Consider the following 57259-nt stretch of genomic DNA (forward strand, 5'->3'; position numbering starts at 1 on the left):
TATTGTTTTCATTTACTAAAATTAAAAAGGATTGCAGAATGTTGGGAACCCTAAAGGGTTTCCCAACACTCTGAAAAAAGAAGCAGCGTTTGCTGCTTCTTTTTTACGACTCAAATAGATGATGGAATAATCGATCGCGATTTTCAAAGAAAAGTTTCGTCGTTTGATAATGCTCCGTTTCTTCTAGAGATGATTCGTGAATCCCCTCTTGTGTTAAAGAATATATAGTAGATTCAGGATAAGCCATTAATATAGGGGAATGCGTGGCAATAACAAATTGTGAACCTTGTTCAGCTAGTTCGTGCATTCGAATGAGCATGGAAAGTTGTCTCATCGGGGATAAAGCTGCCTCAGGCTCATCTAAAATGTATAAACCTTGTCCTGAAAAACGGTTCATAAATAAGGAGAAAAATGATTCGCCATGTGATTGTTTGTGTAGTGAGATACCACCATATGAGTCAATAACTGGATTTCCGCGTGCTTCTGGATCAGCATCCATTTCATCGATATAAGAAGCGACGTTATAAAATGATTCAGCGCGAAGAAAGAAACCATCGCTTGGTGTATTGAAACTTTTGGAAATTCGAAGATATTCATGTAAAGATGAATGTGAATTATTTGTGCTAAAACGGAAATTCTTCGTTCCACCTTCAGCATTAAAACCTAAAGCAATTGCAATTGCTTCAAGTAGTGTTGATTTACCTGTTCCGTTTTCTCCAATAATGAATGTTACATTTGGATGGAAAAGGAGCGATTGTAATGTTCGAATAGCGGGTAAACAGTAAGGATATGCGGAAAAGCTAGGGATATCTTCTTTTTTTAATGTGACACTTTTTAAAAAGGGTACGTCAATCAATATATAAACCTCAATTCATAACGGATTTTGATTTAAAAAAAGCAAAAAATACAAGTGTAAGACGACTTGCTAATAAAGTGCGCCAAAACCGAGATTTTCCCAGCCGAACGTCATTCTCTGCAATATAAAAATGGAAAGAACGCTTATAAAGCCAACGAGAGCAGGCGTATATTTTATAATTTTTAAGTTCTTCCATAGAAAAAAGAAAAGTGTTAATGACATGAGAACTCCCATTTTATTTTCTGAATATTTCATGAGGATTATAACATGGAAACTATCATATTCCAATGTGAAAATAAACATTGCATGAAGGTCAATTCTCTCGTTATGATAGATGATATTCTATTGGAAATATGAAAAGGAGTTAAAATATGCCGTTTACATTTGCGCATCCAGCAGCTGTTCTCCCTTTTTCTAAAAAGCAGGTTAATTATATTTCAGTAACGGCTCTTATATTAGGTAGTATGGCACCTGACTTTGAATATTTTTTACACTTTAGACCGTATGGCGTGATTGGACATACGTGGCTTGGGTTCTTATATTTAAATTTACCTCTTGTCTTTCTATTAGCATACATATATCATTACATTTTAAAAAAGCCGTTTATAACACATTTACCTAAACCATTTGCTGGCTACTATACATATGCAGTAGATGAGAGGTGGGGACTTCATACATGGAAGGATTTCTTTGTATTTTGCTATTCTGCTTTATTTGGTATGCTCACGCATGTTGTTTGGGATGCGTTTACTCATAATACAGGCTACTTCGTTATGGAAATACCATTGTTACAAAGAGAATTACATAGTATTCCGGTGTATAAATATATGCAACATGGGAGTACATGTGTTGGTTTATTATTACTATTACACGTACTATGGAAGTATAAAGATGAAACAGGGAAAGATATTATTATAGCTTCAGAAAAAAGGAAGTATTGGGTTTCGGCAATCATTGTGGCAACTATTATATTTATCGTTCACGCGTTCGTAAATCCCTATTTTCATATTTTCCAAATAGGGGGTATAATAGTATCTGGACTGACAAGTTCGTTTTGTGGACTTCTTATTGTTTCTATAGTTTACAAGACTAGGGACTAATTTATTTTAATGAATGATAGTGTTAGGAGAAATTAAATGATGAAAGCATGGAAAAGTATTTTTGTTTTATGTAGTTTTCTTCTTATGTTAAGTGGTTGCTTCCATCAAGAAGAAAAGAAAGCTGAACCGAAGAAGAAAGAATCTATTCCTGAAACAAAAGAATATGGTGGGCGTGAGCTAAAAAAAATTGGGCAAAAAGTGAAAGAAACAGGATGGGGTACTTTCAAGTTAGAGCAGATACATTCTGTGAATCAAACATTTGAAGTAGCACCAATGAAAATTCATGTACAAGATGTGAAAGTAATCTCTTTATCACAAATGAGTGAAGACGCAAAAAATACATTAAAAGCATATACGGCATTAACTCCTGACGAAGTAAAGCGTAGATTGGGCGATAAGGTAAGTCAAGAAGATGCTGAATTATATGCATCGCTAAGTGGAACAGAGATTAGTGATACGATTCGTTACGTTGAAATTACATATAAGGTGGAAAATAGCGGGAATAAAAATATGCAATTTTTCTCTATGAATGATGTTACGATTAATGATAAGCAACATTTTAAAGTAGCGACTCAAAACTTTTTATATGATGAAGATACGCTCGTTGGTACGAAAAATGTATCAAGAGAAGATTATAAGCCTGGTGAAACAAGAGATGGAATTATCGGTTTAATACTTGATGATGGAAAAGAAAAGGTAAAGGATATTAAATTTACAACGGATGATTTAATGGCAGGAGACACAGAAACACAAGAAACTGTTAAAGAATCACAAAGTTTTAACATTTCACTTTCTGAGTAATATGTTTTTAAAATGATATAAGGAAAAACAGTCAGCATTCTATATATTATGCTGACTGTTTTTTTATTTCTTTTATGTATGAATCTACATTTTGAAAAGGCACTTTAATTTTAAACGCATCTTTTTGTTCATTAAATTGTTTTTCATTATAGGGACCGAAACGTTTATTGTGCTTTACGTCAATAATCCAATAATGTTCACTTTTTTTATTTGCAATTGCTGCGTCAGGGTTATTTGGATCTGACTTTTCCTCTGTTTGTTTTACAATAATGTATTTATCATCCCAAGCGATGTCTGTAATTTTGGCAGGGATGTATTGTGTGGCATATACAGCATCTTGCGTAGGGAACAGTTCAAATGCATTTCCAGAAGTACGTATGAGTTCGTATTCATCGTTAATCGTATAAGATACATGGTTTGTATTTCCTGTACAAGCAGTTAATAGGACGGCGACGAATAGGATTATCCATTTTTTCAATATGGGAACCTCCTTTACAATGCTGTTGTAACACATTGTACAAGAAAAGTAAGAGAAACGCCAGTTTACAATGTTTTTTAGAAGTGGTACGATGTAACGGGTAAAGAAGGATACGAAGGAGTCGACATAAAATGAAGTTGAAGATGCATCGTCCAGCGCTTGTAATGAATCGCATAGGTGCTTCCCTAATTGACATGTTTTTAATCTCGGTTATGTATGGTGCAGTAGTAGCTGTTATGACCGGAAACTATAGTGCTATTTTTAATCGGTTTAATATAAGTTTCGGTGACTATAGATATGATCTCGCAGTAGTTTTCATATTAATGGTTCTATATTTTATTTTGTTACCTTTTATTTGGAACGGTGTTACACTTGGGAAAAAAATAACGAGAACAAAATTGATTTCATTGACGAGTGAAAAATTAACGTTGCAAACATTAACTTTACGATTTTTTGTATTGTTATTACCGAACATATTGTTACTTGGAATTCCGTTAATATGCAACGTATATATGATGTTGTTCCGCAAAGATAATTGCGGTTTTCATGATTTAATTACAAAGACAAAAGTGATGAATCTAGTATAATAAAAAACCTTTTTATGCTTGTACATAAAAAGGTTTTTTATTATGGAAGGATATTTTTCGAAGTAGAAAGTCCTTTTTTAATAGATTGAAAATTAAGAAAATGGTATAATAAATGAAAATAATATCTTTATATAATGAAGGGGGAAGCTGTAATGACGGGAGGTAGCATAATCTTTTGGGGGATTTTAATTTTCATTGGTCTCGTTTTCGATCAGTGTAATAGTAAGAAAAAAGAAGGAGTAAAAAAGTAATCGCTTACAAATAAAAGAGTAACTTTTCTTGCTTGCAGACTAATCTTATAAAGGAGTATACTGAATGACGGTAAGACTCATAGAAGGGGTAATGAAAATGAAGCTTGCAGGAAAAGTTGCTATCGTAACTGGCGGTGGCATCGGTATTGGACGTAATACAGCTCTTTTGTTGGCTAAACAAGGCGCAAAAGTAATTGTGACGGACATTGATCAAGATAGTGGACAAGCAACAGTGGAGGAAATTACGAATCTAGGCGGAGAAGCCCTTTTTGTATCCTATGATATGGAAAAACAAGGAGATTGGCAACGTGTTATCAGTATTACTTTGAATGCATTCAGTCGCATTGATATGCTTTTTCAAAATGCTGGTTTATATAAAATAGATTCTATTTTTTCTCGCCAACAAGAGAACGATTCCAATGTACTTTGTATTAATGACGTTTGGATAGAGATAAAACAATTAACGTCATCTTTTATGAAACAGCAAGAAGAAGTGGTGCTTAGTGACTTACCGATTTTCGGTATTATTAGCACGAAAGGACAATCATTTCATACAGTAGAAGCCCTAGTATAATAATGAAAACCGCCCTCAATGTATGTGGACGGTTTTTTTGTATGTTATATACAAGAAAATTTTTTTAGCGAATACGTTGTTCGGTTTGGCTATCAAAGAAATGCGCTTTATTTAAATCAAATGCTAATTTAATTTGGTCTCCAGGTGAGAATATATGTCTTGCATCAACACGTGCTGCAAAATCTTGATTTCCAAGTTTCATATATAAAATGGATTCAGCACCTAACAACTCAGCAACTTCAATTTTTGATGTGAAAGTAGTAGATTGTGAAGCCTCTAAAAATAGTAGTTCATCATGAATATCTTCAGGACGAATTCCTAAAACGATTTCCTTATTTACATAACCTTGTTCACGTAATAATTTCATTTTTCCTTCAGATACTTTGATTTTCAATGAATTATCTATAACGAAATCAGTTTCAGTTAATGTACCACGGAAGAAATTCATAGCTGGAGAGCCAATAAATCCGCCAACAAAAATGTTTTCAGGTGTCTCATATACTTCTTTTGGAGTTCCAATTTGTTGAATCTTTCCGTCCTTCATAACAACAAGACGGGAAGCCATTGTCATTGCTTCTGTTTGATCATGTGTTACATAAATTGTCGTTGTTCCAAGGCGATGGTGTAACTTAGAAATTTCTGAGCGCATTGCAACACGGAGTTTTGCATCTAAGTTTGATAATGGTTCATCCATTAAGAAAACTTTCGCGTCTCGAACGATTGCTCTACCTAACGCAACACGTTGGCGTTGTCCACCTGATAACGCTTTTGGTTTTCTATCTAAATATTGTTCAAGCCCTAAAATTCGTGCGGCATCTTTCACACGACGATCGATTTCATCTTTTGATATTTTTCGAAGCTTTAATCCAAATGCCATATTATCATATACACTCATATGTGGATAAAGAGCATAGTTTTGGAAAACCATTGCGATATCACGATCTTTTGGAGGAACATCATTCATTAGCTTACCATCAATTGAAAATTCTCCTTTTGAAATATCTTCAAGTCCAGCTACCATTCGTAATGTTGTAGATTTTCCGCATCCAGAAGGACCAACAAATACGATAAACTCTTTATCTTGAATGTGTAAATTAAAATCTGTTACAGCGGTTACGTTATTATCATATATTTTATAAATGTTTTCTAATTTCAGTTCTGCCATGGTATTTCCCCCTAGAAAAAATTATGCAAACGTTTTCTTTGAGTTTATTATAAACGAATAGATTCAAAAAATAAATAAAAAAATAAAACGTTTTCATTTATTCGAGTGATATGTAGTAGTTTTCATATGTTTTCCTAGAAAAAGAAGGATAAAAATTGTAAGCGCTATTTTAAATTAAGATAGAATCTGTTATCATTCATTAGTGAAAACGTTTGCGCCTTGGGAGAAAGAGAAGAATGAATTACTAATGAAATGGGGTAGCATAATGGAAAAAAAATGGTGGAAAGAAAGTGTAGTATATCAAATTTATCCTCGTAGCTTTATGGATAGTAATGGTGATGGTATAGGGGATCTTCGTGGTATTATTTCAAAGCTAGATTACTTAAAAGAATTAGGGATTGATGTAATTTGGTTATCGCCAGTCTATGAATCTCCAAATGATGATAATGGTTATGATATAAGTGATTATTGTAAAATTATGAACGAGTTCGGAACAATGGAAGATTGGGATGAGCTATTACATGAAATGCATGAACGTAATATGAAACTTATGATGGATTTAGTTGTTAATCATACTTCTGATGAACATAATTGGTTTATTGAATCACGTAAATCAACAGATAATAAATATAGAGATTACTATATATGGCGTTCTGGAAAAGAAGGGAAAGAGCCGAATAACTGGGGAGCAGCTTTTAGTGGATCTGCATGGCAATATGATGAAATGACAGATGAGTATTATTTACATCTGTTTTCTAAAAAACAGCCGGATTTAAATTGGGATAATGAACAGGTAAGACAAGATGTTTATGAAATGATGAAGTTTTGGTTAGAAAAAGGAATTGATGGATTCCGCATGGATGTTATCAATTTTATTTCTAAAGAAGAAGGTTTACCGACTGTTGAAACAGAAGAAGAGGGGTATGTTTCAGGTCATAAGCATTTTATGAACGGTCCAAACATTCATAAATATTTGCATGAAATGAATGAAGAAGTATTGTCTCATTATGATATTATGACGGTTGGTGAAATGCCTGGTGTAACGACAGAAGAAGCTAAATTGTATACAGGAGAAGCTAGAAAAGAACTACAAATGGTATTTCAATTTGAACATATGGATTTAGATTCAGGAGAAGGCGGAAAATGGGATGTAAAACCATGTCCACTTCTTACTTTAAAACAGAATTTAACAAAGTGGCAAAAAGCATTAGAGCATACAGGATGGAATAGCCTGTATTGGAATAACCATGATCAGCCGCGCGTTGTATCTCGTTTTGGTAATGATGGGATGTATCGTACTGAATCTGCGAAAATGTTAGCGACGGTGCTTCATATGATGAAAGGAACACCATATATTTATCAAGGAGAAGAAATCGGAATGACTAACGTTCGATTCGAATCAATTGATGAATATCGAGATATTGAAACGCTAAATATGTATAAAGAAAAAGTGATAGACCGTGGTGAAGATAAAGAAAAAGTCATGGAATCTATTTATATAAAAGGTCGTGATAATGCTAGAACTCCGATGCAGTGGGATGATCAGTATCACGCTGGATTTACAACGGGTGAACCTTGGATTACGGTAAACCCTAATTACAAAGAGATTAATGTGAAACAAGCAATCCAAGACGAAGGATCAATTTTTTATTACTATAAGAAATTAATTGAGTTACGCAAAAATAATGAAATAGTTGTGTATGGATCGTATGATTTAATACTAGATAATAGCCCTTCTATTTTTGCTTATGTAAGAACATATGGAGAAGAAAAGCTACTTGTGATTGCAAACTTCACTGCGGATCAATGTGTATTTGAATTGCCTGAGAACATTGTTTATAGTGAATCAGAACTGTTAATACACAATTATGACTCGGAAAATGGATTAATGGAAAACGTTACATTGCGTCCATATGAAGCAATGGTGTATAAATTGAAATAAGAAAAAGCCTTATGTCCGAGCGGCATAAGGCTTTTTCTATTACCATTTTAATATTGAGAATCCGTGCGGTGGAAGTGTAACTTGTAATACACTTGCTTCTGCTGAAAATTCTTCGTTTGTATATATATTGATTATTTTCTTCCTTGTAATATGGATAGGGAGTGAAGCTGTAATTTCATCGTTAGTAGGATTTAAAACGAAAAAGATAGTTTCATCTCCATATGTTTTCGTATAAGAAATGTAATTATGTTCATCATTTGCTTCGATGAATTGGAATGTACCATGTCCTCCAAATGCTTTATATTGTTTTCGTAATGAAAGTAATGTTTGTATATGTGTAAATAATACATGGTCTTGTTCTTTTGTATCCCAAATCATACATTTGCGGCAATCCGGGTCCATGCCGCCATCTATACCGATTTCGTCTCCATAATAAATACAAGGAGAGCCGATGTAAGAAAGATGGAATACATAGAGTAACTTTAACTTATTTTTATCTCCGTTACATGTTGTTAATATTCTTGGTGTATCATGGCTGTCTAATAAATGAAATGCGGCTTCATTTATATTCATAGAGTAGGAATGTAGGGATTCTGTAATTTGTTTCATGAATTCACTTGCTTTAATGGAATTGTTAGCAAAGTAAGAAAGTAGAGCATTTGTAACAGGATAGCTCATGACAGCATCAAATTGATCTCCGTGTAGCCATGGGAGGGCGTCGTGCCAAATTTCTCCTAAAATATATACTTCAGGATTTAACGCCTTTATCTCACTTCGGAATTCTCTCCAAAAGCAGTGGTCAACTTCATTTGCTACATCAAGGCGCCAACCGTCTATATTGAATTCTCTTATCCAATAACGCCCTACTTCAAGTAAATATTCTTTTACATCTGGGTGTGCAGTATTTAATTTAGGCATATACGGTGTAAATGCGAAAGTATCATAATTAGGAAGTGGCTCGGTTATAATTGGGAATTCATGAATGTGGAACCACTCTTTATATGCTGACTTTTCACCATGTTCTAGTACGTCTTGGAATTTATCGAAAAAGTAGCCACTATGATTAAACACAGCATCGAGCATTACTTTTATACCGTGTTTATGACATGCCTCAACAAGTTCTTTGAAAGTTTCTTTCGTCCCGAATTGCGGATCGATTTCCATGTAGTCAATAGTGTCATATTTATGGTTTGAATGAGCTTTAAAAATAGGTGTGAAGTATATTCCGGAAATCCCAAGTTTAACAAGGTAATCAAGGTTTTGAATAATACCAGCAAAATCTCCTCCGAAAAAATTAGTTGGAGTTGGTTCGGTACTTCCCCAAGGGAGGGTGTTTGCTGGATTTAATGTGCTGTCCCCGTTAGCGAATCGTTCTGGGAAGATTTGATACCATACTGTGTCCTTAATCCAAGGTGGTGCCATGAAAACGTCTTTTGTATGAATGAATGGAAAGCAGAAAAAGTTACCGACATCGTCATCTGGAATGTTTGAGAAAAAGCCTCGTTCTGCATAAATAAGAGTTTCTGTCTCAGTTTTTAATTCGAATCCATAACGTAAGCGCTTAAATTTTGGTTCGATTGAAATGGACCAATAATCAAATAATGCAGTAGAACCAGTTTTGTTCATCGGCGTATTTGACGTAATCCATTTTCCATCTGTCCATTCGTAAGGGTCACCATAAATAAGAGTGGCGATTTGAACATCGTTTCTCTTAGTACGTATTCGGATGTGAATTGTTTTTTCATCGTAAGCGTATGCATAATTATCTTTCGGCCTATGGTAAACGGCTTCTTTAAGCATATAGAAAATCCCCCTTTAATATCTCTATACATATTATTCCCTTAAATGTAATAATAAAGCCTGTATTGCAAACGATTGCCTTTCTATTAGCTTTAATATTGCTTATAAGAGTAGTATTCATTTCATATAAAGTCAATGTATAAAGAGCATAATGACATTATTTTTAAAATTAATATTTGCAAAATGAATAAAAGAATGTATAATGATAGACAAATAGCGCAAACGTTTTCATAGATTTGAGATAAGGTTTGCGCTTCTATTAAACTTTCAAATGCAAACGTTTTCAATTAGTAAGGTACATAGACAATTTAGGGAGGTTTTTTGGGATGAAGAAAGCATTATCATTATTAACGGTTTCGGCATTATCAATTGGTATGTTATCTGCATGTGGGCCGAAAGATTCAGGGAAAAAAGAGGAAACTAAAGCGAAGAAAGACTATGACCTTCTCGTTTGGGAAGATGATAAAAAAGGCGTTGGTTTAGAACCAGCAGTGAAAAGCTTTGAGGAAAAATATAAAGTAAAAGTAAAAGTTGTTGAAATGCAAATGACAGATCAAGTGAAGAAGTTACGTCTTGATGGACCAGCGGGGACTGGACCGGATGTTGTAACATTGCCACACGATCAAATCGGAAATGCAGTAACAGAGGGCTTACTTTCTGAAGTGAAAGCAGATGATGCTGTTAAGAGTAAGTTTACTGATTTATCAATAGAAGCACAGACATATAACGGGAAACTATATGGCTTACCAAAAGCGATTGAAACACCAGTCTTTATTTACAATAAAAAGTTTATGCAAAAAGCACCAGAAACAATGGACGAATTGTTTAACTTCTCAAAAGATTTTACAAAGGATGGCAAGTACGGATTTTTAACATTAGGAGATAATTTCTACTTTGCTAATGCATTCATGGCAGGTATGGGTGGTTATGTGTTTGGTGAAAAAGATGGAAAACCAAATGCAAGTGATGTTGGGTTAAATAATAGCGGTGCTGTACAAGGTGCTGAATATCTTCAGAAATGGTACAAAGAAAAACTATTCCCGAAAGGTATTATCGGTGAATCTGGTGGACCTGCTGCTGATGGATTATTTAATGAAGGAAAAGCAGCTTCTATCATGAACGGACCATGGGCGTTCCAAGCGATGGAAAAGAACGGAATTGATTATGGTGTTGCTCCAATGCCAAAATTACCAAATGGTCAACCGATGAAAACGTTCGTTGGGGTAAAAGGATGGCATGTAACAAGCTTCTCTAAACAAAATGATTTAGCTACTAAATTCACTGAATGGGTAACGAATGAAGAAAACGCGAAAATTAGATTTGAGAAAACGAAAGAAATTCCGCCAGTAAAATCAGTAATGGAAGATCCGATTATTAAAGATAACGAAGCTGCAAAAGCGGTTGCAACGCAATCAGAAAATGGAATTCCAATGCCAAACATTCCAGAAATGCAAGAAGTATGGAAACCAGCTGGAGATGCCCTTCAATTAGTTGTTACAGATAAAGAGGCGCCAAAAGCAGCTCTTGATAGTGCAGTGAAGCAAATTAAAGGTAATATTGAGGCAAATCATAACAAGAAAAAATAAGGTGAAGTTCGTGCCTCTAATATGAGGGGCACGAATTCTCTCCCTTCCAAGTAGGAAGAAAAAAGGGGGAAGGAATATGCAAACATCTATGGAACCAATGAAAGATATGAACGGTTCAAAACATAGGAAAATGGCAACCATGTTATCAATCATTCCGGGCGTGGGCCAAATGTATAATAAACAATTTGTAAAAGGTCTTATTTTTCTAGTATTAACAGGTTCATTTATTGTAGCCTTTGCTGATTTATTAAATATGGGATTATGGGGGATTGTAACGCTTGGTACAGAAGTTCCACGTGATCATTCTGTCTTTCTATTAGTGGAAGGGATCTTAGCACTTATCGTTATCGGGTTTGGACTCGGAATATATGCATTTAATTTATATGATGCGTATCAAAATGGAAAGAAACGTGATATCGGAACACCTTTAAACTCTGTAAAAGAGCAATACCGTAATTTATTAGATCAAGGCTTTCCGTATTTAATGGTTTCGCCAGGTTTTCTACTACTTATCTTTGTTGTTGTATTTCCAATCATTTTCGTAATTTTAATTGGATTTACGAACTATGATTTATATCATTCTCCTCCAGCTAAATTAGTAGATTGGGTGGGCTTTAAAAACTTTATTGATATTTTCACACTACCGATGTGGAGAGAGACATTTTTAAGTGTATTCTCTTGGACGGTCATTTGGACATTCGTTGCAACGACATTACAAGTTGCACTCGGTATTTTTTTAGCGATTATCGTAAATCAGCCTGGTATTAAAGGGAAGGCAATTATTCGAACAATCTTCATTTTACCGTGGGCTGTTCCAGCATTCGTATCTATTCTTGTTTTCTCTGGTATGTTTAATGAGACATTTGGAGCAATTAACAATCAAGTATTGGCGTTATTCGGAATTGAAAAGATAGCTTGGATGACAGATCCATTTTGGGCGAAGATAGCTTTAATTATGATTCAAACGTGGCTTGGGTTCCCATTCGTCTTTGCAATGACAACAGGTATTTTGCAATCGATTCCAGGAGAATTATATGAAGCGGCTACAGTAGATGGAGCGACAGCTTGGCAACAGTTTCGTAAAATTACATTGCCACTTGTTTTATATGCAACAGCACCAATATTAATTACGCAATATACGTTTAACTTTAATAACTTTAGTATTATCTATCTATTTAACGGCGGAGGTCCTGCTGTAGCTGGACAAGATGCAGGTGGAACAGATATTTTAATTTCATGGATTTATAAGTTGACGATGACTTCAGCGCAGTACGGGAAAGCAGCAGCTCTTACAATGATTTTATCGTTAATCGTTATTACAGTTGCGTTATGGCAATTTAAGAGAACAAAATCATTCCAAGAAGAGGATATGATGTAAATGAATATTAAAAGACAGAAGATGTTACGTCTCTCATTAAGCTATTTCGTTATTTTTGTAATGTGTGCCATAATTTTCTATCCATTATTATGGATTATTGGCTCATCGTTTAATCCGGGTGATAGTTTATCTGGATCAAGTATTATTCCGCAAAATGCAACGTTAGATCATTATCGTAAGTTATTAGATCTAGAGAATAGTAATTACTTACTATGGTATAAAAACACATTAAAAGTAAGTGTTTTAACGATGATTTTCTCAGTGTTAGCAATTAGTTTTACTGCTTATGCATTTTCGAGATACCGTTTTGTTGGAAGAAAAAATGGCTTACTAACATTTTTAATTCTGCAAATGATTCCGAACTTTGCAGCGTTAATCGCTCTATACGTATTAGCGCAGTTAACAGGATTAATTGATACACACCTTGCATTAATTTTAATTTATGTAGGCGGGGCAATCCCTATGAATACATGGCTTATGAAAGGGTATTTTGATACGATTCCGAAAGAATTGGATGAGTCAGCTCGTATGGATGGAGCAGGGCATTTTCGTATTTTTTGGCAAATCATTATGCCGCTTGCAAAGCCAATCGTAGCGGTTGTAGCGTTATTCACTTTCATCGGTCCATTTACAGATTTCATTTTAGCGAGTATCATTTTGCGCACACCAGAAAATTATACTTTAGCAGTTGGATTATATGAAATGGTAGCGAAGAAATTTGGTAATGAATTTACGACGTTTGCAGCGGGTTCAGTATTAATTGCAATCCCAATTTCAATTTTATTCCTATCACTACAAAAATACTTTATCTCTGGTTTAACAGCTGGAGGTACGAAAGGATGAAAAATGGGACATTACGTCCCATTTTTCTTTTCATCTCCCTATAAAAAGCTTTATAGGGAGATGAAAAGAGATTTGACATCACATGTGAAAATAAGTGAAATAAATAGTATATTATAGTATAGGAAAAAAGAGCTATATCCCTTACAATACATGGAGAGGGAGAATATGATAAGTTTTGCAAGATAAAATAAATAAATGAAAGTTTATGACTTCTCCTATGACTTGCAACGAGTGCAAGATAAAATATATGAAAAATGGCAGAGAAGTGAGAGGAGGGGATTTTTTATGACAGTTACAATTAAAGATGTGGCGAAGAAGGCGAACGTAGCACCATCAACTGTTTCTCGTGTAATTGCTGATAATCCAAGTATAAGTGAAAAGACAAAGCGCCGTGTTCGAAAAGTAATGAGTGAATTAGGATATCATCCAAATTTAAATGCAAGAAACCTTGCGAACCAAACGACGAAGACACTTGGTCTTGTTATGCCAAGCTCTGCAAGTAAAGCTTTTCAAAATCCGTTTTTCCCGGAAGTTATAAGAGGAATTAGTTCATTTGCACATGTGGAAGGGTATGCACTTTATATGTCGACAGGTGAAACGGAAGATGAAATTTTTAATGGTGTTGTAAAAATGGTACAAGGGCGTCAAATTGGTGGTATTATTCTTTTATATTCAAGAGAGAACGATCGGATTATTCAATACTTGCATGACCAAAACTTCCCGTTTGTTTTAATTGGAAAACCATATGATCGAAAAGATGAAATCACATATGTAGATAATGACAATTATACAGCTGCAAGAGAAGTGGCAGAATATTTAATTTCACTAGGACATAAACAGGTCGCGTTCATTGGTGGTGGCTCAGATTTACTTGTAACAAGAGATCGTTTAGCAGGTATGAGTGATGCTTTAAAATTAGCAGACATTGTATTACCGAAAGAGTATATTTTACATTTTGATTTTTCAAGGGAAAGTGGTCAACAAGCTGTTGAAGAGTTAATGGGACTAAAACAACCACCGACAGCAATTATAGCTACGGATGATTTAATTGGACTTGGTGTGTTAAGTGCGCTTTCTAAAAAAGGATTCGTTGTACCGAAAGACGTTTCAATTGTAAGCTTTAATAATGCTTTATTATCAGAAATTGCGAGTCCGCCGCTTTCAACAGTTGATGTGAATATATATCAGTTAGGATATGAAGCAGCAAAAGCTTTAGTTGATAAAGTGGAGAATGCTGAATCTACTGCCAAGTGTATCATTATTCCGCATAAATTATTGAAGCGTCAAACATGTGATCATTATGCATAAAAAAAGCTAGGAGTTTAACTCTTAGCTTTTTTTTGTAGAAAGGCTTCTAAACGATCACAGCCTTCTTTTAAAGTTTCGATACTATATGCATAGGAAAGGCGAAGATAACCTTCACCATACTCAGAAAATGCTGTTCCAGGAACGATGGCTAGTCCAGCTTCTTTTACTAGATCAAGTGCAAAATCAAATGATGAAGATGTTAAATGGCCAACATATGGGAATAAGTAAAATGCACCTGTTGGTTTTTCAACTGTTAGCCCCATTTGAGTGAGTCTATTATATACGTAATCACGGCGTTTTTTGTATTGGTGGCGCATCATCTTCGGTGCGTCTTTAGCGGCAGTTAATGCTTCGATTGCGGCATATTGGGCGATTGAAGTAGCACATGTTACATTGTATTGATGAACTTTTAAAATATGTCCTGCTAAATAGTTTGGTGCGAATAAAAGTCCAACACGCCAGCCAGTCATAGAATGTGATTTAGATAAACCGTTAATGACGATCGTCTTTTCACGCATTTCTGGGAAATGGGCGATAGATGTGTGTTTTTCTTCGTATACAAGTTCGCTGTAAATTTCATCTGAAAGAACAAAAATATTTTTATCTTTTAAGACTGATACAATATCTTTTAATTCTTCTTTTGATAAAGTTACACCAGTTGGATTAGAAGGATATGGCAGTACGACGCATCTCGTTTTTTCTGTAATAGCATTTTCTAGTGCTGCAGCAGTTAAACGAAATCCAGTTTCACGAACATCTACAAAAATTGGCGTTGCGCCGCATAGTTGAATAATAGGCTCGTAACCTGGATAAATAGGAGCAGGCAAAATTACTTCTGTCCCGGGCTCTAAAATCGTTCGGAATGCAACGTCAATTGCTTCACTAGCACCGATTGTAACGATGGTTTCGTTTTCAGCTGAATAATGTAAATCGTAGTTATCTTTTACAAAGTTACAAGCAGCCTTTCGTAATTCTAGTAAACCAGCGTTATGTGTGTAGCTTGTATAATTTTCTGTAATGGCCCGTTTTGCCGCTTCTTTTACGAGAGAAGGTGTAGGGAAATCGGGTTGCCCAATTGTTAAAGAGATAAGATTATCATAGTTTTGAATCATATTAGAGAATTGGCGGATTCCAGAAATTTGGATGTCCTTTACTCTAGGATTAATGAATTGTTCCATTGTATCTCCCTTTCTTCCGTTTGAAAATTAAGTTCATTTTATCATACTTTCTATGATTGCGCTTTGTATATGAAATTTAGAAAGAGAGAACAGAAAAAAAGCCGCTATAAGCGACTTTTTAGTATCCGTATTCCCAATCTATTTCATCTTCATTCCAAAGTACAGAGGATACTTTGCCAAGGTGAACAACTGATTCGTTCACAGCACATGTGCAATCTGCTTCTCCTGTTTTATGCTGTAATTCCTCATACACTGATTTTTCAACATTTTCTAGAACTACCAAATTTTCTTCTTTTAAAACAAGCGTAGTACCTGCCATATTTATCTTCCTCCTACTAAAGTAATGATCACTTATTTGTAAACATAGATAGTATGGATTATATGCTGTATTTTACTATAGTTGTCCGTCTAGTGAAGTATTTTTTATATTTTCTTTGTAATCCGTATTCATTGTATACTGCATGAAGGAAATTTGGTACAGGGTTTACAATCATTTCGAAAATCTGTAACAATTAACATGTGTTGTTAACAAAGAATTAACAAATATGTTAAGAAAAATCAAAATTTTAAAACAAATACACTAATAAAATGATATAATCATATCAAAATACATATAGGGGATGAGAGGCTATGGAGCTTATCCGTGATTTATTGATCCAAATTGCCATCATTATTTTGCCATTATTTTTATATGAAGCGATTCGTTTAAATCGCTATCAAGAAATGCCTCCGAAGCCGAATCGTTACTTTATTATGTTTTTATCTAGCGTTACGCTCGTTCTCTCCATGACATATTCTATTTGTTTTGACAATGTTTGCGGGTATAACTTTCACCCAATCCCAATTGTCAGTGGTTTTTTATATGGTGGGATTGTCGGTTTAATCCCAGCAGTTATTTTTGTTACATATGAATGGGCACTAAAAGGAATGAGCATTCTTCCAGTTGTAGAAGTAATATTTCTATTGATAGTTCCATTGTTCTTATCAAAGAAATGGTCTCTTTTTTCAAGGGGTAAGAAGCTAATTTTAGCATTTATGATTTCGTCATTTTATGTGTTGGTTTTTCTAGTATTTGGTATAATTAATGTGCTGTTAGAAACAGGTTTTACACCGTATATTTCGCAAATATATAGCGGATTTATATTTGCCTCGCTTATTATGGTTATGACTATGGTATTTCAGGTGTATTTAACGGAATATTTAAATGAAAACGCATTACTACGTACTGAGATGCAAAAATCAGAAAAACTTAATATCGTAAGTGAATTAGCAGCAAGTGTTGCACATGAGGTTCGAAATCCGCTCACTGTTGTTCGTGGATTTATCCAATTGCTAGAAAGTACGGAAGAAATGAAGAATAAGGACTATATGCGTCTCGTATTAGCTGAATTAGATCGGGCGGAACAAATTATTTCAGATTATTTAAATTTAGCAAGACCGCAAATTGAGAAAAAAGAACACATTTGTTTATCCGCGCAACTTATAGAAATGACTACTTTAATGTCATCATTTGCAGCGATGCAAGGTGTATATTTGCAAGTTGAGATTTCTGAGAGCCTTTATACGATTGGTGATAAGACGAAATTGAAGCAAGCTATTATGAATGTTGTTAAAAATGGTATTGAAGCAATTCAAGGAAATAAAGGATATTTAAAAGTAACGGCTGTTCAAAAAGACGAAACAATCGTAATAAGAGTTAAAGATAGTGGCGTTGGTATGACAAAAGAACAGTTAGCAAGGCTTGGACAACCGTATTATTCTTTAAAAGAAAAAGGGACAGGATTAGGACTTATGGTGACATTTAGTATTTTACAAGCGCATAATGGTACACTGGAATATAAAAGCGAAAGCGGAAAAGGTACTGAAGCGATTATTATATTACCAGCTGTAAGAAATAAGGAATAAAAGTTACCGATGGAAGGTAACTTTTTATTTTATATTGTTTATTCGTTTGTTCTTTCTTGTTTTGTTCGGCTAAATAAACTTTTAAATGAATGGAAGAAACCTTGTTCTTTTGAGGCGGCGACCATTCTTTTTGTTTCTTGAATTTCGCGAATAACTTGCATAAGTTGTGTATCACGGTTACTGTCTTTATTATAAATTTGATTAACGAGTTTATTCATTTTTTCTTCTTGCTTGGATTCTCGTTTATACATATGATTCATTAATAAGTCCATCTTTTCTTTTTGCAAGGCATCTGTTTGAGCGGCGTGATCAACTAACTCTTGTAGCATTTTTTCTTGAGAGCCTTCTTTTACATAAACTTGTTGCATCAATTCATCTAATTTTTCATCTTTCAAACGATTTTGTGTAATTAGAGTAGAATTTTGATGAATAATTGCTTCATTTAATTGAGCGAGCATTTCGAGTTTTAACATGAACTCCTCAAAGTTACGCCCATCTTCTTTTTCTTTCGTTTGTATTTCTTGCTTATCTTGTATAGCGGGTACAGGCGGGGCCTCTTTTTCTTTTAAAATAATAGGTATCGTTTCTGAAATATCTTCTTGCAGTTTAGCAGCTCTTTCATGTATAGATTTCAATAGTTTTAAATCATCCAGTTTATAAATACGAGCATCAGCTGTTTTTGAAATGATATACCCATGTTCCTCTAACAGTTGGCTATATTTACGGACTATATGTTTTGGGATGCCTGTTTTATTCGTGACATCTTTTGTTTTATAGATAGCTTCCATGTTATTTCCTCCCCAAAAAGTATCGTATATATCATTTCAATCTTTTTATGAGGACTTCCTTTGAAAAAGAATGTCGGAAGGTTATTAGTTTTCTACAGCATTAGTGAAAAGATGAAGAAAAATGAGAGATTTTTGGCGGAATGGCGAAGAAGAGCTAAAATAATGTCTGAAAACATATACAGGAGAAGTTTGTTATAATAACGGAGGAAAAGAAACTGGTAGAATCATGGAGGTATACATGAAGCAATTAAAAGGTATTATCATTTCAATTATTGCAATTCTTTCTATTGTAGTAGCGGTGTATGAAGTACTTGTTCCAGAGGAAACAAGTATCAAAAAAACGAATGCGTATGATCAAGTTCTAGAATTTCCGAAAGAGCGATATCCAGAGACAGGGAAACATATTACGGATGCTATAAAAGAAGGACATTCAGAAGTTTGTACAATTGATCGTGGTGGTGCTGGAGATAGAAGGAAATTATCGTTAGCTCCATATCCATCAAAAAAAGGCTATGATCGTGATGAATGGCCAATGGCGATGTGTAAAGAAGGCGGAAAAGGGGCGCATATTGAATATATAAGTCCAGCGGATAATCGCGGAGCAGGTTCTTGGGTAGGAAATAAGTTAGATAAATATCCAGATGGTACGCGTGTGAAATTTGAAGTGAAGTAGTGTTACATATTTCATAATGAAGGAGAAGGGGAGCGATGGAGTTAACAATTTCTTATTCACAATTAATGTTGATGAACTATGACGGTGAACAGCCTTACGTAGACTGGACGGATGAAGATTTTGATAGAGGTTATGCTAAGGCGGATGGAACTGTTATTTTTGAAGCACTTTCTGATTATACTTGTGAAATAAAAGTGACTTGTGGAAAACATATTGAGAAAGAAGAAGTAATTAGAACAGTTACGGTTCCTTTTACAGTTAAAAATGAATGTATCGTTGTAACGAGTATTCTTTCAAATAAATTTCAAATTCCTATTCCAAATGGTGAGTATACAGTTGTATTGCAGGTAATTCCTCTTGAAGAACCAACGGATGATGAGTTATATAAACTACAATACGAATTCTTTTTTGAAAGTAAAGAATAAAAAATGGGTTATCCTAAGGAAGGATAACCCATTTTTGTTATGCATTTGTTTTTAAAAGGGAACGAGCATCTTTTGCTGCTTGCACCATGTGTTCTAAAGCTGGAATAACTTCTTCCGTTTTTCTTGTTTTTAAACCACAGTCAGGATTAATCCAGAAATATTTAGGATCACATACTTGTAAAGATTGTTCTACGATTTCAAACATTTCATCTTTACTCGGTACACGTGGGCTATGAATATCGTATACCCCTAGACCGATCCCTTTTTCATATGTTGTATGTTTTAATGTATCAATAAATTCTCCGTGACTACGTGATGTTTCGATAGAAATGACATCCGCATCTAATGCACGAATAGCATCTACAATATCTTCGAAGTTACTGTAACACATGTGCGTATGAATTTGCGTTTCATTGGCTACAGAAGATGTTGCTAAAAGGAAGGATTGAACTGCCCATGTAATATATGCATCCCAATCTTTTTCTTTTAGTGGCATTCCTTCACGAAGCGCTGGCTCATCGACTTGGATTACTCTAATTCCAGACGATTCAAGTAATTCAATTTCATGACGAAGTGCTAATGCAATTTGATAGGAAACTTCTTTTCTTGAAATATCATTTCGAACGAATGACCAATTTAAAATAGTGACAGGTCCAGTTAGCATACCTTTTACTACTTTTTCTGTTAAGCTTTGTGCGTATACAGTTTCTTTAATAGTCATTCCATTTATAAAGGCAACATCACCATAAATAACAGGTGGTTTCACGCAACGGGAACCATACGATTGTACCCAACCGTTTTTAGTGAAGGAGAAACCAGCAAGACGTTCACCGAAGTATTCGACCATGTCAGTTCTTTCAAATTCACCATGAACAAGAACATCAAGACCGATTTCTTCTTGGTAACGAATCCATTTTTCTGTTTCTTTTTCAATAAATTGCTCATATTGTTCATTTGAGATAACGCCGTTACGCCATTCTTTTCGCGTTTGACGAACTTCAGTTGTTTGCGGGAAGCTACCGATAGTTGTTGTTGGTAACAACGGTAACTGCAGAGCAACTTGTTGTAATTCGAATCGTTTTTCAAATGGAAGAGGGCGTGAAAAATCTTCTTCTTTTAGTGCTGTTCGTGCTGCTTTGACATCTTCTCGGTTACGTGCAGCAGATGAACGTATTGTATGGTGCGCATTGCGATATGTTTCAAGTTCGTTACTAATGCTTTCTGTACCTTGAGTCAAAGCAGAATGAATAAGAACTAGTTCTTCTAATTTTTGGTTTGCAAATGCTAGCGCATCAAATAGTTCAGTCGATAAGTGAGTTTCTTCGGTTTTATCAATTGGTGAATGCAATAAACTACAAGAAGGCTGAACGATGAAATCTTTTGTTTGGACTTGTTTTTGTAACGTTGTAAATAACGTAAGAATTTCATCAAGGTCCGCTCTCCAAATGTTACGGCCATCTATACAACCGACTGCTAAAGTTTTGTCAGCTGGGAATCCGTATTTCGCAATAGCATTTAAATTACCTTCTTTACCGTGAACGAAATCTAAACCAACACTAGATACAGGGAATGTAATAATTTCTTCATAGTTTTCTTCTACACTATCAAAATATGTTTGTAAAAGAAGATTCGCGTTTGGAACTTCTTTACGAATAGTTTCATAAATTTCTTTCGCATGCTGAATTTCTTCTTTAGTTAAAGAAGCGAAAATCGGTTCATCAACTTGAATGATTTGTGCACCAGCCGCATGTAGTTCTGAAAGTAGTTGTACGTAAGGTGTAACTAACTGTTTTAAAATAGTAGCAAATTGATCTTGTTTATAGCCTTTTGCTAATTTTAAGAAAGTATATGGTCCTAAAATAACAGGCTTTCCATCTACGCCTAATTCTTGTTTTGCCTCTTCGTATAAGCGAAGTGGACGATTATCTTTTAAAGAGATTTGTAATCCCTCTTCATATTCAGGAACAATATAATGATAGTTTGTGTTAAACCATTTAGTCATTTCGGAAGCTACGTGATCTTTAGAGCCACGCGCCATTGCAAAATATACATCAAGGTAAGATGTAAACTCAGAAAAACGTGACGGGATAAAACCTAACATATAAGCAGTATCCAGAACGTGATCATAATATGTAAAATCGCCGACTGGAATGAGTTCAATTCCTTTTTCTTGCTGTACTTTTACGTGTTGAAGGCGAATTTCTTTCATCGTTGTTAAAAATTGTTCTTCATCAATTTTATTGGACCAAAAAGCTTCCAATGTTTTTTTCCATTCTCGTTGTAGTCCGATACGTGGATAACCTAAGTTACTTGTTTGAATTGCCATTTTAAATTCCTCCCTAATTGAAAGTAAGCATTTCCGTTTACTAGGAAATACTTATAACAAAAAGTACAAAGACATAGAAAATAAGCCTTCCTTTTTGTTTTAACACCTCATCATCATCCGTGAATCTATCAGTGTTGTTAAAACAGGCAGGTCTCCTGACTTATGCTTCATATAATTTCTTTCACCTTCCCGTTCTCACAGTGGCACTAACAAAGAAATCTCAGCATTTACAGTGGCGGGACCGTGTTGGAGTTTCACCAAGCTTCCCTTTTAAACACGAAACGAAATTTTCGTGTACCTATTTTCCTTTTGAAAGGAATTTAACAAGCGATATGATATTGAAACAAATTCTAACACAATTTTTGGAATTTTGTCTACTGTTTTAAAATAAGAAAATTCTAAAGGTTTTATTTCTTAATATTCTGAATAATTTAAGTGTTTTTCAGATTAATGATATATAATGGAATGTGAAAATATAGAAAAATTGAGCGAGTAAAGAAGAGGGAACGTCTTCTTTACTCGCTCAATTTTCATCTACATCAAATTTTGAAAGTCGTCCTGCAATGGCATCGTTAAGGAGGGTGCTTAACCATTGTAATTCAACGGTAATATGCTCAATAACACTTTGTAAAATATATAGTTGTGCACGTGGAATTTTTCCTTTACTGCAATCATATATAGTTTGCATTTTATGTAAATATTGAACGGTATCATGTTTCTTTTTTTCTAAAATTGGAACCAATTCTTGATCATCACCAAAATGAGTGAAAGAAAGTGCTGAATAAATTGGTTTATATATTTGGTTTTTTGCTTCGAACTGTTTTAAGAGTAACGTGTGAAATAGTTGTTTACCTTCCTCTGTTATATGAAAGATTGTTTTATCTGGTCTATTCGTATCACGAACAATAGTTGTAATGCGAATTGCACCTTGCTTTTCTAATTGCTCGAAGGCGTAATAAAGTGATCCTTTTGCATATTTAATATAATAATCCATCTGTCTGTCTTTCATTATGTGCTGCACTTCATATGGATGTTTATCTCCTTCGAGTAGCAAGCCGAGAATGACTAATTTCATGCTCATTCTGTCTCAACTCCTGTACATAAAAACTGTATCCCTACTAATTAAAGTTTGATTTTATACATATTATAAACGGCATATCCTTTTTCATAAAGGGATATGCCGTTCCTTTTTTTATACTAACTTACTTGTTTTTGCTTTTGTTTCGCTTTCGGTCCTGTAAATAGGCGTTCATTTCCCATAAGTAAAATACAAATAATACTTAGTACAGCTGGGATCAGTGCCCAGAAGAATGTGTTGGCAATAGATGTAGCGAGAGCTTCTTTAATACCAGTTAATATTTCTGCTGGAATCTTCTCGGTAGCACCTGGTGATAATAAGAAACTTGTGTCTCCACCTTTTGGAGCTAATTTTGCAAGTTCAGGAGGGAACACAGTGTTTAATTTATTAATAAAAATATGATTTTGAATTGTACCGAAAATCGTTACACCAAGAGTCATACCGAGTGAACGGAAGAATGAGTTTGTTGATGTAGCAGAACCACGGTCTCTCATTTCTAATTTATGGATAGAAGACATACTTAAAACTGAGAATGAGAAACCAACCCCAAGTCCAGCGAGAACCATAAATAGCGTTACGAGCATACGAGGTGTGTCCATTGTTAAGGTGCTTAGTAAATAAATACCAAGAACGAAGAAAACGCCAGATACCATCATAATGTTACGATAGCTTGTTCGTGAAGCTAACTGTCCACCTGTTTGACTTCCGATTACAGAGCCGACCATCATTGGTGTTAAAATTAATCCAGCATTTGAGGCTGAACCTCCGAGAACACCTTGAACGAAGATTGGGATATAAACTGTACAGATGATAAAAGCAGCACCATAGAAAAAGGCAACGCCTTGGCTAGCTGCAAATAAAGGTTTTTTAAATAGATGGAAAGAAATGATAGGCTCAGTTGCTTTTCGTTCTACGAAGAAGAAAATAATAAGCATAATAACAACAGTTGCAAATAAACCGATAATTACATTAGAGTCCCATGCATACGTTTTACCACCAAGTTCTAGTGCGAACATTAAGCAAATAATACTAATGACAAGTGTAATAGCACCAGCCCAATCAATTTTTTGTTTTCTAAATTCTAGAGATTCACTGTAGTATTTAGTAATGAAGAAGAAGGAGATAAGCCCTAATGGAATATTAATATAGAAGACCCAATGCCAACTTATATAGTCCGTAATATAGGCACCTAATAAAGGTCCAAATACACTTGATGTCCCGAAAACTGCACCGAATAGCCCTGTCATTTTCCCACGTTTTTCTGGCGGGAATATGTCATACATAATTGTGAAGGCGATAGGCATAAGGGCGCCACCACCAATACCTTGAATTGCTCTATAAATACTTAATTGTTCAATACTAGATGCTGTCCCGCAAAGTGCAGAACCGAATAAGAAAAGAATGAGTCCACCAATATAAAAACGTTTCCGTCCGTACATATCAGAAAGTTTTCCGAAAATAGGCATCCCTGCCATTGTTGCTACCATATATGCCGATGTGACCCAAACAAACTTGTCAAATCCTCCTAAGTCTCCGACAATCGTCGCCATTGCGGTTGCAACAATTGTATTATCCATTGCTGCCATTAAAATACCAAGTAGTAAACCAGCAACAACAAACTTTGTATTGTTGGAGTCTTTTTTTGATAGTTGAGTTTCCAAATATGCCCCTCCTTTAATAATAAGTAAACTATATTAAGTTTTAAATGCAACGCATAAAAATCTAAAGCATAGTTCCTCTTAAATTCTCTTACATAAGTGCACTGACATGCCATAAAGAATATTATAGTCAAATTTGACTAAAAGGCAAACTTTTTCTTTCACCAAAATATCCTTTTGTATGGAAAGAAAAAGAGTGAGCAATACTGAATATTGTTATAAAGTCAATGAAGTAAATTGTAAAAAATATTTCAGTAAGAATACTTCCTGTTAACAGTTGAAAAATGGTTTTTTCTTTATATTGTCGAATAGGATAAAAGGAAGGGAACTATTAAATATCGTTTGTAACAAGCGTTCATCATTTTTGTAGTTTATTGTGTAAAGCGAAAGAATAGAATTGTATGGATGGTACATCTGAAATGAGGTGAATATATATTATGAAAATATGGAAGCGAATTTCGGATCAAGGAAGGGATACAATACCGTTACAGCCGGTATTGTGGATTGATGGCTCAAAAAAGGAAGGCGAACTTCCTAATGTAGCAGTTACATTACAAATCCGTAGTATGTATGAAGAAAAATTTTCATATGAACTAATCTATGATGTAAACGACATACTTATTATGCGAATTGAAGTTGAAAATAAAGGAATTGAAGTGATTTCACGAGTCGTTGTAAGTCATATGATTAGAGATTACTTTTCGTATATTCCGAATTCTCTGCAGGTTAATAAGGGGATGAGCGAGTTTTTATTCCAGCTTGTAAGGTGGAGAATCGATAATTTATTGCCGAACGAGAAGGTGGAACTAAGTTGTAAATTAAAAGCAAATAAAGATAAAGCGGTTAAAACTGCATTGTTTAAGGCTACATACACATTTCAACATAAAGCAGTCTCATATGGCCCCTTGCAAACAAATGAAGTTGTGGTGCGGCAATGATAAAAAGGAACCTGTGCGAAAGGTTCCTTTTTTAATGGAGGTTGTGCTTCTTGAGTATTTTCTTTTGTTCGATTCCTTTTTTTCCTACATAGTTATTTTTATAACCAAAATATAGAATGAATAGAAATGAAATAACATTTACAATAGCGTCGATTTGATCGTTCGTAATAAAGTTTATTCCGAAAGAGGTAAATAGTAGCTTTAATGATAACAAAAAACCAGCTAGTAAACGTATAGCATCTGATAGATTTTCTTTTTGTAGCATATAGGTCACTCCTTTCTATAAACGATATATAGTATATATATGAAATAGAATAAAAAAGGAATACAAGCTCTAGCGGAAATGTACATAGAATATGTACATTTTTTATTTGGTAGAAAAACATTATTGTTATAGAAACATATATTGGTATAGAAAGGAGAGGAAGTATGAAACATAAAGGGAAGATTAGTGGATTATTACTAGGGAATACTGTTGCTGTTACGGAATGGATTGCGCTTCAGGATGTAATTGCAAAATTAGATTCGCGATCATTTTATACTGTCTTTATTATTTATATTTTGCAACTGTTGCTAAGTTGTTACTTTGGCCATTGGTACGATAAAAGAGAAAACGGACGTATGAATATGGAAGTAGGGGGAATGGCAAGTAATGATTTTGTTGTTGATTTTTTTGAAAAAGTAGCTGCTTTATCTGAACGAGATTCTCGCAATATTACAGTGTACATTCTTTCCGTTAAAGAATGGGAGGGATTAAAGGAAACAGTGCAAGAAAAAAAGTTGGAAGCGTTAGTACAGAGAGTGGAGTCTACTATTGTAAAGACGATTCGAAAAGGTGATGTCGTTACAAAATGGGATGAAAATAAATATGTTATTGTAGCGATTGATAATGGTCATGAAAAATCAACAATAACACGACGATTAATGAAAAATATTGAAAGTGAAATAGAAAGTGGTTTATTAAGTGTGACGCTATTACTTGGGGCTGCTAGTTATCCAGTAGAAGGGAAAACTTTTGAAGAATTGTTAAGAAAGGCACAGAATCAATTGTACCAGTATAGAAATTTGAAAGACAATGAGTAAAACTTTGAGTTGAAGAAATATGATATGAAGAAATTCGGATTGTAACATTTTTTTGACTTTTATTACAAAAACAACTTTTATTGTAATAAAAGTCTTTAAAAATATATGAAATAGGCATATAATTATGATGGATGTGTCAATGCATTTGCACAATGTGTTTCATTTTAAAAGTGTAGAGGAAAACATGCTCTACACTTTTCCTTTTTAGGAAAGGAAAAGAATATTTGTAAGTTGTTGCGAGGTAGTATTTGTACTGTGTAAAATGAACAAAGAGATTATTTGATAGAAAGCGGAAAGGGAATGATAGATGTGAGAGATCGACAATCATCTTTTATCAGGTGAATTATTATAGTTGTTCTTCTAATTATTATGGCTCTGGTGAATTCCATTGTATTTTAAGGTAATACATAGTGTGAGTAGAGAATGAAAAGTGCAAAGTGAAATATACTTAGTAGATGGACATGAAACTGCTACATAATTCAAAGAGAATAACGTGAAAAATAATTTCAAGTAATAAATGTGTACAAGCATGATAAACAATACTGATGATCTTCGTAAAAAAGATGCGAGTGTGAAGTGTATAGAAGGATTATATGATTTTTATAGCTTTTTTACACAAGGATCGTTTATAAGTAGGAGGAAAAGATGTTGAAATATAGTAAATTAGCAATTGTAGCCACATTATCAATGGTTTTATTAGCGGGTTGTTTCGGGCCAAAACCAGAAGAGGAATTATATGTAGCATTTGAAAATGCTGCCAAGCAAGAAAAAACAATGTTTGAAGATGCAAAGAAACTTGAAACTTTAGAAAAAGAGGGACAAGAATTATATAACCAGATTGTTCAAGAAGGAAAAGATAATAATCAAACTGTTAAGGAAAAACTGAACCAAGCAGTGAAAAATACAGATGAACGAGAAAAAGTGCTTAAAAAAGAAAAAGAATCTTTAAATAAGGCGCAAGAAGAAGTGAAATCAGCAGATAAATATGTGAAGAAAATTGAAGATAAGAAATTGAAAGAGCAAGCGGATAAAGTGAAAAGCACATATGAGAAACGACATGATTCATTTAACAAAATGTATGACAGCTATAATAAATCGTTAAAACAAGAAAAAGAATTATATACAATGTTACAAGATAAAGGTACAAAATTAAAAGATATTAGTGAGAAAGTTAAAGTAGTAAATCAATCGTATAAGGATATTGAGTCAGAAAAAGATAAGTTTAATGAATTCACGAAATCTTATAATACAGAAAAAGTTGCATTTTACAAGCAAGCCAATATTAAAATTAAAGAAGAGAAAAAATAAAACAGTTTGGCCAAACATAGGCCAAACTGTTTTATTTTTTTGTATAAGTGCGGCTATACCATGGAACAGGTTCACTTAATTTTTTTTCTTGTTTCAGTGCTTCAGGACCAATATAATCTTGTAGTGTTTTTTTGGAAACTGTTAAAGACAAGGTTGTTTTCGGGTTTCGGTAGGAGGATTCAAGATGACCAAGATGTGGTAGGTTTCGAAAATCTTCTTTCGTAGGAGGGATGTGGAAATAATAATCGCCTAACCGTATAAGAACATCAGATTGTTGTTGGCTAAAACGTGGATTTCTAGAGAAATGTAATCCTTCTTTAATTGCTTTTTTTTCGGCGATTAAACGCTCTAAAGCTGTCTTTTTTAACCAGTATAAATATTTAGGGTTAGTTGCAGCTTTGGCATGACGATTCACAACGAAAATAGATTGAGCTAGTCGATTAATAGGATGTTGGTTTTGTAATTGAGATTGTGGTTGTGAAGGTTTCATATTGAATCTCCTTTCAATTTTTCATTATTATAACATAAATAAAAGAGGTTTTTATTATATGCAAAAAGTGATTGTATACATTTTCAATATTAAAGCAATATTGTTACAAAAAACAACTATTTTGTATAATAGTAATAGAATGTGTTTTGAAATTTGATAATGAAAGAGTGAGAAGTTTGAAAGAACTATTAAAACAACAATATGCCATTATAGATATTGGATCTAATACAATGCGTTTAGTTATTTATGAAAAGCAAAATGGAGGTTTTTATAAAGAAATTGAAAATACGAAAGTGGTTGCTCGGTTAAGAAATTATTTAATCGATGGTGTTTTGAATGAAGAAGGTAAAGAAGTATTGTTACAAACATTATTTCAATTTCAAGAAAGTACAAAATTCCATCAGCTGCATCATGTACTTTGTGTTGCAACGGCAACAATTAGACAGGCTGAGAATCAAGAGGAGATTAAAAAACTTGTTGAAGGACAAACAGACTTTACTCTTAGAGTGTTATCAGAATATGAGGAAGCACGTTACGGCTATTTAGCAGTTATGAATTCTACTTCGTTTTCGGAAGGAATAACAGTAGATATTGGTGGCGGAAGTACGGAAGTTACATATATTAAAAATAGAGAGATTTTAGAGTACCATAGTTTTCCTTTTGGTGCGCTTTCTTTAAAACATCTATTTATTAAAGGTGATATTCCTACTAAAGATGAATTAGAGGAAATTCGAGAGTATTTAGAGTGTCAATTTCGAACGTTACCATGGTTAATTGATAAGAAATTGCCTCTTATTGCAATTGGTGGTAGTGCGAGAAACTTAGCAAAAATCCACCAAAATTTAATAAACTATCCTATAGCGGGAGTACATTTATACAAAATGAAAGAAGAAGATATTGAAAATGTAAAAGGTACATTAGAAAAACAATCGTTTATCGAACTTCAGAAAATGGAAGGATTGGCAAAAGATCGAGCTGATACAATTATTCCAGCGGTTGAAGTATTTCATAAACTTGTAAATATTATAGAAGCAACGGCATTTGTATTAAGCAAAAAAGGATTAAGAGAAGGTGTTTTCTATGAAGAGTTGACGAAAGATTTAGGGATTTCATATTATCCGAATGTAGTTGAAGAAAGCTTACATTTGTTATCACGCGAATATGAAATGGATATGGAATTTGTCATTCAACTTATTAAACATGGAAGATTGATTTGTAAACAACTCGAAGAAATAGGACTGATTTCTGTTTCGATAAAAGACTGGGAAGCATTCCATCAAGCAGCGAAAGTATTTAACATTGGAAAATATATAGACGAAGAAGCGAGTCGTTTACACACGTTTTATTTATTGGCGAATAAAACAATTGATGGCATGATGCATAAAGATCGAGTGAGGTTAGCGCTTATTGCATCTTATAAATCAAAAATGCTATTTAAACAACATTTATCTCCATTTGAAGGTTGGTTTGATAAAAGCGAACAAAAAAAAATCCGCCTATTAGGGGCTGTTTTACAATTTTCAGCTGCTTTAAATGTAAGACAAAGATCGCTTGTTGATACGATATCCATAACAGAAAATAAAGAAGGATTAACGTTTAGAATTTTATGTGAGCAATCGGCATTAGCAGAAAAAGTACAAGCTGAAAAACAAAAAAAGCAGCTAGAAAGAGTGTTAAAAACGAATATTAACTTGTCATTTGAATGAAAATGTTAGGTTGTACGGATGTCTTTACAAAAAATTTACACTTTATAATATTGTAATTTGCTAAAATAAAAGTAACTAAATTATAGTAAAAAAGTTTCAAGGGGAAGTGTGAAGAGAATGGAATTGTTGAAGGGGAACATCGTAAATTTAAATGATACAGCATATTATAATAACCGAGAGCTAAGTTGGTTAGCATTTAATGAACGTGTACTACAAGAAGCGCAAGATGAAAATAATCCACTCTTGGAAAGATTAAAGTTTATTAGTATTTTTAGCTCGAATTTAGATGAATTCTTTATGGTACGTGTAGCGGGTTTGAAAGATCAAGTGAGTGCTGGGTTTAATCAACCAGAAAATAAAGCTGGCTTAACACCAAAAAAACAATTAAATAAAATTGCGATAAAAGCCCATGAATTAATGACCGTACAATATGATACGTTTAAAAATTATGTATTGCCAGCGCTTGAATTAGAGGGGATTGAGCGTTTAACATTCCATGATTTGACGAAAGAACAGAGAGAATTTATAGAAGATTATTTTGATGAGCAAATTTTTCCGGTTTTAACGCCTGTAGCTATCGATGCATACCGTCCATTTCCGATGTTATTAAATAAAAGTTTGAACTTAGCTACTCTTTTATATGATGAGAAGCAAGTGGAGGAAGAAAACCGTACGAAGTTAGGAATTGTGCAAGTTCCTTCATTACTTGAACGCTTCATATTTTTACCGAGTGAAGGGCAAAAGCATAAATTTATTTTATTAGAAGACGTAATTAGTAGTTTTACTCATAAATTATTCACAGGATATAAAGTATCATCTGTTACTCGTTTCCGTATTACACGTAATGCGGATTTAACAATTCATGAAGAGGGTGCGAGGGATTTATTAAAGGTAATTGAAAAAGAGTTGAAAAAGCGTAAGTGGGGAGCTGCTGTACGTTTAGAAGTTGGCAAAGAACACATTGATGAAAGAGTATTAACATTATTATACGAGGTGTTGGAAGTAAAAGATGAAGATGTATATATAATGGATGGACCGTTAGATTTAACATGTTTATTCTCTTTATATAAAAAATTAGCACCATTATATGAACATCTCATTTATCCAGCCCTTATTCCGCAACCACCTCAAGACTTAGGTGATGAGGAAGATGTATTTGAAAAGGCGATTGAGCATGATATTTTATTACATCATCCTTTTGAATCGTTTCAGCCAGTAGTTGATTTTGTCCGTGATGCGGCAGACGATCCGAATGTACTTGCGATTAAACAAACATTATATCGAGTAAGTGGTGATTCTCCGATTATTCAGGCACTAAAAGTAGCAGCTGAAAAAGGAAAACAAGTCACAGTGTTGGTGGAGTTAAAAGCAAGGTTTGATGAAGAGAATAATGTTCATTGGGCTAAAGAATTAGAACAGGCGGGGTGTCACGTTATTTACGGTGTAAGTCACTTGAAAACGCATAGTAAAATTACGCTAGTTGTAAGAAGAAAAAACGGAAAAATCGAAAGATTCGTACATCTTGGAACAGGAAATTATAATGATGCAACAGCAAAGCTATATACCGATTTTGGCTATATTACATCACGAAAAGACTTTGGGGTCGATGCAACAAATTTCTTTAATTATTTAAGTGGTTATACAACGAAACCGCATTTTCACCATTTATCAGTTGCACCATTTGATATAAGAAAGCAATTTATGGATTTAATAGATGAAGAAATTCGTTATCATAGGCAATATGGAAATGGCTATATTATCGCTAAGATGAATTCACTAACGGATAAACCATTAATAAAAAAAATGTATGAAGCATCACAAGCGGGAGTAAAGGTAGAGCTCATCGTTCGAGGAACATGTTGTTTAAGACCTGGTATTCCAAATGTAAGTGAAAATATTCGTGTAGTTAGTGTTGTAGGAAGATATCTAGAACATAGCCGTATTTATTATTTCCATCATAATGGAGAGGAGAAAATATATTTATCTTCAGCTGATTGGATGACGCGAAATATGGAGAAACGAGTAGAAATATCCTTCCCAATTCTAGATATTGAAATGAAAGCAAGAATAAAGGCGATTTTACAGCTTACTTTAGCAGATAATGTGAAAACACGCGAACAAAATAAAGACGGTGACTACTATTATGTTATTAATAGTGGTGCAGAGGAGATTGATAGCCAAGTGAAGTTGTTTAAGATGGCGTATCAAAATACAGATGCTGAATAGCAAGAACAAAGTAAAAAACCTCTTATTAATAAGAGGTTTTTTACTTTGTTCTCTACTTATTATACGTTCTCAAAATAGAAGAATGTGTAGAGAGAATAGTTTTTATTGTAAGCATATTAATCGATTGTCTAATAGAGAGAATAGCGTTGGTAGAATTGTTGGCATACATTAATAATAGTATGGTTGTTGACAAGGTCCACCATAACAAGGATAAGGTGCTGGCGGCGGGTAAGGTGGTGGATAAGGTGGATAAAATGGTCTAGGGCCGAAAGCTAATGCTCCGCCGAGCAATCCACCAGCAATTCCAGCTAGAAATGGAACGCCAAAAAACGGAAAGAATCGTGAGTCGCCTACTGGGCCAATAGGTGCTGAACGAACTGGGATTGGTTGATAATATGGATACATGAACAAACCTCCTTTATTGGACTCACTTTTATCATATGGTAAACGAAACGTGGATGAGCGCGTACAAGAAAGGATATGTAAGAAAATAGGCGAATTATTACGAATGTTGTAGGGTGAAGAGTGTAATTTCAGGTTTTGACATAAACCGGAATGGGACACGTGTTCTTCCAAGTCCGCGATTGACATAGAGAGATAAGTCTTGAATGGAATAGAAGCCTTCAATGTAGTGTTTGGCAAGTGATGGGGTAACGATAGCACCTAAAAAAGGGATTTTTACTTGTCCGCCGTGGCTATGACCAGAAAGTTGCAAGTTGATTGGATATGTAGCAATTTGTGGCGCAATATCTGGCTCGTGAACAAGAACAATGTTATAAGTATTTTGCCGCGCTTGTTGTAGTGTTTCCGCTATTTTTGGTTTGCCAAGTAGTATATCATCGAGTCCGAAAATAGAAATTTCACTATTATCCAGTAGACGAATTCGTTTTTCGCTATTTAGTAATAGTTCAAATCCAGATTCACGCATGATGTGATCATAGTATTCAGTTCCATATCCGCCGTGATCATGGTTACCATAAATAGCAAATTTACCGAAGGGTGCTTGTATATTCTTTAAAATGGATGCAACGAAAGGAGTATCAGTATATGTTTGGTAATTATCAATGAGATCACCAGTAAAAAGGACAATATCTGGGTTTGCAGCATTAATCTTAGAAATGATTTGAGATAAATGTTGGAGCGAGAAATAGTATCCGAGATGTAAATCGCTAAATTGAAGAATCTTCATACCATGAAAACTTTTTGGTATGAGCTGTGATTTTAGTGTGTGCTCTGTAAAAGAGATCATATGCGGCTCTATGTATTTAGCGTAATAGTAACCGATACTAGTGGTTATAAATGAATATAGACAAGTGCGTATTCCATTTTTCAAAAAATTTCTTCGTGTAATTTGCTTCATAAAAGTATGAGTATACCTATTTGATTTATATCATGTGTTTTCGTTCCATATACAGGCTACTCAAATCTCCTTTCAGTTTTTTTTAATATATTTAAAATAATAAAGAAGTAGTATAGCTTACGGAAAAATGAATGAAAAGAAGTCTCTTTAAGTTAAAATATCAGAAAAGTTTAAAAATATAAAGATTTCTATCAAATAAAATGATAAAATGAATGTGTATTCATTTTTGGGAGGGATATATATGAAAGAGAAGGTAGTAATTATAACAGGTGGATCGAGTGGAATGGGAAAAGGAATGGCAACTCGTTTTGCAAAAGAAGGGGCACGAGTTGTTATTACAGGGCGTACAAAAGAAAAACTGGAGGAAACAAAGTTAGAGATTGAACAGTTTCCAGGGCAAATATTGCCTGTACAAATGGATGTACGAAATACTGAAGATATTCAGAAAATGATTGAACATATTGATGAAAAGTTCGGACGAATTGATATTTTAATAAATAATGCAGCTGGCAACTTTATTTGTCCAGCAGAAGATTTATCTGTGAATGGCTGGAATTCGGTCATTAATATTGTGTTAAATGGTACATTTTATTGCAGTCAAGCTGTCGGGAAGTATTGGATTGAGAAAGGTATAAAAGGAAATATCATTAATATGGTAGCGACATATGCATGGGATGCAGGTCCAGGAGTTATTCATTCGGCTGCAGCAAAAGCTGGCGTATTAGCAATGACTAAAACGCTTGCTGTTGAGTGGGGACGTAAATATGGAATACGAGTTAACGCTATCGCACCAGGGCCGATTGAACGTACGGGCGGTGCCGATAAATTATGGATTTCAGAAGAAATGGCTAAGCGTACACTACAAAGTGTGCCACTTGGAAGACTAGGTACGCCAGAAGAAATTGCGGGTCTAGCTTATTATATATGTTCAGATGAAGCTGCATACATAAATGGAACATGCATGACAATGGATGGAGGACAACACTTGCATCAATATCCATTTTAAGAGGGATAACCAAATGAATGTTTGATTCATTTTTTTGTGGTAAAATGTGACGGAATTGTGACATGTGAAAGAAAGGTATTTACAAGAGGTCATATATACGGTATATTTAAGACCTCTTTTTTCTTCATAGTAGAATTGCTAATTCCCCTTAGCATTTTACCCCTCTAATCCCTTCAGGAAAACTGAAGGGATTTTTTATTATTTTTCCGTAAATATCGTGTTATAATTTTTGAAAAGTAAAGGGAGGGAAGCACGTTGATAGATGCATTAGATGTAATGAGTAACTTGGATAAAGTCCTTCCTTATTATCAAGCTATTTTTAGTGCTGATGAACATACAGTAATTGGATATGAAGTAGTAGGACGTATTCAAACAGAAGAGGGCATACAAAGTTTAGCTTCGTTCTTTCATGATGATTCTATTCCAAGTGAGTTTCAACTGGAAGCGGATAATATTATAGTAGAAAAAGCTTTAAACCGTTATTTAGAAAGCAATCAAAAATTGTTATTATTTATACATCGAAATGCTAACGTATTAATGAATGACGAAGATGAAAGTTTACTTCAACTTTTATTGATGTATGAAAAACAAGGTTTAAATTTGAACCACATTGTTTTAGAGATAACAGAGCATGAATGTAAAGAAGATATTGAGCAATTTAATCATTTGCTTATGTATTATCGTACATATGGTATTCAGATTTCGATTAATAAAGTTGGAACGGGTACAAGTAATTTAGAACGTATTAGCGTGTTAGCACCTGATATTTTAAAAGTAGATTTAACAAACTTAAGGCAAACTGCACTTATACAATCTTATCAAGATATTTTATATTCCTTATCTTTACTTGCAAGAAGAATTGGTGCAACGTTGTTATATGAAGAAATTGATGCTTTTTATCAACTACAATATGCTTGGAAAAACGGTGGTAGATACTATCAAGGTAATTATTTAAAAGAATGTTTACCTGATTTTATTGAAACGAATGTTTTAAAAGAGAGACTTGGTAATGAATGTCATCAATTTATTCAGCATGAGAAAAAGAAGTTGCAAAAAATTTATCATTTAACAGAGATGTTACGTGATCGAATTGGTGATGTTCTGTCAAAACAAAAAAAGAATGAAGATATAAATGATTGGTTATTACAATTTAGCCAAAGTATATCACAATGTAGTTTTCGCATATTTATTTGCAATGAAGATGGTTTTCAACAATCAGGTAATGTTATGAAAAAAGATGGGGAATGGATTGTGATGCCGGAGTATTATATGAAGAACTGGAGTTGGCGTCCGTATTTTCTTGAGAATATTATGAAAATGCGTTTTGAAAATAAGGCGAGACTTTCAGATTTATATGCCGATATTGAAACTGGTGAAATGGTACGAACATTTTCTTTCCCGATTGATGATGAAAACTTTTTATTTATAGATTTATCTTATGAATATTTATATGAAGAAGATGTTTTATTTTAATGCACGAAGAGATTCGTGCATTTTTTTGTTTGTTTTTATCAGAAATTGGTAATAGTGAAAATGGTGATGAAAATGCTGTCTATCGTTGTAAAGATTTTACGAACGAAACCATCCCTTTCTTTGCATAATCATTGTTACAATGAATACTACAAAGACAAGTTCTTTTAAAAGGAAGGTGAAAAAATGAGGAAATATGGAATATGGCTTGTTCTATTTGTATGTGTTGCCTTTCTAGTTGGTTATAGTGTTACAACTGTTTTAGGAAAAGAGGAATTGAAAGTCGATCGGAAAGACGTGTTTACAACGATACAAAAAGGCTATGAAACCCAATTTTCAATTCGCGGGAAGCATTTGCCGATGAATAAGATGATAGAGACGTTATCACCGTATTTTACAGATAATTTCCTTCAAGTATTTACAGATGAAAATAGTAGAAGTGATAAACAAAGTGGTGAATATTTACTTCCAGCAAAAGAAGCACCGTTTTCTTTTAATTCGGAAACGAAAATGGCGTATGATGAAGAGCATAAAAATTTATATGTATATGAGCGGGCGAAAAGTGGACAATATCAAATTGTAACATTGAAAAGGGATCAAGATAAATGGAAATTAGCAGGGTATCATGAAAGCCAAGAACTTTTAACTGAAATAAAAAGGTTACAACAATTATAAAGTGCAACTTTAATCAGTGGGGGCTTTATATCCCACTGATTATTAGCTTTCATCAATCGGGAGTTTTACTGCCCATAAATAACGAGATAAAAATAGGAATAGGTATTTACCTATTCCTATTCTATATTGAGTAGCTGTTGTAATTTTTCGATTTGAAAACCTGCAACCACTTCACCGTCGATTACAACTGTTGGAGTTGAATAGGAATCATAGTCGTATAAAAGGCGATCGCGAGCAGCAGCGTCTTTTTTTACGTCAAATTCTTCATATGAAACGTTATTATGCTTTAAAAATTCTTTCACAATGACACATGGCGGACAATCAGGTTGTGTGTAAACCTCAATTTTTTTCATTGTAATTCCTCCTTTTTTCTGTTTTTTATTATATTATTCCAGTATGGAAATCGCAATAAAGAAGGAAAAAGATGTTCTTTCTGTGTTTTCCTTTGCATTTCGACAAATTTTTAGTTGAGTTTCTGGCCAATAACCTTTATCCTAGACTGTGGAACATTTTTTCTGTTATGACGGATAGAATGAGTATAGCTGTAAAACCTATTGGTAGGAAGATTAGAGAAAGGAGAGATTTCATGTCTCTACTCCAAGGAATTTTAACACGACTTGTTAGTCTACAAGAACAAGCTGTAAGCGGTGAAGTAGCACAACGCTATTTTGAAGTGAACGGTGAGCGCAAATGTAGCGTGAAATTTTTCGATAAAAGTGAAATGTATGAATTAGAAGTGTATCAACAAGGTGAAAAACCTCAAGTGTATCAATTCGATAATATCGATATGGTTGCAATTGAGATTTACGATATCATTTCTTGATACATATAAAAAAGGTACTGCCTATGGCAGTACCTTTTTTAGTTCTTTTACTTTCCAGTATATATGTATAGGAATTTTTCGTTTTTCCTACAATGGTAATAAAGTAAGACTTTAATCAGTGGAAGTGCTTATTATCGACTGATGATTGGCCTACATCAATCAGGAGTTTTACTGCTCGAAAATAGCGTGATAAAAATAAATAGGAGGTGTGTTATGTGGAACGTTTACCAGTTGTGATCTGTCCTAATTGCCACAATTCTGCAGAGATTATTCATGTATTAACGGCTCAATCGAATCAAAATGTAATTTATACTTGCCAAGTTTGTCATTTTGTAATGCGAAATATTGAGACGAATAAAGGATAGTAAGTTATAATTTTTGTTTTTGTCCCATACAATGAGAATACGAAAAGTCTGTCTAATGGAAAGGACGTGACTATGTGGACGGTGGGCATAAATTCTATAATGTTTCAGAGAGACATTTGAATTTTGATACGGTCTTTAACCGCATTTGTAGTTTCATTGAAAAGGATCCACGAAATTTATATCGATTATCTATTGGGACAGACTCACAGGCACATCAAAAAGATACGAGATTTATTACGGCAATCCATATTCACCGTGTTGGAAAAGGGGCTTGGGGATGTTTACACCATAGGTCAGTAAAAGATAAGCCGGCAACATTACGGGAGAAAATATATTTAGAAACACAGTTTAGTCAAGAAATCGCTTGCCTATTTACTCCTAACCATATACAAACCATATGGGATTTATTGCATCCATATGCTCAAGATGGGGCTGGGTTCATAATGGAAATTCATTTGGACATAGGGAATGATGGTTTAACAAAAGAATTTATTTTAGATATGACAGCGAAAATTCAAGCGATGGGATTAACTGCAAAAATTAAGCCGGATGCTTATGCGGCATTTAGTTATGCAAATCGATATACGAAATAATTTTTATATGGTTACAATTGTTACATGTTTTTATTAAAAACTGAATATTACATCTACTAAATAAGTTGGAAATTTTATATAATGAGAGTAACGATGGGATTATAAGGAGAGGGGTATATGCAAAGGGAATTTGTTTTAACGAAAGAAGAAGAAAGTTTGTTACTAGATATTCTATTTCAACAAAATTATGCGAGTGAAATTTTAGCTGTAGAACTTACAGATATTGAGAATGGTTTGAAAAAGACAGATGTGACGCAATATAAAAAAATCACAAGGTTATTTTACAGATTAAAAAATAAAGGGTATTAAGCGCTACCGTAATGGTAGTCTTTTTTTTGTGTTGTATGCTAAAATAGCTGTGTAATTGTATTTTTATTGAAATAAAGTTAGGACAAAATAATAATATGAAAACGCTGTCATAAAATAAGAATAGAGTCGATGAATATAAGCAGGAAAAAGGGAAAATGGGGGATGTAACATGATTAGTATTCCGAAAGACGAGTTTCAGCAAATTTTTGTGAAAGATTTAATGATTTCATCAGAAAAAGTAGCACATGTCCAAATTGGGAATGGATTAGAGCATGCTTTACTCGTTCTTGTGAAATCTGGATATTCGGCAATACCTGTTTTAGACCCAATGTATAAATTACATGGGTTGATTAGTACTGCTATGATTTTAGATGGTATGTTAGGGTTAGAGCGCATTGAGTTTGAAAGACTTGATGATATGAAAGTAGAACAAGTGATGAAGGAAGATATTCCGGTTCTTAAGTTAGAAGATTCATTTGCAAAAGCTTTAGAAATGACAATTGATCATCCTTTTATTTGTGCTGTAAATGAAGAAGGGTATTTCGAGGGGATTTTAACACGTAGAGCTATTTTAAAATTATTGAATAAAAAAGTACGGCAGCATAATCGATAGATAATAGGAGGAAAGTGACTTCATAGAAACGGAGAAGTCACTTTTTTTCGTGCATATCAGTTGTGTATGTATTATATTTAAAAAGACATAAAACATAAGGAAAGTTCGAACTGAAAAATTGTATTTTTTGTATAAAAGTATTCAGTTAAATTCAGGATGAAAAGCTTATTGAAATAAGGTGTATGGAAGCTAAGGAAAGAGGGAGAAAGTTGCAAATTGATGATTTTCAAATGATGGTTGTGTTAGCCCAGGAATCAAATATGAGAAAAGCGGCGGAACGTTTATTTGTTTCCCAACCTGCGCTTAGTCAACGATTACAATCTATGGAGAAACAATGGGGAATGAAATTTTTTATTCGTTCACAAAAAGGATTGACAATTACACCTGAAGGGGAAAAAGTCGCAAATTATGCAAAAGAAATGTTACAAAGAGAAGAGAATATTAAGAGCGAACTGGCAGTTTTTAGAACGGAAACATATGGAACGTTAAAAATAGCTGTTGCATCGGTTATTGGTCAATATTGGCTCCCTCCTGTGTTGAAAAAGTTTGTACAAAAGTATCCTTCTGTGAAGATATCGCTGTTTACTGGCTGGAGTAGTGAAGTGCAAAAGCAATTTTATGAGGGCGATGTTCATGTAGCTATATTAAGGGGATCACAGGAATATAAAGGACAAAAGCAACAATTATTTGAAGATGAATTATATTTAGTCGATAAAGAAATAAAAGATATTTCGATGTTAAAAGAAACAAATAGACCATTTATTCAATTTAAAAGTGATTCGACTTATTATGGTCAAATACAAAATTGGTGGTATGGGTTATTTTCTAACCCACCTAAGCGAACAATTGTAGTTGATCAAATTGAGACGTGCAAACAACTTGTTCTAAATGGTATAGGTTATGCGTTATTGCCTTCTACAGTATTAAAAGAAGTGCAGGAAAATATGTATAAAACACCTGTTCAATTAACGAGAGAAACATGGTTGTTAACGAGTGAATCAGCAAGACAATTGAAGCAAGTACAAGCGTTTTTAGAAATTATAGAAGAAATTCAAAGGGAAAAATAAGATTATTGTCTTGCTACTCGCTCTATCGTTTGGTAGAGTAACAATATAAATGGATTTAGGAGGCAACAAGAATGAAAATGATGGACGCTAACGAAATTATTTCGTTTATTCAAAAAAGTGAAAAGAAAACTCCTGTAAAGGTATACATAAAAGGGGATTTAAAAGAAGTAACGTTCCCTGAAACAGTACAAGCATTTGTAAATAAAAAATCTGGTGTAGTATTCGGAGAATGGTCTGAAATTAAGACAATTCTTGATGAAAATAGCAAGCACATTGTTGACTATGTAGTTGAGAACGATCGTCGTAATTCTGCAATCCCAATGCTTGATTTAAAAGGCATTAAAGCTCGTATTGAGCCAGGCGCAATTATTCGTGACCACGTTGAAATTGGTGACAACGCTGTTATCATGATGAATGCAACAATTAACATCGGTGCTGTAATCGGCGAAGGTACTATGATCGACATGAACGCAGTGCTTGGTGGACGTGCAACGGTTGGGAAAAACTGTCACGTAGGTGCAGGTGCTGTACTTGCGGGTGTTATTGAGCCACCTTCTGCAAAACCAGTTATCGTTGAAGACGATGTTGTAATTGGTGCAAATGTAGTTGTTTTAGAGGGCGTTACAGTAGGTAAAGGTGCAGTTGTAGCAGCAGGAGCTGTTGTAACAGAAGATGTGCCTCCATATACAGTTGTTGCGGGAACTCCAGCACGTGTAATTAAAGAAATTGATGAGAAGACAAAAGCGAAAACTGAAATCAAACAAGAGCTTCGTCAATTAAACCCAGAGAAATAAAAAACAAAAAGCGTAAGAGCATAAATAGGCTCTTGCGCTTTTTATAGATAGAGGTGCAAAAATGACAGTAAGCAAATTTGTCCAAGTTCGTAGAGATTTACACAAAATCCCGGAAATTGGATTTAAAGAGTGGAAAACACAACAGTACATTTTAGAGTATATAGAAACACTTCCTAACGAATATTTGGAAGTGAGAACATGGAAAACAGGTGTAATTGTTAAAGTAAATGGGAAAAGCCCAGAGAAAATAATAGGTTATCGTGCAGATATAGATGGTTTGCCAATAACAGAGGAAACTGGATACGAATTTGCTTCTGTACATAAAGGAATGATGCATGCATGTGGACATGATTTGCATACAACAATTGGTCTAGGCCTCCTAACAGCAGCTGTGAGTGAAAGAATAGATGATGACCTTGTGTTTCTATTCCAGCCGGCAGAAGAAGGCCCAGGTGGCGCTCTTCCTATGTTAGAAAGTGAAGAGCTAAAAGGATGGAAGCCTAATATAATTCTTGGTCTTCATATTGCACCAGAATACGCTGTAGGAACAATTGCGACAAAAGAAGGTCTGTTATTTGCGAATACATCAGAATTATATGTTGATTTAAAAGGAAAAGGTGGACATGCGGCTTATCCACATACTGCGAATGATATGATTGTTGCAGCCAGTCACCTTGTTACACAACTTCAATCCGTTATAAGTCGTAATGTGAATCCTCTTGACAGTGCGGTAATTACAATTGGAAAAATAACAGGTGGTACAGTTCAAAATATTATCGCAGAAAAATCTCGTTTAGAAGGAACGATTCGAACATTATCAGTGGAATCAATGAAGCGTGTGAAAAGCAGAATTGAGGCAATTGTTGCAGGTATCGAAGCTTCTTTCCAGTGTGAGGCGATTATAGATTACGGAGCAATGTATCATCAAGTATATAACCACGAAGAGTTAACGAGAGAGTTTATGCAATTTGTACATAAACAAACGGATATGAATGTTATTACATGTACTGAGGCAATGACAGGTGAAGATTTTGGTTATATGCTTCGAGAAATCCCTGGATTTATGTTTTGGCTTGGAGTAAATTCAGAATATGGTTTACATCATGCGAAATTAAAACCAGACGAAGAAGTGATTGAAAAGGCAATTACATTTTTAAGCCAATATGTAAAGTGGAAAGGAAATAGAAAATAAAACTTCCGCTTTCTTGAAGGTTCCAAAAAACTTTTTGTTCTGAGGTGTAAGTAACGCTCGTATAGATTGATTTTAGACATTTACATACAAATGAAAGAATTAAAGTTAATTGTACTGTTTTAATAATGAGCAGGGGGTTTTAGCCACTGCTCATTATTAATTATTTGACTAACTTATATATGTTTACTTTTAGTATGAAAAGTGTGTAAAATCAATGTGAAACATAGAAAAAAGGGTGGGGAATTACGTGCAAATTAGCAGTGCGATTTTATGTTTCGTCTTATATGCGTATGTTATTATTGCGGCGGTTTATTTTGGAATAAGTTTTTATGCCTATCGTCTAGTAGATAATAATGAATATGACGAAACATACAAATGGGTGAAGAGGTATTTATCACCTGTACTAGAAATTATGAATGGGTTTGTGCTCTTTTTATTTATTGGATTAATTGCTTTCTCAACGAGTTTAGTAGGGAATAAAACTACATTATTTGTACTAGGTATCATTATTTTTATGCTGCTAGGTATACGAATTGGTAATACGGTCTTTTGGAATGAAAGAAAAGTAGATGGTTGGACGGGAATGTTAATCCCGTGTATGCTAGCTGCAATCGTGACAAATATAGAGCATGAATATTATCAATTACACTTTTGGCTTATTATCGTTTTAACGATTCTTTCTGTTTTGTATATAAGTACAGTAGTACTAACATACATTGCATATGAAAAAGGAGATGTTCAAGGTACCCGCTTCTTTAGAGGGCGAGCACTATTCTGGAGTGTGCCAACAATGGCGGTTATCGGGATTATTGCGATATTAGTGAATGGATACCAATTTTCTAATTGGCAACTGTTGTTAGAAAATTGGTGGATTTTCATCGTTTCATTTATTGCTTTTTTAGGCGCAACGCATTATTTATTCCATCAACATCATTACATATGGGCGCTTGTATTTGCTTTTACGCAGCTTCTATTTGCTTTTTTCGGCCAAGAAACGTTATTGTTCGTTTTTGAAACATTTAGTTCGTTTGGAAATATATTTGTATTTGGTATGTTACTTGTTGGTATCGCCTTTTATTTACAACAATATTTTTATATACAAAAACAAAAATAAGTATGATTTACACGTTTTTGTGACGTATATAAAGTATGTTACAATGAAAATACATAGTACTTGAAGTTATTGGAGGAATTCCTGTGAGTGAGAAAGAAAAAGAATTTGCTGTCATCGGGCTTGGGCGTTTCGGTGGAAGTATTTGCCGAGAACTAGCTCAATTAGGTATGGAAGTAATGGCAATTGATTCAGATGAGGATAAAATTAATGAGTTTGCAAATATAGCTTCACATGCTGTAATTGCAGATTCAACAGATGAGATGGTATTGAAAAGTCTCGGCATTCGTAATTTTGATCATGTAGTCGTTGCTATTGGAGATAATTTAAATTCAAGTATTTTAACAACGTTAATTTTGAAAGAGTTAGGTGTAAAAAATATTACTGTAAAAGCTCAAAATGACTATCATGAAAAAGTATTAAGTAAGATAGGTGCAGATCACATTGTACATCCAGAGCGTGATATGGGAAAACGGATTGCTAATAATATTGCATCAAGTAATGTATTAGATTATCTTGAGCTTTCAGATGAGCATAGTATTGTAGAGATTATTGCAAATAAAAAAATTGATGGGCACTCTTTAATTGAATTAGATATTCGTGCGAAGTTTGGATTGAATATTGTAGCAATTAAACGTGGTAAAGAAGTTATCGTCTCTCCTCGAGCTACGGAAAATATTCAAGCGGGGGATATATTAATTGTAATTGGTCATGATGACGAAGTAGATCGTTTTAAACACTTTTTAAGATAAGAGAAAAGGACAATGCCATGAAGGCATTGTCCTTTTTCTTATATTTCCATAATGATTGGTAAAATCATTGGGCGACGTTTCGTTTTTTCGTATAGGAATGGTGCTAATGTGTCTGTAATCTCATTTTTAATTTCAGACCATTGTGTTGTTTTACGTTCCATTACTTTTTCTAAATGTGTTGTAATCAATGTTTGAGCATCGTTAATTAAATCGCTGCTTTCACGCATATAAACGAAACCACGCGAGATGATATCAGGTCCTGCTGCAACTTTAAATTCTTTCATATCAATGCTTACAACTACAATTACAAGCCCTTCTTCAGAAAGGATGCGACGATCGCGTAATACGATATTACCGATATCTCCAATACCATTTCCATCAATATAGACAGAACCAGATGGAATTTTTCCAGCTACACTTGCTTCATCTGAACGCAAGGCAAGAACATCTCCGTTATCCATGATGAAACAGTTCTCTTCTGGAATACCGCAATCATTCGCTAATTTCATATGCATACGTTGCATACGATATTCACCATGAATTGGCATGAAATACTTTGGTTTAATTAGACGTAGCATTAGTTTTTGCTCTTCTTGTCCGCCATGTCCACTCGTATGAATGTTTGACAGCTTGCCATGGACTACATTAGCACCAGCACGATACAACATGTTAATTGTACGACTTACACTAATTGTGTTACCAGGGATTGGTGAAGAAGAGAAAACAACTGTGTCGCCAGGAATAATTTGAATTTGACGATGAGTACCATTCGCAATACGGGAAAGTGCTGCCATTGGTTCACCTTGACTACCAGTACATAAAATAACCACTTTATTAGCTGGTAGGCGGTTTAGTTGAGATGTGTCTATGAATGTATCTTTTGGACATCGGATATACCCAAGGTTTTGTCCAATCTCGATAGCTGCTTCCATACTTCGACCAAATACAGCTACTTTACGATTATTTTCAACAGCAGCCTCAACAACTTGTTGTAAGCGATGGATATTCGATGCAAAGGTTGCGAAGATAATACGACCTTCTACTTTGCGGAATATATCTTGAATACTATCGCCAACACGGCGCTCAGACATCGTAAAGTTTGGAACTTCACTGTTTGTACTGTCAGATAAGAGACAAAGTACACCGTCTTTTCCGATTTCAGCCATTTTTGTTAAATCTGCTGGCTCACCGACTGGTGTGAAATCGAATTTGAAATCACCTGTATGAACGACTTGTCCTTGAGGTGTTTTCACAACAACTCCGTATGAATCCGGAATACTGTGAGTTGTACGGAAGAAGGAAACAGATGTCTTTTTAAATTTAATAACATCATCTTCTTGAATTTCATAAAGCTTCGCTTTACGAAGTAATCCGTGCTCTTCTAATTTGTTTTTTATTAGTGCAATTGCTAATTTTCCACCGTAAATTGGAATGTTTACTTGACGTAATAGATAAGGGATTCCACCGATATGATCTTCGTGACCATGTGTAATGAATAATCCTTTAATTTTATCTTCGTTTCGCACAAAATAAGTGTAATCAGGTATTACATAATCGATCCCGAGGAGTTCGTCTTCTGGAAATTTAATTCCAGCGTCAATTATAATAATTTCATCTTGAAATTGAACAGCATATGTATTCTTACCGATTTCACCAAGACCACCGAGAGCAAAAACGGCAACTTGATCATTTTTTAGAAATTTCATATGGCTATACAATCTCCGCTAATACTAAATCAGCGTTTTGTTTTTCATATTCAAGATGGGCGCCAGTAACAGACTGAACAAACTCGATATTATATGCGAACTTATTTAATTTTTTACGAACATCCTTTTCAGACGTAGCCTCTAAATATACAACTTTTGTATTTTCACGTACTGGGACCTCAGTTAATTTTTCTTGATAAAATACTTTAAAAATCATTTGGAAAACCTCTCCTTGTCTATGTTTTGCATTATCTGTTACTTATTATAAAGCAAACAGTCACGATTTTCATGTTTTTTCGAATGAGAATGAAGAAAAAGCCCGAAATGGGCATAATTTAAGCGATTGTCTTCTTCCGGACTAAATCGTTTAAATAACGCTTAAGCTTTTTCTTCAGCTTCTTCAGCATGATTACTCCTTCCTTTCCTTATTCTAAACATGCATATTACTAGTGAAAACTCTATCTCTGACATAAGAAAGAGGGGAAAGTGAATGGAAAACCTTGTCCTTTCTCATACAGTGAAAGTTATTCTATAGTAACGATTAGTAGCCGTTAGTTATAGATATAGTATGAGGAAGAATGGACAAGAAAATTCATTAGAACAAGTATTCACCCTTTTTACTAATATATATATGCATGTTTCATAAATAAGGTCAGAAAGTGAACGCTTTCTTCACAGATGTTTAATATGTTATACTTTTTTTTAGAATTTGAAAAGCGATTATCAAAATAGGAGTAAAGAGTGCCAGAAAGGGTTTTGACAAATGAATGATAAAATTGTCTTTTTTGATATTGATGGAACATTATTAGATCACGATAAAAAAATTCCGCAATCTACACGAGATGCAGTAAGACATTTGCAGGAAAAAGGGGTGCATGTAGCAATTGCGACAGGACGCGCACCGTTTATGTTTGAAGATATTCGTAAGGAACTCAATATACATAATTATGTTAGTTTTAATGGACAGTATGTTGTCTTTGAAGATGAAGTAGTATTTAATAATCCGTTACACCCAGCTGCCTTGCATAAGTTTACTCAGTTTGCAAAACAAGAAGGATATCCACTTGTATATCTTGACCATCAAGAAATGAGAGCGACAGTGGAATATCATGATTATGTGAAAGAAGGTTTTGGAAGCTTGCAGTTCGAGCATCCGGCATATGAACCTGATTTTTACGAAAAACGCGATATTTATCAAACGCTTCTTTTTTGTGAAGTAAATGAAGAGGAAAAGTTTATTAATCAATATCCGGATTTTCATTTTATTCGTTGGCATGCGTATTCAATGGATATCATTCCTAATGGTGGTTCTAAGGCAAAAGGGATTGAGAAGTTCATTGAAAAATTAGGATTTAGCCGTGAACAAGTGTATGCATTTGGGGATGGTTTAAACGATTTAGAAATGATTGAAGCAGTTGGGACGGGCATTGTGATGGGGAATGGTCATGAAGATTTGAAAAAACTTGCAAATCATGTGACAAAGGATGTAAGTGAAGACGGTATATATCATGGATTAAAATGGGCTGGCCTGTTATAAGTAAATATGGAACCCATTTCATAAAATAAAAAGGCGGGAGATTAATTCCCGCCTTTTTATTATTAGCGCTCTAAAGGTTTTGAATCATCAGGAGCGGTAAATGGATTTTCTTTATTAATATGGTCATAGAACATAACACCATTTAAATGATCAATCTCATGTTGGAATACAATTGCCGGTAAGCCTTTTAAGCGTAATTTTACTTCTTCTCCATTAATAGATGTTGCTTTCACTGTAATTCTTGTGTAACGAGGGACATAGCCAGGTACTTCGCGGTCTACAGATAGACAACCTTCACCGCTTTGTAAATATGTACGTTCAACAGAATGACTAATGATTTTTGGATTGAATAATGCATGGCTATATAACGTACCGTTCGTATCAGTTACATGAACCGCAATCATTTTCTTTGAAATACCGATTTGCGGAGCTGCTAATCCGATTCCAGGGCGTAAACTGTATTTTTCAGCCAGTTCAGGATCCTGGCTATTTATTACAAAATCAATCATTTCTTTAAGGGTATTTGTATCTTCTTCACTCGCTGGTAACGACACCTCTTCTGCAACATCTCGCAAAATAGGATCTCCTTCGCGAATTACATCGTTCATTGTAAGCATATGTAATCTCTCCTTTCCTCTTTAGTCTACCAAAGGAGATGAGAAAAGTCATCGGCAAGTAAGGGTAACTATTTGCAAATCGTTCTTCTATAGAGGAGTTATGTATGAGATAAAAAGAAAAGACGGCAAAGCCGTCTGTTTCTTTCCATAGTTGTTTCATTTTACATTAGCGAATGCAAGCAGCACCAACGATAATTAAAAGGATAAACAACACAACGATTAAGGCAAAGCCGCGTCCAGATCCGCCACAAGAACCGCCATAACCGTAGGAAGGATATGAACAAGTTGGATAGCAATATGAGTATCCGTACATGAGATGACCTCCTTTTTCATTTCCCGCTAATACTGCGGTTACTATAATGTATGGAAGAGAGTGTGGTGATGTATAGGTATTTACCTAAAAAAGGAAGAAGAGTTTGTATATTTTTGTTACGAAGAGAGAAAAACTAAAGAGAATTAAATCGTTTACATATTATTCTAAGAGAAAAAATAAGTGAAAAAGGGAATAATATAACAGTGGGTCAATGCTTACTAATACAGATGTGAAAAATAAAAACACGTTTGTGTAATAGAAACCTGCATATTATTTATAAAAAAACGTATTCAAAGTAATTGACATCGTAATTAGAATAGTTGTAAACTAAAAAACGTGATCAAGATTGTATTAATATGTTTCTGAAAAAACATTAGTACAGATTGTTAGGTACACAAAATTATTCTCAACCGACAGACAAACATGTTGGTTTACATCGTTGCGCTTTTTAAACTGGAAAATAGCCAGTGAAAGCGTTTCAGAATATGGTTCAAGAGAGGAAGAGGTGAACGGAATGGGTACTAAAACAAAAAAGACCCTATTTAATGTTGATGAGCAAATGAAAGCTATCGCAGCTCAATTTGAAACATTACAAATTTTAAATGAAAATGGCGAAGTTGTGAATGAAGCAGCTATGCCTGAATTATCTGATGATCAATTAAAAGAATTAATGCGTCGTATGGTGTATACTCGCGTACTAGATCAACGTTCTATTTCTTTAAACCGTCAAGGACGTTTAGGTTTCTACGCACCTACAGCTGGACAAGAAGCTTCTCAATTAGCAAGTCATTTCGCACTTGAAGCAGAAGACTTTATCTTACCAGGATACCGTGATGTACCACAATTAGTATGGCACGGATTACCATTATATCAAGCATTCTTATTCTCTCGTGGACACTTCATGGGTAACCAAATGCCTGAGAATGTAAATGCACTAGCTCCACAAATCATTATCGGTGCGCAAATCATCCAAACTGCTGGTGTTGCGTTAGGTATGAAACTACGTGGTAAAAAATCTGTTGCAATTACTTACACTGGTGACGGTGGTGCTTCACAAGGTGACTTCTACGAAGGTATGAACTTTGCAGGTGCATTCAAAGCTCCAGCAATCTTCGTTGTTCAAAACAACCGTTATGCAATCTCTACTCCAGTAGAAAAACAATCTGCAGCTAAAACTGTAGCACAAAAAGCAGTAGCAGCAGGTATTTACGGAATTCAAGTAGACGGTATGGATCCATTAGCTGTATACGCAGCAACTGCTTTCGCTCGTGAGCGCGCAGTAAATGGCGAAGGCCCTACTTTAATCGAGACTTTAACATTCCGTTATGGTCCACATACAATGGCTGGTGATGACCCAACTCGTTACCGTACAAAAGATATCGAAAACGAATGGGAACAAAAGGATCCAATCGTACGCTTCCGTAAGTTCTTAGAAACTAAAGGCCTATGGTCTCAAGAAGTTGAAGAGAAAGTAATTGAAGAAGCAAAAGAAGATATCAAACAAGCAATTGCTAAGGCTGACCAAGCTCCAAAACAAAAAGTTACTGATTTAATGGAAATCATGTACGAAAAAATGCCTTACAACTTAGCTGAACAATATGAAATTTACAAAGAAAAGGAGTCGAAGTAAGCCATGGCTCAAATGACAATGATTCAAGCAATCACTGATGCTTTACGCGTTGAAATGAAAAATGACCCTAACGTACTTGTGTTTGGTGAAGACGTTGGTGTAAACGGCGGTGTATTCCGTGCTACTGAAGGTTTACAAGCTGAATTCGGTGAAGATCGTGTAATGGATACTCCACTTGCAGAGTCTGGTATTGGTGGACTTGCAGTTGGACTTGCACTTGAAGGATTCCGTCCAGTTCCAGAAATCCAATTCTTCGGTTTCGTTTATGAAGTAATGGATTCAATTTCTGGTCAATTAGCTCGTATGCGTTACCGTTCTGGCGGACGTTGGACTGCTCCAGTAACAGTTCGTTCTCCATTCGGTGGCGGTGTTCATACTCCTGAACTACATGCTGATAGCTTAGAAGGATTAGTGGCTCAACAACCTGGTCTAAAAGTTGTTATTCCATCTACTCCATACGATGCAAAAGGTCTTTTAATCTCTGCGATTCGTGACAACGATCCAGTTATCTACTTAGAGCATATGAAATTGTACCGTTCATTCCGTCAAGATGTACCAGAAGGTGAATACACAATTGATTTAGGTAAAGCTGATATCAAACGTGAAGGTACAGATGTATCTGTTATCGCTTATGGTGCTATGGTTCATGCTGCATTAAAAGCTGCTGAAGAACTTGAAAAAGAAGGTATCTCTTTAGAGGTGGTTGACTTACGTACAGTTCAACCATTAGATATCGAAACAATCATCGCTTCTGTTGAAAAAACAGGCCGCGTAGTTGTAGTTCAAGAAGCTCAAAAACAAGCTGGTATTGCAGCTAACGTTGTAGCGGAAATTAACGATCGTGCAATCTTAAACTTAGAAGCTCCAGTTGTACGTGTTGCAGCTGCTGATACAGTATTCCCATTCTCTCAAGCTGAGAGCGTATGGTTACCAAACCATAAAGATATTGTTGAAGCTGTTAACAAAGTAATGAACTTCTAATTTTTAGTTTTTCATGTGCAAAAGAAATCAGCACATGCTGGTTTCTTTTGTACATATTCCATAATAATGAAATGAATCAGGGGGCTGAATTCCGTGGCATTTGAATTTAAACTACCAGATATCGGTGAAGGTATCCACGAAGGTGAAATCGTAAAATGGTTTATTAAACCAGGCGATGAAGTAAATGAAGACGATGTACTTCTTGAAGTACAAAATGATAAAGCAGTAGTAGAAATCCCTTCTCCTGTTAAAGGTAAAGTACTTGAAGTACTTGTAGAAGAAGGAACAGTTGCAATTGTAGGAGATACATTAATTAAATTTGATGCTCCTGGATACGAAAACCTTAAATTTAAAGGTGACGATCATGATGAAGCTCCAAAAGCTGAAGAAGCAGCAGTAGAAGCTCCAGCAGCGGAAGCTACTCCAGCAGCAACTGCAGAAGTAGTAAATGAGCGCGTTATCGCTATGCCATCTGTTCGTAAATATGCTCGTGAAAAAGGTGTAGATATTCATAAAGTAGCTGGATCTGGTAAGAACGGTCGCGTTGTGAAAGCTGACATCGATGCATTTGCAAATGGTGGACAAACTGTAGCTGCAACTGAGGCTCCAGCAGCAGTAGAAGCTACTCCAGCAGCAGCGAAAGAAGAAGCACCAAAAGCACAACCAATCCCAGCTGGTGAATATCCAGAAACTCGTGAGAAAATGAGTGGTATCCGTAAAGCGATTGCGAAAGCAATGGTTAACTCTAAGCATACAGCTCCTCACGTAACATTAATGGATGAAGTTGATGTAACTGAGCTTGTTGCTCACCGTAAGAAGTTCAAAGCTGTTGCAGCTGACAAAGGTATTAAATTAACTTACCTTCCGTACGTTGTTAAAGCTTTAACATCTGCATTACGTGAATACCCAATGTTAAACACTTCTTTAGACGATGCATCTCAAGAAGTAGTTCACAAACATTACTTCAACATCGGTATCGCAGCTGATACAGACAAAGGTCTATTAGTACCAGTTGTTAAAGATACAGATCGCAAGTCTATCTTCACTATTTCTAACGAGATCAATGATCTTGCTGGTAAAGCCCGTGAAGGTCGTTTAGCTCCAACTGAAATGAAAGGTGCTTCTTGCACAATTACAAACATTGGTTCTGCAGGTGGACAATGGTTCACTCCAGTTATCAATCACCCAGAAGTAGCAATCCTTGGTATCGGCCGTATCGCTGAGAAGCCAGTTGTGAAAAATGGTGAGATCGTTGCAGCTCCAGTATTAGCATTATCTCTAAGCTTTGACCATCGTTTAATTGACGGCGCAACTGCTCAAAAAGCATTAAACCAAATTAAACGTCTATTGAATGACCCACAATTATTAGTAATGGAGGCGTAATAACAATGGTAGTAGGAGATTTCCCAATTGAATTAGATACAGTCGTTGTTGGTGCAGGTCCTGGTGGATACGTTGCGGCAATTCGTGCAGCACAATTAGGTCAAAAGGTAGCAATCATTGAAAAAGCTAACCTTGGTGGCGTATGCTTAAACGTTGGATGTATTCCTTCAAAAGCGTTAATCAATGCAGGTCATCGTTATGAGAATGCAATGCATTCTGATGACATGGGTATCACTGCAGAGAACGTAAAAGTTGACTTTACAAAAGTTCAAGAATGGAAAAACGGCGTAGTTAAGAAATTAACTGGCGGTGTTGAAGGCCTTCTTAAAGGTAATAAAGTTGAAATCATTCGCGGTGAAGCTTACTTCGTAGATGCTAACACATTACGCGTAATGACTGAAGATGCAGCTCAAACGTACACGTTTAAAAATGCTGTTCTTGCAACTGGTTCTACACCAATCGAAATTCCTGGATTCAAATACTCTAAACGTGTTATCAACTCTACAGGTGCTTTAAGCTTACCTGAAATTCCTAAAAAACTTGTTGTAATCGGCGGCGGTTACATCGGTATGGAATTAGGTACTGCATATGCTAACTTCGGTACAGAAGTTACTGTAGTAGAAGCTGGCGACGAAATCTTAGCTGGTTTTGAAAAAGCAATGAGCTCTGTTGTTAAACGTGCTCTTCAAAAGAAAGGTAACGTAAATATCCATACAAAAGCTATGGCTAAAGGCGTTGAAGAAACAGAAACTGGCGTAAAAGTTAGCTTCGAAGTTAAAGGTGAAATCCAAACTGTAGAAGCAGATTACGTATTAGTAACTGTAGGTCGTCGTCCAAACACTCAAGAAATCGGTCTTGAGCAAGTTGGAGTTAAAATGACTGACCGCGGTATCATCGAAATCGATGAGCAATGCCGTACAAACGTACCAAACATCTATGCAATCGGTGATATCGTTCCTGGACCACCATTAGCTCACAAAGCTTCTTACGAAGGTAAAGTAGCTGTTGAAGCAATTAGTGGCCATGCATCAGCTATCGATTACATCGGAATTCCTGCAGTATGCTTCACTGATCCAGAATTAGCATCTGTTGGTTACACTAAGAAACAAGCTGAAGAAGCAGGAATGACTGTAACTGTATCTAAGTTCCCATTCGCTGCAAACGGTCGTGCGTTATCATTAAACAGCACTGACGGTTTCCTACAACTTGTAACACGTAAAGAAGATGGTCTTCTTGTAGGTGCTCAAGTTGCAGGCGCAGGTGCTTCTGATATTATCTCTGAGATTGGTTTAGCTATCGAAGCTGGAATGACAGCTGAAGATATCGCTCAAACAATCCACGCTCACCCAACATTAGGTGAAATCACAATGGAAGCAGCTGAAGTTGCTCTTGGAATGCCAATTCACATTGTAAAATAATAAAAAAACGTCTTCTAAATTTAGAAGACGTTTTTTTATGTATGTGTTATATGAATAGAAAAACAAGAGGTGAATCGGAATGATTCACCTCTTGTTTTTTATTCTTTATTTTCAAATTGATACATTTGTTTACTTGTACTAGTGTCATTATAAAGAAATAAGACGATATCAGCATTTAGTTTTTCAAGATCTTGTTTAATATTTTTACTTGCCCCAAATCGTGGATCAATAAAAGTTGTTTGTTCGAATTCTTGTGCGAATAAAGGATAAGTTGCATCTGCATAAGAATCTTTAATAATGACAGCATGCAATTTACTTTTTGCATTTGGATTTAAGATGTTAATCTGTGAATAGTCTGTTTGATAAACCGATGCATAGTCTGGTGAAAGCTTCTTTTTGTTCACTGCAAAGAATTCTTTCATCGGTATTTTACTTGTTTCTTCTGATTTTGGACCGAGATAGACAGTATAATTATCCCACACATTTGGGTTTTCTTTTAATTGTACATATGGAATTGTTTCAGGTGTTTTTATTAATTTGTATAATTGTCTATTCCAACTACCGATAAATTGTCCATTAGGTTCTTCTATAGTGGTTTTATAATCATCTCGATTAACAACATTTCCTGTAAATACTTTAGAGTGATTAGCAATGTAATTCATTGTTTGTTCGTATGCATAAAACGCACCTTTCATATTCCAATGGTGATCCGTTTTAAAGTATAGTTCTTCTAATTGTTCGTGAGTAAATTCTTTTTGAATAGCAGGTAGAACATCAATAAATGGAAAATTTATTTTCTGTAATTCTTGTACAAAATAATCACGATGTTTTTGATCATACCCACGATCTACATATGGTGGGTACTTATACGAAAATGTCGTTAGTTTACTTGGAGCTAACAGGAAATAAAATTCTGTTTTTGTAAATTGATTTCTTAAGTTGTCTAGTTCACTTACAGATTGTTTTATTTGATCACGCATATCAATATTTGTAGGTGCAGACAAAATGAAACCGTCATCTGCGACGAAATTATTATTTACAAAAGTGCGATTGAATTTTAATTGCAACTTTGTGTAAGTTTCAATAAATTTATCTCGTGCGGCAATATGATCTGTAAAGTGTAATTCAGTATCTTTGAAATATTTTCCGGATTTTATAGTATCCATAGTTAGGACTGGATCTAAAGCTAATTCTCTGTTTTCAAAATCAGAAAAACTTTTTTTATCCCAATATATTATTTTGGCTGTCCATATACACATCCCGAAAATAATAGCGAGAAATCCAGTGATTAATATACGATTAGTTAAATTTTTCATAGTTAGCCCTCCTTTAGAAGCGGAAGTAAATAAATGGATTGTAAGTTGCATTCGTTAAGTACATCATAGTAATGATTAAAACACTCAAATAGTAAAGTGGAGATAAAAGTACTATCTTTTTATTTACAAATAGAGTCTTGATCCAAGAGAAAATTGGAGCTGATGTCACTATTGCAAGTATAAAGATTCCCCAATAATTCATCACATAGAAATAACTAGTAATGTCAGTCAACGATCCATTTAATCCGAACATTGCTTGTAAAAATTTAGAACAGTAGCTAAAGTTGTCAGCTCTGAAGAAAACCCAACCGATAATCACTAAAAACAGCACGTATACATGTTGAATTGGCCACCATAATTTTTGCAAGATTTTCTCAAAACCGGATTTTTCCAAAGCAATTAAACATCCGTAATAGATACCCCAAATCATAAATGTCCAACTAGCCCCATGCCAAAAACCTGTTAGCGCCCATACTATAAAGAGATTACGATAGATTTTCCAGCTAGATACTCGATTGCCACCTAGTGGGATATAGACATAATCACGGAACCATGAACCAAGGGAAATATGCCAGCGACGCCAAAATTCAGAAATCGATTTTGATATATACGGATAATTGAAGTTTTCTAAGAAATCAAACCCGAACATTTTTCCTAATCCAATGGCCATATCACTGTAGCCTGAAAAATCGAAATAAATTTGTAATGTATAAGCGATCGCACCAATCCAAGCAGTAGATACGCTCATTGTTGCTGGGTCCATTGCAAATATTTCATCGGCAATAGCTCCCAATTGATTTGCAATCAAAACTTTTTTTCCTAATCCAAGGATAAAACGACGAATGCCTTCTGAAAACATATCAGCATTAACGGTTCTAACATGTAATTGATGAGCTATTGTGTTATACCGAACAATTGGTCCCGCAACTAATTGAGGGAAAATAGTAAAGTATAGCGCCAAATCAAACAGATTTCGCTGAGCCTCTACTTTTCTTTTATAAATATCAATAATATAACTCATTGCATGGAAAGTGAAAAATGAAATCCCGATTGGTAATGGGATTTTTTCGAGTACAATGTTTGTATGAAAAATCCCGTTTATATTATCTACTAAGAAATTAGCATATTTAAAATATCCTAGTATAGCAATATTGACGACGATTGCTATAGTAAGAATGAGTTTTCTATTTGTATTAGATATTTGTCCTGTATTAAGCCATAACCCGAACCAATAGTTAATGAAAATAGAAAAAAGCATAAGGAAGACATATATAGGCCCTCCCCAGGCATAAAATAATAAACTAAATAACAAAAGAACGATGTTTTGTAATTCTTTACGTACTGAATAGTACACTAGAAGAATTGCAGGTAAAAAAAGACATAAAAAAATAGGTTACTAAATACCATGTATCATTGATTCCTTTCTATAGTTAATCCAAAGGAATTATACCACGCAACTGATAGAAAATTCTATATTGTAAGAAAATAAAGATAATGTAACTTAAAAACGAGGGAGTTTGGGCATATAAATAGTTAAGCACTTAAATAAATGGTAGAAGATAAATCATAGAGTAAGTAGAAGCTTCAAATGTTTTCTATACGAAGAAGTTTGTTTTTTTAATATGGAGAGGGATGGACTCCACATTATAATAGAAGAGATAGGAGGTAACGCTATGAAAATTACGCTAGTTTCATTTTTACATCTAGTTTTATGGAGTGGATTTTCAGCAGTGTTATTATTGTCAAGTCGTGATAAACTTCATTATAAAATTTTTCT

Annotated in this window: 58 protein-coding genes, 2 pseudogenes and 1 riboswitch (1 of these 61 cut by a window edge); of the genes and pseudogenes, 38 read left to right on the forward strand and 22 right to left on the reverse strand. The window is 34.6% G+C overall.

Going from position 1 to position 57259, the window contains the following annotated elements; genetic code table 11:
- Positions 1-103 precede the first annotated feature (103 nt).
- Positions 104-856: an AAA family ATPase gene (locus tag JDS98_RS17115; protein ID WP_000567990.1), complete on the reverse strand. Its 753-nt coding sequence runs from the start codon at positions 854-856 to the stop codon at positions 104-106.
- Between the two features lie 10 nt (positions 857-866).
- Positions 867-1111: pseudogene (locus JDS98_RS30615) on the reverse strand (hypothetical protein).
- Between the two features lie 116 nt (positions 1112-1227).
- On the opposite strand from JDS98_RS30615, the gene JDS98_RS17120 reads away from it, so the two are divergent.
- Both JDS98_RS17120 and JDS98_RS17125 read left to right on the forward strand, forming a co-directional pair.
- Positions 1228-1956, forward strand: coding sequence for a DUF4184 family protein (locus JDS98_RS17120; protein ID WP_001116887.1), 729 nt, complete (start codon positions 1228-1230; stop codon positions 1954-1956).
- A gap of 36 nt (positions 1957-1992) precedes the next feature.
- Positions 1993-2757, forward strand: coding sequence for a hypothetical protein (locus JDS98_RS17125; protein ID WP_000973887.1), 765 nt, complete (start codon positions 1993-1995; stop codon positions 2755-2757).
- A 46-nt stretch (positions 2758-2803) separates the two neighbouring features.
- On the opposite strand, the gene JDS98_RS17130 is transcribed toward JDS98_RS17125, so the two are convergent.
- Positions 2804-3235, reverse strand: coding sequence for a DUF3997 domain-containing protein (locus tag JDS98_RS17130; RefSeq protein WP_000758796.1), 432 nt, complete (start codon positions 3233-3235; stop codon positions 2804-2806).
- Between the two features lie 131 nt (positions 3236-3366).
- On the opposite strand from JDS98_RS17130, the gene JDS98_RS17135 reads away from it, so the two are divergent.
- The 3 genes from JDS98_RS17135 (at position 3367) to JDS98_RS17145 (ending at position 4647) form a co-directional block, all read left to right on the forward strand.
- Positions 3367-3822, forward strand: coding sequence for an RDD family protein (locus JDS98_RS17135; protein ID WP_000769092.1), 456 nt, complete (start codon positions 3367-3369; stop codon positions 3820-3822).
- 152 nt (positions 3823-3974) lie between these two features.
- On the forward strand, positions 3975-4073 hold the full coding sequence (locus JDS98_RS17140) for a hypothetical protein (protein ID WP_000145635.1): 99 nt from the start codon (positions 3975-3977) through the stop codon (positions 4071-4073).
- 64 nt (positions 4074-4137) lie between these two features.
- Entirely contained in the window at positions 4138-4647 is a 510-nt protein-coding gene (locus JDS98_RS17145) for an SDR family NAD(P)-dependent oxidoreductase (RefSeq protein ID WP_000218407.1), read from the forward strand.
- A 64-nt stretch (positions 4648-4711) separates the two neighbouring features.
- On the opposite strand, the gene JDS98_RS17150 is transcribed toward JDS98_RS17145, so the two are convergent.
- A complete protein-coding gene (locus JDS98_RS17150; RefSeq protein WP_097958045.1) occupies positions 4712-5812 on the reverse strand; it encodes an ABC transporter ATP-binding protein in 1101 nt (366 codons plus the stop codon).
- 265 nt (positions 5813-6077) lie between these two features.
- Between JDS98_RS17150 and malL the strand changes: the two genes are divergently transcribed.
- Positions 6078-7754 carry an oligo-1,6-glucosidase gene (malL, locus tag JDS98_RS17155; protein ID WP_199634161.1) on the forward strand — a complete coding sequence of 559 codons (1677 nt, stop codon included), beginning with the start codon at positions 6078-6080 and terminating at the stop codon, positions 7752-7754.
- Between the two features lie 39 nt (positions 7755-7793).
- Here malL and JDS98_RS17160 read toward each other — a convergent pair whose 3' ends face one another.
- Positions 7794-9554, reverse strand: coding sequence for an alpha-glycosidase (locus tag JDS98_RS17160; RefSeq protein ID WP_097956921.1), 1761 nt, complete (start codon positions 9552-9554; stop codon positions 7794-7796).
- 326 nt (positions 9555-9880) lie between these two features.
- Here JDS98_RS17160 and JDS98_RS17165 point away from each other — a divergent pair, with 326 nt between their 5' ends.
- The 4 genes from JDS98_RS17165 to malR all read left to right on the forward strand — a co-directional run bounded on the left by JDS98_RS17165 (position 9881) and on the right by malR (position 14669).
- Positions 9881-11140 (forward strand): extracellular solute-binding protein, encoded by a 1260-nt coding sequence (locus tag JDS98_RS17165; RefSeq protein WP_097956922.1) that lies wholly within the window; start codon positions 9881-9883, stop codon positions 11138-11140.
- A gap of 76 nt (positions 11141-11216) precedes the next feature.
- A complete protein-coding gene (gene malC / locus JDS98_RS17170; RefSeq protein ID WP_001195001.1) occupies positions 11217-12518 on the forward strand; it encodes a maltosaccharide ABC transporter permease MalC in 1302 nt (433 codons plus the stop codon).
- Complete coding sequence (malD, locus tag JDS98_RS17175) at positions 12519-13361, forward strand: maltosaccharide ABC transporter permease MalD (RefSeq protein WP_001022595.1); 843 nt, start codon at positions 12519-12521, stop codon at positions 13359-13361.
- A 285-nt stretch (positions 13362-13646) separates the two neighbouring features.
- Entirely contained in the window at positions 13647-14669 is a 1023-nt protein-coding gene (malR, locus tag JDS98_RS17180) for a maltose operon transcriptional repressor MalR (protein ID WP_000219032.1), read from the forward strand.
- 14 nt (positions 14670-14683) lie between these two features.
- Here the strand turns inward: malR and JDS98_RS17185 are convergent, their stop codons facing one another.
- Positions 14684-15847, reverse strand: coding sequence for an aminotransferase A (locus JDS98_RS17185; RefSeq protein WP_097956924.1), 1164 nt, complete (start codon positions 15845-15847; stop codon positions 14684-14686).
- A 118-nt stretch (positions 15848-15965) separates the two neighbouring features.
- Positions 15966-16166, reverse strand: coding sequence for a hypothetical protein (locus JDS98_RS17190; protein WP_000929282.1), 201 nt, complete (start codon positions 16164-16166; stop codon positions 15966-15968).
- Between the two features lie 311 nt (positions 16167-16477).
- Between JDS98_RS17190 and JDS98_RS17195 the strand changes: the two genes are divergently transcribed.
- Complete coding sequence (locus JDS98_RS17195) at positions 16478-17752, forward strand: sensor histidine kinase (RefSeq protein WP_000420365.1); 1275 nt, start codon at positions 16478-16480, stop codon at positions 17750-17752.
- Positions 17753-17790: 38 nt separating this feature from the next.
- On the opposite strand, the gene JDS98_RS17200 is transcribed toward JDS98_RS17195, so the two are convergent.
- A complete protein-coding gene (locus JDS98_RS17200) occupies positions 17791-18540 on the reverse strand; it encodes a DUF3967 domain-containing protein (protein WP_000387496.1) in 750 nt (249 codons plus the stop codon).
- A gap of 238 nt (positions 18541-18778) precedes the next feature.
- Between JDS98_RS17200 and nucA the strand changes: the two genes are divergently transcribed.
- Entirely contained in the window at positions 18779-19213 is a 435-nt protein-coding gene (gene nucA / locus JDS98_RS17205) for a DNA-entry nuclease (protein WP_000811503.1), read from the forward strand.
- Between the two features lie 35 nt (positions 19214-19248).
- Positions 19249-19638 (forward strand): competence protein ComJ, encoded by a 390-nt coding sequence (locus tag JDS98_RS17210; protein WP_098137302.1) that lies wholly within the window; start codon positions 19249-19251, stop codon positions 19636-19638.
- Between the two features lie 37 nt (positions 19639-19675).
- On the opposite strand, the gene metE is transcribed toward JDS98_RS17210, so the two are convergent.
- The 3 genes from metE to JDS98_RS17225 all read right to left on the reverse strand — a co-directional run bounded on the left by metE (position 19676) and on the right by JDS98_RS17225 (position 24703).
- Positions 19676-21964, reverse strand: coding sequence for a 5-methyltetrahydropteroyltriglutamate--homocysteine S-methyltransferase (gene metE, locus JDS98_RS17215; protein WP_098137301.1), 2289 nt, complete (start codon positions 21962-21964; stop codon positions 19676-19678).
- 128 nt (positions 21965-22092) lie between these two features.
- Positions 22093-22281: riboswitch (cobalamin riboswitch) on the reverse strand.
- A 206-nt stretch (positions 22282-22487) separates the two neighbouring features.
- Positions 22488-23045 (reverse strand): PadR family transcriptional regulator, encoded by a 558-nt coding sequence (locus JDS98_RS17220; RefSeq protein ID WP_000062055.1) that lies wholly within the window; start codon positions 23043-23045, stop codon positions 22488-22490.
- 116 nt (positions 23046-23161) lie between these two features.
- Positions 23162-24703: an MDR family MFS transporter gene (locus tag JDS98_RS17225; RefSeq protein WP_000449889.1), complete on the reverse strand. Its 1542-nt coding sequence runs from the start codon at positions 24701-24703 to the stop codon at positions 23162-23164.
- 434 nt (positions 24704-25137) lie between these two features.
- On the opposite strand from JDS98_RS17225, the gene JDS98_RS17230 reads away from it, so the two are divergent.
- On the forward strand, positions 25138-25638 hold the full coding sequence (locus JDS98_RS17230; RefSeq protein WP_000708174.1) for a hypothetical protein: 501 nt from the start codon (positions 25138-25140) through the stop codon (positions 25636-25638).
- Between the two features lie 31 nt (positions 25639-25669).
- Here the strand turns inward: JDS98_RS17230 and JDS98_RS17235 are convergent, their stop codons facing one another.
- Complete coding sequence (locus JDS98_RS17235) at positions 25670-25903, reverse strand: SPP1 phage holin family protein (protein WP_000939445.1); 234 nt, start codon at positions 25901-25903, stop codon at positions 25670-25672.
- Between the two features lie 164 nt (positions 25904-26067).
- Here JDS98_RS17235 and JDS98_RS17240 point away from each other — a divergent pair, with 164 nt between their 5' ends.
- A complete protein-coding gene (locus JDS98_RS17240; RefSeq protein ID WP_097956928.1) occupies positions 26068-26721 on the forward strand; it encodes a diguanylate cyclase domain-containing protein in 654 nt (217 codons plus the stop codon).
- Positions 26722-27366: 645 nt separating this feature from the next.
- Entirely contained in the window at positions 27367-28029 is a 663-nt protein-coding gene (locus JDS98_RS17245) for a YkyA family protein (RefSeq protein ID WP_000922477.1), read from the forward strand.
- Between the two features lie 31 nt (positions 28030-28060).
- Here JDS98_RS17245 and JDS98_RS17250 read toward each other — a convergent pair whose 3' ends face one another.
- Entirely contained in the window at positions 28061-28519 is a 459-nt protein-coding gene (locus JDS98_RS17250; RefSeq protein WP_000804859.1) for a YkyB family protein, read from the reverse strand.
- 176 nt (positions 28520-28695) lie between these two features.
- On the opposite strand from JDS98_RS17250, the gene JDS98_RS17255 reads away from it, so the two are divergent.
- Together JDS98_RS17255 and JDS98_RS17260 are read left to right on the forward strand one after the other, a co-directional pair.
- Positions 28696-30225 (forward strand): Ppx/GppA family phosphatase, encoded by a 1530-nt coding sequence (locus JDS98_RS17255; RefSeq protein WP_199634162.1) that lies wholly within the window; start codon positions 28696-28698, stop codon positions 30223-30225.
- 117 nt (positions 30226-30342) lie between these two features.
- Positions 30343-32451, forward strand: a complete 2109-nt coding sequence (locus JDS98_RS17260) for a polyphosphate kinase (protein ID WP_016109045.1) — start codon at positions 30343-30345, stop codon at positions 32449-32451.
- Positions 32452-32619: 168 nt separating this feature from the next.
- Here JDS98_RS17260 and JDS98_RS17265 read toward each other — a convergent pair whose 3' ends face one another.
- Both JDS98_RS17265 and JDS98_RS17270 read right to left on the reverse strand, forming a co-directional pair.
- Complete coding sequence (locus JDS98_RS17265; RefSeq protein WP_000283739.1) at positions 32620-32856, reverse strand: hypothetical protein; 237 nt, start codon at positions 32854-32856, stop codon at positions 32620-32622.
- 97 nt (positions 32857-32953) lie between these two features.
- Positions 32954-33811, reverse strand: a complete 858-nt coding sequence (locus tag JDS98_RS17270) for a metallophosphoesterase (protein WP_033668555.1) — start codon at positions 33809-33811, stop codon at positions 32954-32956.
- A gap of 241 nt (positions 33812-34052) precedes the next feature.
- Between JDS98_RS17270 and fadH the strand changes: the two genes are divergently transcribed.
- The 4 genes from fadH to JDS98_RS17290 all read left to right on the forward strand — a co-directional run bounded on the left by fadH (position 34053) and on the right by JDS98_RS17290 (position 36962).
- On the forward strand, positions 34053-34817 hold the full coding sequence (gene fadH / locus JDS98_RS17275) for a 2,4-dienoyl-CoA reductase (protein ID WP_000660910.1): 765 nt from the start codon (positions 34053-34055) through the stop codon (positions 34815-34817).
- 255 nt (positions 34818-35072) lie between these two features.
- A complete protein-coding gene (locus JDS98_RS17280; RefSeq protein ID WP_000564311.1) occupies positions 35073-36290 on the forward strand; it encodes an EAL domain-containing protein in 1218 nt (405 codons plus the stop codon).
- On the forward strand, positions 36290-36418 hold the full coding sequence (locus JDS98_RS17285; protein WP_000544074.1) for a hypothetical protein: 129 nt from the start codon (positions 36290-36292) through the stop codon (positions 36416-36418). Before JDS98_RS17280 ends, JDS98_RS17285 begins: the two co-directional genes overlap by 1 nt.
- Positions 36419-36473: 55 nt before the next feature.
- On the forward strand, positions 36474-36962 hold the full coding sequence (locus JDS98_RS17290; protein ID WP_001233803.1) for a DUF3993 domain-containing protein: 489 nt from the start codon (positions 36474-36476) through the stop codon (positions 36960-36962).
- Positions 36963-37078: 116 nt separating this feature from the next.
- On the opposite strand, the gene JDS98_RS17295 is transcribed toward JDS98_RS17290, so the two are convergent.
- Positions 37079-37315: a glutaredoxin family protein gene (locus JDS98_RS17295; RefSeq protein WP_000717877.1), complete on the reverse strand. Its 237-nt coding sequence runs from the start codon at positions 37313-37315 to the stop codon at positions 37079-37081.
- 233 nt (positions 37316-37548) lie between these two features.
- Here JDS98_RS17295 and JDS98_RS17300 point away from each other — a divergent pair, with 233 nt between their 5' ends.
- From JDS98_RS17300 to JDS98_RS17345, 10 genes are all read left to right on the forward strand, one after another.
- Positions 37549-37785 (forward strand): YkuJ family protein, encoded by a 237-nt coding sequence (locus tag JDS98_RS17300; protein WP_000055152.1) that lies wholly within the window; start codon positions 37549-37551, stop codon positions 37783-37785.
- Positions 37786-38000: 215 nt separating this feature from the next.
- Entirely contained in the window at positions 38001-38150 is a 150-nt protein-coding gene (locus JDS98_RS17305) for a hypothetical protein (protein ID WP_000440536.1), read from the forward strand.
- Positions 38151-38224: 74 nt separating this feature from the next.
- Entirely contained in the window at positions 38225-38743 is a 519-nt protein-coding gene (locus JDS98_RS17310; protein WP_000348650.1) for a ribonuclease H-like YkuK family protein, read from the forward strand.
- A gap of 117 nt (positions 38744-38860) precedes the next feature.
- On the forward strand, positions 38861-39052 hold the full coding sequence (gene abbA, locus JDS98_RS17315; protein ID WP_097956933.1) for an antirepressor AbbA: 192 nt from the start codon (positions 38861-38863) through the stop codon (positions 39050-39052).
- A gap of 169 nt (positions 39053-39221) precedes the next feature.
- Positions 39222-39665, forward strand: coding sequence for a cyclic-di-AMP-binding protein CbpB (gene cbpB, locus JDS98_RS17320; RefSeq protein WP_097956934.1), 444 nt, complete (start codon positions 39222-39224; stop codon positions 39663-39665).
- A 182-nt stretch (positions 39666-39847) separates the two neighbouring features.
- Positions 39848-40732 (forward strand): LysR family transcriptional regulator, encoded by an 885-nt coding sequence (locus JDS98_RS17325; RefSeq protein WP_002039481.1) that lies wholly within the window; start codon positions 39848-39850, stop codon positions 40730-40732.
- Positions 40733-40803: 71 nt separating this feature from the next.
- Positions 40804-41526, forward strand: coding sequence for a 2,3,4,5-tetrahydropyridine-2,6-dicarboxylate N-acetyltransferase (gene dapD, locus JDS98_RS17330; protein WP_000783253.1), 723 nt, complete (start codon positions 40804-40806; stop codon positions 41524-41526).
- 61 nt (positions 41527-41587) lie between these two features.
- Complete coding sequence (locus JDS98_RS17335) at positions 41588-42718, forward strand: N-acetyldiaminopimelate deacetylase (protein ID WP_000218682.1); 1131 nt, start codon at positions 41588-41590, stop codon at positions 42716-42718.
- Positions 42719-42965: 247 nt separating this feature from the next.
- The gene (locus tag JDS98_RS17340; RefSeq protein WP_001167326.1) at positions 42966-43832 is read left to right on the forward strand and encodes a hypothetical protein; all 867 of its coding nucleotides are present in this window, start codon (positions 42966-42968) and stop codon (positions 43830-43832) included.
- An 83-nt stretch (positions 43833-43915) separates the two neighbouring features.
- Positions 43916-44581, forward strand: coding sequence for a potassium channel family protein (locus tag JDS98_RS17345; protein WP_001290442.1), 666 nt, complete (start codon positions 43916-43918; stop codon positions 44579-44581).
- Between the two features lie 38 nt (positions 44582-44619).
- Here JDS98_RS17345 and rnjA read toward each other — a convergent pair whose 3' ends face one another.
- Entirely contained in the window at positions 44620-46287 is a 1668-nt protein-coding gene (gene rnjA / locus JDS98_RS17350; protein WP_000670378.1) for a ribonuclease J1, read from the reverse strand.
- Between the two features lie 4 nt (positions 46288-46291).
- Positions 46292-46504, reverse strand: coding sequence for a DNA-dependent RNA polymerase subunit epsilon (locus tag JDS98_RS17355; RefSeq protein ID WP_000576438.1), 213 nt, complete (start codon positions 46502-46504; stop codon positions 46292-46294).
- Positions 46505-47050: 546 nt separating this feature from the next.
- Between JDS98_RS17355 and JDS98_RS17360 the strand changes: the two genes are divergently transcribed.
- Positions 47051-47824, forward strand: coding sequence for a Cof-type HAD-IIB family hydrolase (locus tag JDS98_RS17360; protein WP_000998284.1), 774 nt, complete (start codon positions 47051-47053; stop codon positions 47822-47824).
- Between the two features lie 62 nt (positions 47825-47886).
- Here the strand turns inward: JDS98_RS17360 and def are convergent, their stop codons facing one another.
- Both def and JDS98_RS17370 read right to left on the reverse strand, forming a co-directional pair.
- Positions 47887-48441 (reverse strand): peptide deformylase, encoded by a 555-nt coding sequence (gene def / locus JDS98_RS17365; RefSeq protein ID WP_000957068.1) that lies wholly within the window; start codon positions 48439-48441, stop codon positions 47887-47889.
- 166 nt (positions 48442-48607) lie between these two features.
- Positions 48608-48754: a YjcZ family sporulation protein gene (locus tag JDS98_RS17370; RefSeq protein WP_000274562.1), complete on the reverse strand. Its 147-nt coding sequence runs from the start codon at positions 48752-48754 to the stop codon at positions 48608-48610.
- Between the two features lie 514 nt (positions 48755-49268).
- On the opposite strand from JDS98_RS17370, the gene pdhA reads away from it, so the two are divergent.
- The 4 genes from pdhA to lpdA all read left to right on the forward strand — a co-directional run bounded on the left by pdhA (position 49269) and on the right by lpdA (position 54166).
- Positions 49269-50384, forward strand: a complete 1116-nt coding sequence (pdhA, locus tag JDS98_RS17375; RefSeq protein WP_000536896.1) for a pyruvate dehydrogenase E1 component subunit alpha — start codon at positions 49269-49271, stop codon at positions 50382-50384.
- A 3-nt stretch (positions 50385-50387) separates the two neighbouring features.
- Positions 50388-51365: a pyruvate dehydrogenase complex E1 component subunit beta gene (gene pdhB, locus JDS98_RS17380; protein WP_000068166.1), complete on the forward strand. Its 978-nt coding sequence runs from the start codon at positions 50388-50390 to the stop codon at positions 51363-51365.
- A gap of 93 nt (positions 51366-51458) precedes the next feature.
- The gene (pdhC, locus tag JDS98_RS17385) at positions 51459-52748 is read left to right on the forward strand and encodes a pyruvate dehydrogenase complex dihydrolipoyllysine-residue acetyltransferase (RefSeq protein ID WP_000863414.1); all 1290 of its coding nucleotides are present in this window, start codon (positions 51459-51461) and stop codon (positions 52746-52748) included.
- Positions 52749-52753: 5 nt separating this feature from the next.
- Positions 52754-54166, forward strand: coding sequence for a dihydrolipoyl dehydrogenase (lpdA, locus tag JDS98_RS17390; RefSeq protein ID WP_000260104.1), 1413 nt, complete (start codon positions 52754-52756; stop codon positions 54164-54166).
- A gap of 98 nt (positions 54167-54264) precedes the next feature.
- Here the strand turns inward: lpdA and JDS98_RS17395 are convergent, their stop codons facing one another.
- Together JDS98_RS17395 and JDS98_RS17400 are read right to left on the reverse strand one after the other, a co-directional pair.
- Complete coding sequence (locus JDS98_RS17395; RefSeq protein ID WP_079519572.1) at positions 54265-55482, reverse strand: DHHW family protein; 1218 nt, start codon at positions 55480-55482, stop codon at positions 54265-54267.
- Positions 55483-55495: 13 nt separating this feature from the next.
- Positions 55496-56889: pseudogene (locus JDS98_RS17400) on the reverse strand (MBOAT family O-acyltransferase).
- Positions 56890-57155: 266 nt separating this feature from the next.
- On the opposite strand from JDS98_RS17400, the gene JDS98_RS17405 reads away from it, so the two are divergent.
- On the forward strand, positions 57156-57259 hold the 5' portion of the coding sequence (locus tag JDS98_RS17405; protein ID WP_000705227.1) for a hypothetical protein. It continues 124 nt past the right edge of the window; only the first 104 of its 228 coding nucleotides appear in the window; the start codon lies at positions 57156-57158; its stop codon lies off the right edge, out of view.

This window comes from Bacillus cereus group sp. N11 (assembly GCF_016483605.1).
Classification (GTDB): Bacteria; Bacillota; Bacilli; order Bacillales; family Bacillaceae_G; genus Bacillus_A; species Bacillus_A toyonensis.

What these genes read in the sequence shown, in the direction of transcription:
- JDS98_RS17120 (WP_001116887.1), top strand. Translation starts at nt 1,228, where the DNA reads ATGCCGTTTACATTTGCGCATCCAGCAGCTGTTCTCCCTTTTTCTAAA.
- JDS98_RS17125 (WP_000973887.1), top strand. Translation starts at nt 1,993, where the DNA reads ATGATGAAAGCATGGAAAAGTATTTTTGTTTTATGTAGTTTTCTTCTT.
- JDS98_RS17135 (WP_000769092.1), top strand. Translation starts at nt 3,367, where the DNA reads ATGAAGTTGAAGATGCATCGTCCAGCGCTTGTAATGAATCGCATAGGT.
- JDS98_RS17140 (WP_000145635.1), top strand. Translation starts at nt 3,975, where the DNA reads ATGACGGGAGGTAGCATAATCTTTTGGGGGATTTTAATTTTCATTGGT.
- JDS98_RS17145 (WP_000218407.1), top strand. Translation starts at nt 4,138, where the DNA reads ATGACGGTAAGACTCATAGAAGGGGTAATGAAAATGAAGCTTGCAGGA.
- JDS98_RS17150 (WP_097958045.1), bottom strand. Translation starts at nt 5,812, where the DNA reads ATGGCAGAACTGAAATTAGAAAACATTTATAAAATATATGATAATAAC.
- malL (WP_199634161.1), top strand. Translation starts at nt 6,078, where the DNA reads ATGGAAAAAAAATGGTGGAAAGAAAGTGTAGTATATCAAATTTATCCT.
- JDS98_RS17160 (WP_097956921.1), bottom strand. Translation starts at nt 9,554, where the DNA reads ATGCTTAAAGAAGCCGTTTACCATAGGCCGAAAGATAATTATGCATAC.
- JDS98_RS17165 (WP_097956922.1), top strand. Translation starts at nt 9,881, where the DNA reads ATGAAGAAAGCATTATCATTATTAACGGTTTCGGCATTATCAATTGGT.
- malC (WP_001195001.1), top strand. Translation starts at nt 11,217, where the DNA reads ATGCAAACATCTATGGAACCAATGAAAGATATGAACGGTTCAAAACAT.
- malD (WP_001022595.1), top strand. Translation starts at nt 12,519, where the DNA reads ATGAATATTAAAAGACAGAAGATGTTACGTCTCTCATTAAGCTATTTC.
- malR (WP_000219032.1), top strand. Translation starts at nt 13,647, where the DNA reads ATGACAGTTACAATTAAAGATGTGGCGAAGAAGGCGAACGTAGCACCA.
- JDS98_RS17185 (WP_097956924.1), bottom strand. Translation starts at nt 15,847, where the DNA reads ATGGAACAATTCATTAATCCTAGAGTAAAGGACATCCAAATTTCTGGA.
- JDS98_RS17190 (WP_000929282.1), bottom strand. Translation starts at nt 16,166, where the DNA reads ATGGCAGGTACTACGCTTGTTTTAAAAGAAGAAAATTTGGTAGTTCTA.
- JDS98_RS17195 (WP_000420365.1), top strand. Translation starts at nt 16,478, where the DNA reads ATGGAGCTTATCCGTGATTTATTGATCCAAATTGCCATCATTATTTTG.
- JDS98_RS17200 (WP_000387496.1), bottom strand. Translation starts at nt 18,540, where the DNA reads ATGGAAGCTATCTATAAAACAAAAGATGTCACGAATAAAACAGGCATC.
- nucA (WP_000811503.1), top strand. Translation starts at nt 18,779, where the DNA reads ATGAAGCAATTAAAAGGTATTATCATTTCAATTATTGCAATTCTTTCT.
- JDS98_RS17210 (WP_098137302.1), top strand. Translation starts at nt 19,249, where the DNA reads ATGGAGTTAACAATTTCTTATTCACAATTAATGTTGATGAACTATGAC.
- metE (WP_098137301.1), bottom strand. Translation starts at nt 21,964, where the DNA reads ATGGCAATTCAAACAAGTAACTTAGGTTATCCACGTATCGGACTACAA.
- JDS98_RS17220 (WP_000062055.1), bottom strand. Translation starts at nt 23,045, where the DNA reads ATGAGCATGAAATTAGTCATTCTCGGCTTGCTACTCGAAGGAGATAAA.
- JDS98_RS17230 (WP_000708174.1), top strand. Translation starts at nt 25,138, where the DNA reads ATGAAAATATGGAAGCGAATTTCGGATCAAGGAAGGGATACAATACCG.
- JDS98_RS17235 (WP_000939445.1), bottom strand. Translation starts at nt 25,903, where the DNA reads ATGCTACAAAAAGAAAATCTATCAGATGCTATACGTTTACTAGCTGGT.
- JDS98_RS17240 (WP_097956928.1), top strand. Translation starts at nt 26,068, where the DNA reads ATGAAACATAAAGGGAAGATTAGTGGATTATTACTAGGGAATACTGTT.
- JDS98_RS17245 (WP_000922477.1), top strand. Translation starts at nt 27,367, where the DNA reads ATGTTGAAATATAGTAAATTAGCAATTGTAGCCACATTATCAATGGTT.
- JDS98_RS17250 (WP_000804859.1), bottom strand. Translation starts at nt 28,519, where the DNA reads ATGAAACCTTCACAACCACAATCTCAATTACAAAACCAACATCCTATT.
- JDS98_RS17260 (WP_016109045.1), top strand. Translation starts at nt 30,343, where the DNA reads ATGGAATTGTTGAAGGGGAACATCGTAAATTTAAATGATACAGCATAT.
- JDS98_RS17265 (WP_000283739.1), bottom strand. Translation starts at nt 32,856, where the DNA reads ATGTATCCATATTATCAACCAATCCCAGTTCGTTCAGCACCTATTGGC.
- JDS98_RS17270 (WP_033668555.1), bottom strand. Translation starts at nt 33,811, where the DNA reads ATGAAGCAAATTACACGAAGAAATTTTTTGAAAAATGGAATACGCACT.
- fadH (WP_000660910.1), top strand. Translation starts at nt 34,053, where the DNA reads ATGAAAGAGAAGGTAGTAATTATAACAGGTGGATCGAGTGGAATGGGA.
- JDS98_RS17285 (WP_000544074.1), top strand. Translation starts at nt 36,290, where the DNA reads ATGCACGAAGAGATTCGTGCATTTTTTTGTTTGTTTTTATCAGAAATT.
- JDS98_RS17290 (WP_001233803.1), top strand. Translation starts at nt 36,474, where the DNA reads ATGAGGAAATATGGAATATGGCTTGTTCTATTTGTATGTGTTGCCTTT.
- JDS98_RS17295 (WP_000717877.1), bottom strand. Translation starts at nt 37,315, where the DNA reads ATGAAAAAAATTGAGGTTTACACACAACCTGATTGTCCGCCATGTGTC.
- JDS98_RS17300 (WP_000055152.1), top strand. Translation starts at nt 37,549, where the DNA reads ATGTCTCTACTCCAAGGAATTTTAACACGACTTGTTAGTCTACAAGAA.
- abbA (WP_097956933.1), top strand. Translation starts at nt 38,861, where the DNA reads ATGCAAAGGGAATTTGTTTTAACGAAAGAAGAAGAAAGTTTGTTACTA.
- cbpB (WP_097956934.1), top strand. Translation starts at nt 39,222, where the DNA reads ATGATTAGTATTCCGAAAGACGAGTTTCAGCAAATTTTTGTGAAAGAT.
- JDS98_RS17325 (WP_002039481.1), top strand. Translation starts at nt 39,848, where the DNA reads ATGGAAGCTAAGGAAAGAGGGAGAAAGTTGCAAATTGATGATTTTCAA.
- dapD (WP_000783253.1), top strand. Translation starts at nt 40,804, where the DNA reads ATGAAAATGATGGACGCTAACGAAATTATTTCGTTTATTCAAAAAAGT.
- JDS98_RS17335 (WP_000218682.1), top strand. Translation starts at nt 41,588, where the DNA reads ATGACAGTAAGCAAATTTGTCCAAGTTCGTAGAGATTTACACAAAATC.
- rnjA (WP_000670378.1), bottom strand. Translation starts at nt 46,287, where the DNA reads ATGAAATTTCTAAAAAATGATCAAGTTGCCGTTTTTGCTCTCGGTGGT.
- JDS98_RS17355 (WP_000576438.1), bottom strand. Translation starts at nt 46,504, where the DNA reads ATGATTTTTAAAGTATTTTATCAAGAAAAATTAACTGAGGTCCCAGTA.
- JDS98_RS17360 (WP_000998284.1), top strand. Translation starts at nt 47,051, where the DNA reads ATGAATGATAAAATTGTCTTTTTTGATATTGATGGAACATTATTAGAT.
- def (WP_000957068.1), bottom strand. Translation starts at nt 48,441, where the DNA reads ATGCTTACAATGAACGATGTAATTCGCGAAGGAGATCCTATTTTGCGA.
- JDS98_RS17370 (WP_000274562.1), bottom strand. Translation starts at nt 48,754, where the DNA reads ATGTACGGATACTCATATTGCTATCCAACTTGTTCATATCCTTCCTAC.
- pdhA (WP_000536896.1), top strand. Translation starts at nt 49,269, where the DNA reads ATGGGTACTAAAACAAAAAAGACCCTATTTAATGTTGATGAGCAAATG.
- pdhB (WP_000068166.1), top strand. Translation starts at nt 50,388, where the DNA reads ATGGCTCAAATGACAATGATTCAAGCAATCACTGATGCTTTACGCGTT.
- lpdA (WP_000260104.1), top strand. Translation starts at nt 52,754, where the DNA reads ATGGTAGTAGGAGATTTCCCAATTGAATTAGATACAGTCGTTGTTGGT.
- JDS98_RS17395 (WP_079519572.1), bottom strand. Translation starts at nt 55,482, where the DNA reads ATGAAAAATTTAACTAATCGTATATTAATCACTGGATTTCTCGCTATT.